45 protein-coding genes (2 of these 45 cut by a window edge) are annotated in these 57671 nt (G+C 61.0%); 20 read left to right on the top strand and 25 right to left on the bottom strand.

Annotation, left to right across the window (positions count from 1 at the left end):
* The 3 genes from IPM54_33915 to IPM54_33905 form a co-directional block, all read left to right on the top strand.
* Positions 1-193, top strand: partial view of a glycosyltransferase family 4 protein gene (locus IPM54_33915; GenBank protein MBK9264769.1) — the 3' end only. 950 nt of this gene lie to the left of the window's left edge; only the last 193 of its 1143 coding nucleotides appear in the window; its start codon lies beyond the left edge, outside the window; its stop codon occupies positions 191-193.
* 66 nt (positions 194-259) lie between these two features.
* A complete protein-coding gene (locus IPM54_33910) occupies positions 260-1765 on the top strand; it encodes an oligosaccharide repeat unit polymerase (GenBank protein ID MBK9264768.1) in 1506 nt (501 codons plus the stop codon).
* A gap of 2 nt (positions 1766-1767) precedes the next feature.
* Positions 1768-2745, top strand: a complete 978-nt coding sequence (locus IPM54_33905) for a glycosyltransferase (protein ID MBK9264767.1) — start codon at positions 1768-1770, stop codon at positions 2743-2745.
* Positions 2746-2778: 33 nt separating this feature from the next.
* Here IPM54_33905 and IPM54_33900 read toward each other — a convergent pair whose 3' ends face one another.
* The 4 genes from IPM54_33900 to IPM54_33885 are packed head-to-tail and all read right to left on the bottom strand — an operon-like array spanning position 2779 to position 9607.
* Positions 2779-5238, bottom strand: coding sequence for a Smr/MutS family protein (locus IPM54_33900; protein MBK9264766.1), 2460 nt, complete (start codon positions 5236-5238; stop codon positions 2779-2781).
* Entirely contained in the window at positions 5238-7145 is a 1908-nt protein-coding gene (locus IPM54_33895) for a sigma 54-interacting transcriptional regulator (protein ID MBK9264765.1), read from the bottom strand. The genes IPM54_33900 and IPM54_33895 overlap by 1 nt, the downstream gene beginning before the upstream one ends.
* A gap of 52 nt (positions 7146-7197) precedes the next feature.
* Positions 7198-8550, bottom strand: a complete 1353-nt coding sequence (locus tag IPM54_33890; protein ID MBK9264764.1) for a hypothetical protein — start codon at positions 8548-8550, stop codon at positions 7198-7200.
* A gap of 58 nt (positions 8551-8608) precedes the next feature.
* Positions 8609-9607: an NAD(P)-dependent glycerol-3-phosphate dehydrogenase gene (locus tag IPM54_33885; protein ID MBK9264763.1), complete on the bottom strand. Its 999-nt coding sequence runs from the start codon at positions 9605-9607 to the stop codon at positions 8609-8611.
* 179 nt (positions 9608-9786) lie between these two features.
* Here IPM54_33885 and IPM54_33880 point away from each other — a divergent pair, with 179 nt between their 5' ends.
* From IPM54_33880 to IPM54_33865, 4 genes are all read left to right on the top strand, one after another.
* Complete coding sequence (locus tag IPM54_33880) at positions 9787-10677, top strand: Uma2 family endonuclease (protein ID MBK9264762.1); 891 nt, start codon at positions 9787-9789, stop codon at positions 10675-10677.
* 98 nt (positions 10678-10775) lie between these two features.
* Positions 10776-11840, top strand: coding sequence for a hypothetical protein (locus IPM54_33875; GenBank protein ID MBK9264761.1), 1065 nt, complete (start codon positions 10776-10778; stop codon positions 11838-11840).
* Positions 11841-11906: 66 nt separating this feature from the next.
* Positions 11907-13352, top strand: coding sequence for a signal peptidase I (gene lepB / locus IPM54_33870; GenBank protein ID MBK9264760.1), 1446 nt, complete (start codon positions 11907-11909; stop codon positions 13350-13352).
* Positions 13353-13437: 85 nt separating this feature from the next.
* Complete coding sequence (locus IPM54_33865) at positions 13438-14607, top strand: zinc-binding dehydrogenase (protein MBK9264759.1); 1170 nt, start codon at positions 13438-13440, stop codon at positions 14605-14607.
* 177 nt (positions 14608-14784) lie between these two features.
* Here the strand turns inward: IPM54_33865 and kbl are convergent, their stop codons facing one another.
* The gene (gene kbl, locus IPM54_33860) at positions 14785-15993 is read right to left on the bottom strand and encodes a glycine C-acetyltransferase (protein MBK9264758.1); all 1209 of its coding nucleotides are present in this window, start codon (positions 15991-15993) and stop codon (positions 14785-14787) included.
* 115 nt (positions 15994-16108) lie between these two features.
* Positions 16109-16909 carry a hypothetical protein gene (locus IPM54_33855; protein MBK9264757.1) on the bottom strand — a complete coding sequence of 267 codons (801 nt, stop codon included), beginning with the start codon at positions 16907-16909 and terminating at the stop codon, positions 16109-16111.
* Positions 16910-16971: 62 nt separating this feature from the next.
* Between IPM54_33855 and IPM54_33850 the strand changes: the two genes are divergently transcribed.
* Positions 16972-17553, top strand: coding sequence for a hypothetical protein (locus IPM54_33850; protein MBK9264756.1), 582 nt, complete (start codon positions 16972-16974; stop codon positions 17551-17553).
* Positions 17554-17662: 109 nt separating this feature from the next.
* Positions 17663-18763, top strand: coding sequence for a HupE/UreJ family protein (locus tag IPM54_33845; protein ID MBK9264755.1), 1101 nt, complete (start codon positions 17663-17665; stop codon positions 18761-18763).
* A gap of 29 nt (positions 18764-18792) precedes the next feature.
* On the opposite strand, the gene IPM54_33840 is transcribed toward IPM54_33845, so the two are convergent.
* The 3 genes from IPM54_33840 to IPM54_33830 form a co-directional block, all read right to left on the bottom strand.
* Complete coding sequence (locus IPM54_33840; GenBank protein ID MBK9264754.1) at positions 18793-19431, bottom strand: hypothetical protein; 639 nt, start codon at positions 19429-19431, stop codon at positions 18793-18795.
* A gap of 140 nt (positions 19432-19571) precedes the next feature.
* Positions 19572-20555, bottom strand: a complete 984-nt coding sequence (locus IPM54_33835; protein MBK9264753.1) for a polysaccharide deacetylase family protein — start codon at positions 20553-20555, stop codon at positions 19572-19574.
* A 149-nt stretch (positions 20556-20704) separates the two neighbouring features.
* Complete coding sequence (locus IPM54_33830; protein MBK9264752.1) at positions 20705-21352, bottom strand: Uma2 family endonuclease; 648 nt, start codon at positions 21350-21352, stop codon at positions 20705-20707.
* Between the two features lie 184 nt (positions 21353-21536).
* Between IPM54_33830 and IPM54_33825 the strand changes: the two genes are divergently transcribed.
* Positions 21537-23627 carry a protein kinase gene (locus IPM54_33825; GenBank protein MBK9264751.1) on the top strand — a complete coding sequence of 697 codons (2091 nt, stop codon included), beginning with the start codon at positions 21537-21539 and terminating at the stop codon, positions 23625-23627.
* Positions 23628-23695: 68 nt separating this feature from the next.
* Positions 23696-24646, top strand: coding sequence for a DUF1731 domain-containing protein (locus IPM54_33820; GenBank protein ID MBK9264750.1), 951 nt, complete (start codon positions 23696-23698; stop codon positions 24644-24646).
* 64 nt (positions 24647-24710) lie between these two features.
* On the opposite strand, the gene IPM54_33815 is transcribed toward IPM54_33820, so the two are convergent.
* Positions 24711-25454 (bottom strand): DUF429 domain-containing protein, encoded by a 744-nt coding sequence (locus IPM54_33815; GenBank protein ID MBK9264749.1) that lies wholly within the window; start codon positions 25452-25454, stop codon positions 24711-24713.
* Entirely contained in the window at positions 25451-26671 is a 1221-nt protein-coding gene (locus IPM54_33810) for a radical SAM protein (GenBank protein MBK9264748.1), read from the bottom strand. The genes IPM54_33815 and IPM54_33810 overlap by 4 nt, the downstream gene beginning before the upstream one ends.
* A 653-nt stretch (positions 26672-27324) precedes the next feature.
* Here IPM54_33810 and IPM54_33805 point away from each other — a divergent pair.
* Together IPM54_33805 and IPM54_33800 are read left to right on the top strand one after the other, a co-directional pair.
* Positions 27325-30666, top strand: a complete 3342-nt coding sequence (locus IPM54_33805; protein MBK9264747.1) for a protein kinase — start codon at positions 27325-27327, stop codon at positions 30664-30666.
* Positions 30667-30751: 85 nt separating this feature from the next.
* On the top strand, positions 30752-32125 hold the full coding sequence (locus IPM54_33800; GenBank protein MBK9264746.1) for a hypothetical protein: 1374 nt from the start codon (positions 30752-30754) through the stop codon (positions 32123-32125).
* 19 nt (positions 32126-32144) lie between these two features.
* Here the strand turns inward: IPM54_33800 and IPM54_33795 are convergent, their stop codons facing one another.
* The 4 genes from IPM54_33795 to IPM54_33780 all read right to left on the bottom strand — a co-directional run bounded on the left by IPM54_33795 (position 32145) and on the right by IPM54_33780 (position 35240).
* The gene (locus IPM54_33795; protein MBK9264745.1) at positions 32145-32552 is read right to left on the bottom strand and encodes a hypothetical protein; all 408 of its coding nucleotides are present in this window, start codon (positions 32550-32552) and stop codon (positions 32145-32147) included.
* 176 nt (positions 32553-32728) lie between these two features.
* Complete coding sequence (locus IPM54_33790; GenBank protein ID MBK9264744.1) at positions 32729-33064, bottom strand: AHH domain-containing protein; 336 nt, start codon at positions 33062-33064, stop codon at positions 32729-32731.
* On the bottom strand, positions 33061-34200 hold the full coding sequence (locus IPM54_33785; GenBank protein MBK9264743.1) for a hypothetical protein: 1140 nt from the start codon (positions 34198-34200) through the stop codon (positions 33061-33063). The genes IPM54_33790 and IPM54_33785 overlap by 4 nt, the downstream gene beginning before the upstream one ends.
* A gap of 404 nt (positions 34201-34604) precedes the next feature.
* A complete protein-coding gene (locus IPM54_33780; protein ID MBK9264742.1) occupies positions 34605-35240 on the bottom strand; it encodes a hypothetical protein in 636 nt (211 codons plus the stop codon).
* Between the two features lie 508 nt (positions 35241-35748).
* Between IPM54_33780 and IPM54_33775 the strand changes: the two genes are divergently transcribed.
* The gene (locus tag IPM54_33775) at positions 35749-37035 is read left to right on the top strand and encodes a hypothetical protein (protein ID MBK9264741.1); all 1287 of its coding nucleotides are present in this window, start codon (positions 35749-35751) and stop codon (positions 37033-37035) included.
* A complete protein-coding gene (locus IPM54_33770) occupies positions 37032-38705 on the top strand; it encodes a hypothetical protein (GenBank protein ID MBK9264740.1) in 1674 nt (557 codons plus the stop codon). The genes IPM54_33775 and IPM54_33770 overlap by 4 nt, the downstream gene beginning before the upstream one ends.
* A 16-nt stretch (positions 38706-38721) precedes the next feature.
* On the opposite strand, the gene IPM54_33765 is transcribed toward IPM54_33770, so the two are convergent.
* Positions 38722-39384: a ComF family protein gene (locus IPM54_33765; GenBank protein MBK9264739.1), complete on the bottom strand. Its 663-nt coding sequence runs from the start codon at positions 39382-39384 to the stop codon at positions 38722-38724.
* 158 nt (positions 39385-39542) lie between these two features.
* Here IPM54_33765 and IPM54_33760 point away from each other — a divergent pair, with 158 nt between their 5' ends.
* The gene (locus tag IPM54_33760) at positions 39543-42128 is read left to right on the top strand and encodes a DUF4339 domain-containing protein (GenBank protein ID MBK9264738.1); all 2586 of its coding nucleotides are present in this window, start codon (positions 39543-39545) and stop codon (positions 42126-42128) included.
* Between the two features lie 101 nt (positions 42129-42229).
* A complete protein-coding gene (locus tag IPM54_33755; protein ID MBK9264737.1) occupies positions 42230-43729 on the top strand; it encodes an alginate export family protein in 1500 nt (499 codons plus the stop codon).
* A gap of 375 nt (positions 43730-44104) precedes the next feature.
* On the opposite strand, the gene ftsH is transcribed toward IPM54_33755, so the two are convergent.
* The 8 genes from ftsH to IPM54_33715 all read right to left on the bottom strand — a co-directional run bounded on the left by ftsH (position 44105) and on the right by IPM54_33715 (position 54046).
* Entirely contained in the window at positions 44105-45997 is a 1893-nt protein-coding gene (ftsH, locus tag IPM54_33750; protein MBK9264736.1) for an ATP-dependent zinc metalloprotease FtsH, read from the bottom strand.
* Positions 45998-46261: 264 nt separating this feature from the next.
* On the bottom strand, positions 46262-47161 hold the full coding sequence (gene tilS / locus IPM54_33745) for a tRNA lysidine(34) synthetase TilS (protein ID MBK9264735.1): 900 nt from the start codon (positions 47159-47161) through the stop codon (positions 46262-46264).
* A gap of 29 nt (positions 47162-47190) precedes the next feature.
* On the bottom strand, positions 47191-47385 hold the full coding sequence (locus IPM54_33740) for a hypothetical protein (GenBank protein ID MBK9264734.1): 195 nt from the start codon (positions 47383-47385) through the stop codon (positions 47191-47193).
* 20 nt (positions 47386-47405) lie between these two features.
* On the bottom strand, positions 47406-48788 hold the full coding sequence (locus IPM54_33735) for a class I SAM-dependent RNA methyltransferase (GenBank protein MBK9264733.1): 1383 nt from the start codon (positions 48786-48788) through the stop codon (positions 47406-47408).
* Between the two features lie 95 nt (positions 48789-48883).
* On the bottom strand, positions 48884-51391 hold the full coding sequence (locus IPM54_33730; protein ID MBK9264732.1) for a protein kinase: 2508 nt from the start codon (positions 51389-51391) through the stop codon (positions 48884-48886).
* Between the two features lie 119 nt (positions 51392-51510).
* Positions 51511-52212 carry a hypothetical protein gene (locus IPM54_33725; protein MBK9264731.1) on the bottom strand — a complete coding sequence of 234 codons (702 nt, stop codon included), beginning with the start codon at positions 52210-52212 and terminating at the stop codon, positions 51511-51513.
* A complete protein-coding gene (mnmA, locus tag IPM54_33720; protein MBK9264730.1) occupies positions 52209-53297 on the bottom strand; it encodes a tRNA 2-thiouridine(34) synthase MnmA in 1089 nt (362 codons plus the stop codon). The genes IPM54_33725 and mnmA overlap by 4 nt, the downstream gene beginning before the upstream one ends.
* Positions 53298-53434: 137 nt before the next feature.
* Positions 53435-54046, bottom strand: coding sequence for a CPBP family intramembrane metalloprotease (locus tag IPM54_33715; protein MBK9264729.1), 612 nt, complete (start codon positions 54044-54046; stop codon positions 53435-53437).
* Between the two features lie 418 nt (positions 54047-54464).
* Here IPM54_33715 and IPM54_33710 point away from each other — a divergent pair, with 418 nt between their 5' ends.
* The 3 genes from IPM54_33710 (at position 54465) to IPM54_33700 (ending at position 56698) form a co-directional block, all read left to right on the top strand.
* Positions 54465-55061 (top strand): hypothetical protein, encoded by a 597-nt coding sequence (locus tag IPM54_33710; GenBank protein ID MBK9264728.1) that lies wholly within the window; start codon positions 54465-54467, stop codon positions 55059-55061.
* A complete protein-coding gene (locus IPM54_33705) occupies positions 55058-56290 on the top strand; it encodes a site-specific DNA-methyltransferase (GenBank protein MBK9264727.1) in 1233 nt (410 codons plus the stop codon). The genes IPM54_33710 and IPM54_33705 overlap by 4 nt, the downstream gene beginning before the upstream one ends.
* A 78-nt stretch (positions 56291-56368) precedes the next feature.
* Positions 56369-56698: a hypothetical protein gene (locus IPM54_33700; GenBank protein MBK9264726.1), complete on the top strand. Its 330-nt coding sequence runs from the start codon at positions 56369-56371 to the stop codon at positions 56696-56698.
* Between the two features lie 13 nt (positions 56699-56711).
* Here IPM54_33700 and IPM54_33695 read toward each other — a convergent pair whose 3' ends face one another.
* On the bottom strand, positions 56712-57671 hold the 3' portion of the coding sequence (locus IPM54_33695) for a tryptophan 7-halogenase (protein MBK9264725.1). It continues 285 nt past the right edge of the window; only the last 960 of its 1245 coding nucleotides appear in the window; its start codon lies off the right edge, out of view — the gene reads right to left on this strand; the stop codon is at positions 56712-56714.

Genomic DNA, 57671 nt, shown 5'->3' with positions numbered 1-57671 from the left:
GCTCGTGCGTTATGGGGATCGCCCCGGACTTGCACGGGTCGTCGTCGAATTGCTCGATGACGTGGACAAACGTCGACGATTGGGCAAGCTCGGCCGCCAGCGCTTACTTCAGCACTTTACCGAGGAACATTTCGGCGGAAGGCTCTGGAATGCGCTTTCGGCATTCGCGCCAGACCTCCGTCCGGCGGGGTGACCTTTCGGTTTCCTTGTCCTCTTGCGCAACAGTGTGTCACAATCGGATCGTACGATGCAGGGCTCCTTGTCCGACACACCGCTGTACGATGACCCCATTGGGCGTCGTGCTGGTGCCCGTGCAGCGAGTACGGCCAAGGCGTGGCCACCGGTCGTCGCGGAAAGATATCAGCGTTACGCGCCGCTCGCGCTGCACACCATGTTCCTCTTGGTGGTCACGCTCGTGTGGCTCATCAGCGAGCATCCTGCCGTTACACTCTACGTGTCGGGCGCGATAGGGATCGTGGTCTATGCGGTGCTGGCGGTTATCGAATTACGCAGGGCACCGCTTTTCGTGAGTCCATTGAGCGCGCTTTTCGTGTGGTTTCTCCCGCCGGTGGGGCCGAGCGCCATTCATTTTGCGAACAAGATCGTCGATGGCGAGCCGATGCCATTTTCCGTGAAAATGTTGCAGCCGGACGACGTCGCGATGGGCTACATCATGATGGTGCTCGGAAACGTCGCATTGCATGCGGGTCTGCAATTGACGCGTCCATTTGCTGCGACGGCGACCATGCCGGTTGCAGTGGGAAGCCCGCCCTCCGTTGCATTGTTCATCCTGTGGACGGCCGGAATGGGCACTCGAGTTGCGGCGAAGTTCGTCGCGTCGTTCGGTGCGATTGCCGGGGTCATGCATTTCGCGTCGACGGCGGCGCTCGCGGCGTATTTCCTCAGTCATGACGCACGAAAGAGGGGCCTGCTTTTCTGGACTATTTTTTACGTCGGCACGCTCGTCGAATTCGTGACGAATTTGAATTCGGGTTCCAAGGCATACTTGATGTTCAGCTTTTTGCCCGCATTGTGGTTATTTTTGCGTGACGCATGGCTCCGAAAGTTCATCCCGCTTCTCGCGGCCGGCATGTTTGCGTTTTACATTGGCATCATCGCGCCGGTCGTCATGGCGTCGCGCATGAAAAGGTTCGATGCGAACGCCTCGCAATTCGATCGCATCGTTCAGGTGTACACGGCGGGTGATTATGAAAAGGAGGTCGGAACGGAAAAACAGATCTCGAGGTACTTGGAACGTTCGTTCGATGCCACGGCGATGGCGTGTATTTACGGAGAAGTTCAGAAAACTGGGCTCATGTATGGCGAAGGAATGGATTATCTTGTATATGCATTCATTCCGCGGTTCATTTGGCCGGACAAACCGACCATCACGCGCGGAGCGTGGTTTACGGTGTACCTTGGTCAAGCTCGCACGGAGGCCAAGGCCACGACGTCGCTTGGGCAAACCGCGCCTGGCGAGCTTTATTGGAATTTCGGCTGGTATGGCGTCGTCATTGGCATGACCATACTCGGCATCATGTGCGGCAAACTTTGGAAACTCGCAACTCCGTTCGCCGAAAGGGACCCTTTGCGCTTGCTTTTGTATTTCGGCGTAACGTTCACGATTACGCACATGGCCGAAGCGGGTAGTGTTTTGGTCGCGCTGATATATCGAACGGTCACGATTGGAGTCGCCATCCTCGTTTTCGACCACATTCGCAGCATTCCCGAATTGCGTCGGGCCACCATTTTGGATACCAAATAGCCATGCGATTTCTCGTTCTCGGACCTCGATACGAAGACAGTTTCGTCGACAACGTCGCTTCGGCGCTCACGGAAATGGGCCACGAAGTGATTGGCAATGAAGAAGTCCGGCATGCCGAGTATTGGTCGCTGCCGAATCGGCTCGTGCGGGCGCTGAAGGAGCGAATTTTTGGTGATGCGCCGCTGCCGGCCGATCGAAAATTGCTCGATCTCGTGCGCCAAACGCGCCCCGACGTATTGCTGGCGCTCACGTGGGACGTGCATCCACAAATCCTGGCAGAGCTCGGAAAAACCCTGCGCGGTCGCAGGATCCTGTGGTGGGGCGATTGTCCTGCCAACAGTCAGCGCTGGGGCCTTGTGAATCCTCATTGGGACACGGTGTACGTCAAAGATCCCGACGCTGCACAAAAGCTTCGTCTCGTCGGGCAAAACGCGCACCTCATGCACGAAGCGATGAATCCAAAGTGGCATCGCCCCGTCGCAACGCGCAAGAACGATTCCGTGATCATTGCAGGCAATTATTATGGCTTTCGCCAAGCGCTCCTCGTGCGCCTTGCACGCGATAATGTCGATCTTGCGCTCTACGGTTCACCGCTCCCGCATTGGGCGGCGCCCGAAGTGCGCGCTCGTTTTTCAGGTAAATACATTACGCGCACCGAGAAAAGTCGTATATTCGGCGAGGGAATGGCGTGTCTCAATTCTTTTGCCCTTGCCGAAGGAAATTCGATCAATTGCCGCGCATTCGAGATTGCAGGAGCGGGAGGGCTGCAAATCGTCGAGCGTCGGCCGACGCTTTCGCAATGTTTCGAGCCTGGTCGTGAAGTGATGGATTTCGGCACGTACGAAGAGCTCTTGGCACACATCGACAAGGCGAAGCGGTTTCCAGCGGAAGTAGAGCCCATTCGCGAAGCGGGTGCAAAGCGAGCGCTTGCCGAACATACGTATCGGCATCGGCTGGAGAAGATATTGGCTGCCTTGTGAGCCGCGGGTCGAACGAAAAACGGACGACTCGCTTCACTCCCGCAGCCACACCACCGTCACCCCGTCCCCGCCTTCGCGCGGCTCCCCCGGACGCGATTTCGCCACGTACGGGCTTTGCTTGACCGCGTCTCGCACGGCGTCGCGCAATGCGCCTTTGCCGTGCCCGTGAATCAAAAACGCGACCTTGCGGCCTGCACCCAGCGACCGATCCAAAAATTGCTCGGCCATGGCCACCGCTTCGTGCGCCCGGAGTCCGCGCAAATCCACCGTATTGTCGCTCGTTTGCGCAGGCACGTCGGGATCCGCCGCTGCATCGAATACCGATCGGCGCACGGGCCCTCGAATGCTCTCGCGCGGCTTTTCCGACATGCCCGCCGCATCCGGCGTACGCACGTCGGCAATCGTCGTGGTCAATTTGAGCGGCCCTGCTGCGACGCGAAGCTTCCCGTCGGCGAGCACTTCCACGACTTCCGCCGTCGTGCGCAGACGCGGGACGTACACGCGCATACCCGCGCGAATCGCGCCCGCATCGATGGCTCCCGGCACAGGGACATCGACAATCGGCGCGGGCTCGCTTTCTTCGAGCGCCGTGAGGCGTTTCGCGGCGACATCAATGGCTCGCGCCGCGTCCCGTAAATCATTCGCCGTCGGTTTGCCCCGCAGCTTGGCTTCCATTTCGCGCAATTGCGTTCGCGCCCGCTTCAGCGATTCGAACAATTCCTTGCCAGCATCCGTCAGAATGCCCCGCTCGATCGTCTGCAGCCGCGAAAGCTCCGCATTGAGCAGCCGTTCCTTTTCACGCGCCTCGTCCGTCGCACGTTTTGCCGCTTCACGCGCGACTTCCAGCGCCGTGCGCTCCGCATGCAATTTGTTGACGACTTCCTCGAAATTCGCCGCATCCCGCGACAAAAACTTTTCCGCCCGTTCGAGCACGATCTGCGGAATGCCGAATCGTCGCGCCACCGACAATGCGCTCGATGCCCCAGGAATTCCCATCACCAATCGAAACGTCGGACTCATCGTGGCAAGGTCGAATCCAACGGATGCATTGACGAATCGCGGATCGGCCAGCGCCAATGCTTTGAGCCCCTCGTAATGCGTCGTCGTCGCCACAGCGCCACCTCGAGCCACCATGGAATCGAGCACCGCGGACGCAAGCGCTTCACCCTCACGCGGATCGGTACCTCCAGCCAGTTCGTCGAGCAAAACCAAAGCGCCCGGACGCGTTTCTTCCAGAATGGCCGCCAGGTTTTGCACGTGCGCGCTGAACGTCGACAAATTTTTGTGCAGATTCTGATCATCGCCGACGTCCGTCAGGACAACCTCGAACGCCGCAACGCTCGAACCTTCGTCCGCCGGTACGGGCAATCCCGCACGCAAACAAAGCGCCGCCAAACCGAGCGTCTTTAATGCAATGGTTTTTCCGCCTGCATTCGGCCCCGAAACGATCATCGCTTGGCCTGCACCCACTTCAATGTCGCTCGGTATGACGTTCACCCCATCGAGCGCCAAGAGCGGATGCCGCGCACCACGCAATCGAATTGCCGGTTCGCCCCTGTCCTTTCCCCATTCTTCCATTTTGGGGACCGCAGGAAACGTCAACGTCAACTCTCGAGCAAGTCGCGCCGAAGCCGCACGAAGATCCGCATGTGCAAGCGCCGCGGCCGCCGCTTCGACATTGTGGATGTCATGCTCGATCTTTTCGCTGAGCGCCGCTCGCACGAGGTCCTCTTCGTGCACGACCTGCGCTTCGACCATTTTTAATCGATTGCCCAGCTCCACGATGGCGCGCGGCTCCACGAACAGCGTCGCACCACTGCCGCTCGTCGCATGCACGATGCCCGGAAATCGCTCGTGCGCATCTGACCGCACGGGAAGCACGTATCGACCATCCCGCTCGGTATAAAAAACATCCTGAAGAATATCAGCATGCTGCTGCATGATCTCTTCGAGCCTTCGGACGAGGCGATCACGCAGGTGCTTTCGTTCATTGCGCAATTCACCAAGACGCGGCGACGCCCGATCGGCGAGCGTGCCGTCGGGATCGAATGCGCTGTGAATTTCCCTTTCGAGCTTATCGAGCCCCGGGTCGGTGGAGCACGCTTGCAAGAGCAATGGAATGTGCGTTTTTCGCGATTGCAGAAAACGTCGCAATCGCCCCGCTTCGATGAGACACCGGCCCACCGAACGCAGCTCTTCATTCGTTAGCGACGCGCCAATGCGCGCACGCTCGAGCCCTTGCGCGACATCGGGCACATCCGGCGCCGGCAATGGTTCGCCCAATCGATTGAGGTCGACGGCTTCGCGCACTTCGCCCAGCGCGAGCAGCAGAGCATCATACGTCCGGGCAAACGGGAGCGTCCGCGCGAGCTGTTTTCCCGCAACGCTGGACGCTCGGTCCGCGAGCGCCGCGAGCAGGCGGTCCCATTCGAGGTCCGAGCGTGTTTTTGCAGGACAGGGATCGGGCAGCGCCCGAGAATTCTGTGGTTCCATCAGCCTTCGGAAGGTTCCCGCGCGCTCCCGCCCGCGCCGCTCGGCATGGGATTTTGCTCCTTTTCCAAATATCGGAAAATGGTGCGTGGATCCACGCCGAGGTCCCGAGCGGTCTGGGTGCGGTTCCCATTGTTGCGTTCGAGCACTTCGAGAACGTACCGCCGCTGGAATTCTTCTTTCGCTTTTTCGAGCGGCAAGATGCTGGATTCAGCGGCCGCACCCAAATCGAGATCCTCGGGGCCGAGGAGCGTCTTGTCGCAGAGCACGAGCGCCTTTTTGATGCGGTTTTCCAGTTGCCGGATGTTCCCGGGCCACGAATATTTCTTGATTGCAGCGAGCGCCGCCGGACTGAACCCTCGCACCGAGCTCTTCAATTCGTCGGCATATTTCGACAGCAACGCCTTGGCAATGATGAGCACGTCATCACCGCGGTCACGGAGCGGCGGTAGCCACAAATTGACCACGTTGAGCCGATAATAGAGATCCTCGCGGAAATTCCCGGCGCGGGTTTCTTCTTCCAAGTTCCGGTTCGTCGCGGCCACGATGCGAATGTCGACTTTCTCCGGGCGCGAATCGCCCACGCGAAAAACGACGCGTTCTTGCAGCGCTCGCAATAGTTTGACCTGCAAGTTCAAGGGAAGCTCGCCAATTTCATCCAAAAACAAGGTTCCCTTGTCCGCGACTTGAAACTTCCCCGGACGACTCGCAACCGCGCCCGTGAACGCTCCCTTCACGTGCCCGAAGAGCTCGCTCTCGATGAGGTTTTCCGGGATCGCTCCGCAGTTTATCGTGACAAACGGCCCGCCTTCCCGATTGCTACGGCGATGAACTTCCCGCGCGATGAGCTCCTTGCCCGTACCGGTTTCGCCCGTGATGAGCACGCTGATGTCGGTCGCCGCAACCTTGGTGAGCTTGCGGAAGACTTCGAGCATCGATGGACATGCGCCGATGATCTCGCCGAATTTCTTGTCCTTGAGATCCGCCTCGAGCTTGGCCTTGTCCGCACGAAGCGCGCTCAGGAGCATCGTGTTTTGCAGGATGAGCGATGCTTGTGATGCGAAGATGCCAACGAGCTCGAGCTGCTTGCGATCAAAGAGATGCTTTACTTTGTCGTTGCCGACGTAGATCGCGCCGATCACTTCGCCTTGCGACATGAGAGGAGCGCAGAGCACGCTCGACAACTTCATCGCGATGACGCTTTCGCTGCGGCCAAACTGCGTGTCTGCAAGCGCATCCGACACGATGACGGCACGCGCCGACGTGATGACTTGCCACACGATGCTGTCGGATATTCCACCCGCCGCATCGGTGATCGCTTCGCGACGAACGTTGCGTGAAGCGCGTACGACGAGCCTTCGTTCTTCACCGTCGCGCCGCGCGGTTTTGTTGGGATCCGCCGCGGCTTCGGCGCCTTCGAGGAGCAGCAAAAATCCCTTGTCCGCATGCGTGAGCTCGATGATGTCGTCGAGCATCGCTTCGAGCACTTCGTCGATGTTGCGTCGGTTGATGAGTTTTTCGCTGAAGGCAAAAAGCTTGCGAACGCCTGCAATTTCCGACGATCCCGTGTCGCGCTCGGGAGCCTCTTCGTCATCGTCGCGACGACGTGAAGATGCGGCCTCGCTGAACATCGAGAAGCCAACCTCGACGGATCCCAAGTGCAAACGATCGCCATGCACGAGACGCGCGCGGCGTTTCTTCTTGCCATTGATCGTGATGTCGCCGTCCTTGCCGAGCTCTTCGAGGACGAAGTCACGACCATCGAAGACGATCTGCGCGTGATGATCGACGAGGCCGGATCCACTGAGCGCAACGTCGTTGCCAAGCGCTTTGCCCATCGTCGTGACGGGCTTGTGAATGGCGTAGAGACGAGGCGCTCCTGCGGCTGCGAAGTACTTGAGTGTAGGCATCGACAAACCGAGGATAGCGCGTCATGCGGTGGCATGACGGCAGAGCGATGACTTAGTAGAGCTCGCCCATGAGTTGAACTCCGACACCCGCAGGGACCGGGAGAATCGTGGGCCCGAGGATACGAGCAAACTTGAAGCGCCGATTGTTCTCGACTTCGGCAGTGGGCGAGGCGCTTGCAGGCTCGGAGGACCCGATGAGCGCACCGACGACGGCTCCGAGCGGCGCGACGATGCCTTGGGCGTAGAGGCCCGTGCGCGGGTCAGCGTCGTCGGCGAGCGCATAGAATGGGTAGATGAGCGCGGAGATCGCGGCGCCTGCGCCAAACCCGCCCCACATCCAGCCGATTTGATTCCACGATGGCGTCCAGAAGAACGAGCCTCCGATGGTGCCTGCGAGCACGACGTTGTAACCGATGAGGCTGCCTAGAAACACGCTGTCGTTGGTCGTTTGCGCCCACGTACCGCTGCTCGCGGCACCGCCGAACGCGGCGCCGATGAGCGAGCCCCACACGGCGCCGGAGCTGACGAACGCAGTGGTTTGCGGCTTGAACTTGAGCGCGTAGTGGGCGAGGAATCCGCCGACGCCGCCGACGGTCGAGGCGATCATGTTGCCGCGGAAGTACTGCACGGCACCCCATTCGTTGCCAGGTGTTGCGGTGACGTATTGCCGACTGAAGATGAGCGCGTTTTCACCGGCGCCGATGAGCGTACCAGCAGCGATCGCGGCTGGGCGTCCCTGACGCATCTTGGGACGATCGAGGAAGAAGAACGTCGTGGGCGCGGCGACGCCGAAGACCACGGGAGCGATGAGTGCTGCACCGGGGTTTGTCACGCCCGCTTCGAGGTCGATCCACACGCCGACGCTGACGCCCCATGCGGCTGCGGTTCCATAAAGCAAACCCATCTCGCCGGTGGATCGTGTGGCGGGAGGAATGTACGGGGGCGTGACCGGAGGACACGGAGGCCCGCCTGGCTGCTGGATGCAGGGCTGCGGCTGGCCATATGGATTGGGCTGACCGTACGGATTCGGTTGGCCGTATGGATTCGGTTGGCCATAGGGGTTTGGCTGGCCGTACGGAGGAGGCGGCGGCGGTGGCGGCGGCGGTGGTACGGCCGGGCCAAACGGCGGAGGAAGTCCCGGGATGGTGGGAAACGTTGGCGCTGGAGCTGGCTGCTGCGGTGGCAATTGGCCTGGCGCCGTCGGCGGTGGTGGCGGCGGCGGTGGCGGCGGCGGCACCGTTGGGAACGGAGGCAAGCCGGGAATGGGCGGAAGCGTCGGAATTGGGCTTGGCGGAGGCGGCTGCCCGTTCGGATCCGGCACGGGATCCTGAGCGGCGGCGCGAACGGTCACACCAAGGGACAAACCAGTAGCGAGGACAAGAGCTAGGTAACGCAGCGGTCGCATCGCGACGTCGAGTCTACACATTTTCAGTGCACTTGCGCTGCAGGAATTCCCGACAAGGTCATTCCTTGCGTAAGGCTCGATTCATGACGTCGACGACAGCTTGAAACGCAGGCTTTTGTTCGTAGAGCACTTGGTAGACTTCCGTCGTGATGGGCATCTCGACGTTGAGCTTGCGGCCGAGATCGTAAGCGCTCTTCGCCGTCTTGACGCCTTCGGCGACGTGACCGAGCGAGGCGAGAATTTCGTCGAGCGTTCTGCCGCGCCCGAGCTCGAGGCCCACGGTGCGATTGCGTGAAAGCTCGCCGGTGCACGTGAGAATGAGGTCGCCGAGGCCGCTGAGTCCCGCGAGCGTGAGGGGGCTGCCGCCTTTGACCATGGCGACGCGCGCGATTTCGGCGAGGCCGCGCGTGATGACGCCTGCGCGCGCGTTGTGACCGAAGCCGAGGCCATCCAAGGCACCCGCGGCGATGGCGACGACGTTCTTGAGCGCTCCACCCATCTCGACGCCCACGACGTCGTCGGACGAGTACACACGCAGGCGTTCCGTCGCGAACGCGTGTTGTACGGTGACCGTTTCAGCGTGGCTCGTGCCGGCGACGGTAACTGCCGTCGGTTGTCCCGCGGCGACTTCTTTGGCGAAGCTCGGGCCGGACAAATAGGTGAGTCGGTGTTCGACGTCGCGACCGAGCACGTCGACGAGCACTTCGCTCATGAGCATGAGCGAATCGTTTTCGATGCCTTTCGTTGCACTACAAAGCAATGCGTTCGTCGGGACGTACTTGCGGGCATCGGCGACGACGCTTCGCAGGGCGTGTGAGGGAACGACGACGACGACGATCTCGGCGTTGCGGAGGGCTTGTTCGAGGTCGTCGGTGGCGCGGAGGCTGGGCGGCAGGGTTGCGGATGGGAGGTAGCGTTCGTTGACGCGGCGTTCGTTGATGGCGCGCGCAAGGGCGGGCGTATGGGACCAGAGGAAGGTGGGGTTTTGTTTGTCCGCGAGAACCTTGGCGAGAGCGGTTCCCCAAGCGCCTGCACCGAGCACTGCGACGTTGGCCATGGAGGAGACGGTACCATTGTCGGGGGGCGATGGGGGCGGGTTCCATTGGGACGAACCTGCGCTTACGCTCGGACGAACTCGACGGCCGGTAAGGTTTGGCAGGGCAATTTGAGCAGGTGTCCAAAAACGCGTGCACGCCCTGTCCGAAGCGGCTCTGCCGTGGTACCTTGGGCATGGTAATGAATGTCGAACCGCGGCTCACCCGGCGTCCCGTTCCGATCGCGCCAAGCGAAGAGCGATGGCGACAGATGACGAAGGAGGAGCGAGAGCAGTTCATCGTCAGCGTGAACGAGGCGTTGTCGGACCCGCTCATCACGATGTCCGAGGGGCGTCCGCACAAGAAAGCAAAGAGCCGCGCGATCGACATGCTGGGGCTGCACTTTCGTGCGATGGGACGAAAGATCTACTTGGCGGAGGAGATGTCCGTCATCTATCCGGAGACCGCGGGATTCACACCGGACGTGCTGGCGGTGCTCGACGTCGAAGAGCCCGCAGACGATCAGCGTATGGCGTGGGTCGTTCAGGACGAGGGCAAAGGCCTCGATTGGGTGCTCGAAGTGTTATGGGCGGGTGATCGGAAAAAGGACCTCGTCGAAAACGTGGAACGATATGCGACGCTCGGCATTCCTGAATATTTTATTTATGACCAAAAACAGCAACGGCTTTTGGGTTATCGACTTTCACCAGAATTGAAACGATACCAACCGATTTTGCCGCAATCGGGACTGTATCGATCGAGCGTACTCGGAATCGACTTGGCCATCGTCGAGGGTTCGTTGCGGTTTTACCAAGGGGCAGCCGAGCTTTACGACACGGCACATTTGATTCGGCGTCTCCAAGGAATGGTGGCGAATCTCGAAACGCGTGCGCAGGAGGCCGCTGACGAGGCAGAGAAAAACCGCATGACCATTCGTGAAGCAATCCTCGCCCTGCTCGCAACCCGCGGAATAACGTGTACAGAGGCGGCGCTCGAGCAACTCAATGGGTGCATCGATGCTGACGTCCTGAAGCGATGGCTTTCGCGCGCGATGACTGCTTCATCCGAGGCGGATGTGTTTTCACCGGTGTGAGTGAGCGCGTCGCTCACTTCTTCACCCCCGCTGCCCCCGACAAACCCCCAACAATCTCCCCGCACGCCCCGCCCGCTTGCATTATCCTGCCCCCCACCATGCAGCGTCCGTCCCTCTTCGCGCGGCTCTTTTCCCTAGCCTTCGCCGCGTCCTTCGTCGGTGCCAGTTGCGGTCAGTCGGGCCTGTCCATCATGCCCGGCGTCGTCAACAACCCCGGCAACCTCTCCCTACGCCGCGGCATCTTCGGCTTCGCACAAAGCCAAATCTGCACCGAGCTCAAAAAACGCTCCGTCCCGCTCCAGCTCCGCCAAGAAGACCCCGCCACCGGCCGCTTCTTCCCCAACTCGTGCAACACCCAACAGCTCGACAACAGCAACATGTTCGTCCAGTTCGGCGGATACGGTTACGCTTGGACAAACCTCACCAAACGCATCACCTTCGATGCCAATGCCGCCATCGAGTACCAACACGACTTTCTCATGCACGACTCGAGCATGTACGTGTACTTCCGCGAGAAAGCCACGACCGCAGTGACGTTCACCACGCGCCTCGTCGAAGTGCCCCCGCAATCGCCCGTCGTAGGTTTGCCCGGGGGAAGCACACAAGGCTTCCTCGACCTCATCGGCGCCGAAGTTTTGAAGAAAGAACTCGCCAAAGGCTTCACGATCATCCGCGATTCGGACGGACACATCGACTTCGGCGTGGGAATCGTGGAGAAAGGAAAACGCCCAACGTCACCGTACACGCCTGCCGACAACGGACGACTCGTGCTCGCCAACGAACGCGTCGAAGTGCACCAGAACCAACGTGACTACGTCGGACCCTTCGAAGTGACCGGAAGCAAACAAGCTCTCTTTCTCAGCGTCGCGATCGATGGCGCCCAGAACGTAGACGTCATGGTCGTCCATCGCGGCATCGGCGAAGCGTGGCTCGTGAGCTACACGTCCCAAGCAACACTTGGACAACCTCCAGCGCCGCCTGTTCTGGACGAACCCGTCACGAGTGGCATGGTTTGGCGTAGGACACTGCCGCTTCCCAAGGGTGAGTACTATGTTGTCTTCGACAACTCGCCGGCTGCCGGACGAACTGCTCCGCCGGTCGTTGCGGGCGATGATCGTGCAGTGCTCGTCAACTACGCCGTGGAGATTGGGCCTGCGCCCTGAAGCAAGGCCCAAGGCGTCTTCACGCGCCCTTGCCCCGACGCGAGTCGACGTATAGAAAGGCTGAGCTTGGCACACCCGCCGGAAGATACGCCGCCCCCGAGTTCACCCGCAGAAGCGAAGGACCTGCCCGACGATCCGCCCAAAGACGGACCCAAGGCAACGTCCGGATCGACGGGACTGCGCGCGCTTTTCTACATCGTCTGGATCATGACGGTGCCGTTTGTCTTGGCCATCCTCACCGTGTGGCTCTTGACTCCAGCACCCGGAGATCACGACGCGGGCGGCCTGCGTGTGTTCGTGGCCGAGCAGCAAATTCCTGCAGGCATCGTGCTGTTTACGCTCTTTGCCATGGTGACCTGGCACTTCCGTTTCGAGCTTCCGCTTTCAGGAGCGCTCGGCGTGGGACGCAAGGACATCCCGGCGACGATGCGAGCGCGTTTCGAAGAAGCGCAGATGCTGCTCGAAGAAGCGCGGCGCATCATGCGGCAGTACGAGCGTGAAGTCGGCAAGGGACTTCGTTCCGCCGAACGCGAACAGCTCACGCAAGCCCTCGCGACGCTCGAAAAGACGATGAATGCCGAGCCGTTCGATGCGGCCAAGTTCGACGAGGCGCATGCGCGCGCCGACAGGCTCGTGGGTGAACACTTGTCGCGATGGCGCAAGGGCGAGATGCGCGAGTATGCCGAATCGATCGGCGTGGCCGTCGCAGTGGCGCTGATTCTGCGAGCGCTCGTGATCGAAGCGTTCAAGATCCCGAGTGGTTCGATGATCCCGAGCTTGATGATCGGCGATCACATCTTCGTGAACAAGTTGACCTACGGGCCGCTCATTCCATGGACGGACAAGCGGCTGTTCTCGAGTTTGCCGCCGTCGCGTGGCGACGTGATGGTGTTCAAGTTTCCCGAGAACAAGGAACAAGATTTCATCAAGCGCGTGATCGCCGTGCCGGGTGACACGCTCGAAGCGATCAACGGCCGACCCATCATCAACGGGTGGCTCGTTCCGCATTGCTACGTCGGTCGCTTCGGGAAAGACGACGCGCGGCTCTACGTCGAGTTTCTCGAGGATGAGTCGTATTTCACGCTCTTCGCGCCCGACGACATGCATCCGAACGGCCCGGACGAACCCACGTGTCGAACGCAGGACGAGTGTGGACTCGGACAAACCTGCCGAGCGGGCATCTGTGGGCACCACCAAGGGCCGTTCAAAGTTGCTGCGAACGAAGCGTGGGTGATGGGCGACAATCGCTACAACAGCCACGATTCGCGCAGTTGGCGTGGAGGTCAGGGGGCGGGTGTTCCTTTCGAGAACATCAAGGGTCGCGCGATGTTCGTTTGGATGAGTTTTGCGCCCGGCGGAGGCATCGCTCCCGATCGTCTCTTCGTCAACGTCATGGGAAGGCCGAAGCTGCCCGCCAGCGCCGATGCATCGCTTCAACCGGCGCTCGACAAGTGCATGCGCGAGCGTCCGAGCGTTGCGCAAACGACGCCTCCCGGCCGCAAAGAACACTGACCCATTGCGTCAATCGATTGGCCCTTGCGCCCGGCGAATTGACGACGACACTTGGCGCGCGCGACTTCCGAGGAGGCGCTTGTTCATGACCGACGGCATGTGGGCATTGACGTACGACCGAGAGTCCGATCCGTGGGACTGTTCGACGGGATTTCGTAAAACCGAAGTGGCGCTTCCGCGCATCGACGAGGCGAGCGATTACCACGACCGATCGATGGTGCTCGTCAAGCCCATCATGACCGGCTTTTGCGGTTCGGATCGGGGCATCTGGTTTCGCACTGCATTCAAGGACATGATTTTCAAGTCGCTCGACCGCGACAAGAAAAACGTCCGCGTGATTGGTCACGAGCTGCTTGGGCGCGTGGTCGAGGTCGGTGTCGACGCGAAACGCCAATATGGTTACGAAGTGGGCGACATCGTTTCGACCGAGAGCCACATCGTTTGCGGTTTGTGTTATCAGTGCCGCATTGGCGACACGCACGTATGTGCCGACGACAAGATCATTGGTATCAGCGAAGATGGGTGCTTTGCCGACTACGTGAAACTGCCAGCAAAAGGGCTGTGGCGAACGGACATCACAAAAATCCGTCCCGAGGTAGCGGCGATTCAAGAGCCCTTCGGGAATGCGGTCCATGCGTGCACCAAGGTGAATTTGCGCGGGAAGCGTGTCGCGATCGTTGGATGTGGAACGATTGGTCTATTTGCCGTGGCGATTGCGCGCGCAATGGGTGCGCATTTCATCATTGGCGTCGAGCCGATGGAGAGCCACGCGGAAATGGCGCGGAGGCTCGGAGCGGATGTCGTGCTCCGTCCGCAGAAAGCTTCACCCGAGCGGCCGCATGCGAGCGACCCGGAACTTTGTGAACGAATTCGCAAGCTTACGGATGGCGTGGGGGTGGACGTGGCGCTCGAGATGAGCGGCGTCAATTCGAGCGTCAACAATGCCATTTCGGCCGTACGTCGCGGCGGGGATGTGATTCTGTTTGGTTTGAAGACCGGCGACGCGATCATCGAAAACTTCGATCGGCTCATCGTCGATGGAATCAGCCTGCACAGTGTCATTGGGCGGCGCATTTTCGAGACGTGGCACGTGACGCGGTATTTGCTCGAATCACGGGACCCGAACATTCACGACCTGATTTGGGAAGTGATTTTGCGCCGCGGGGAAGGAACGATGTTCGATTTTCGGGATTACGACCCGGCATCGTTCGAAAAGGCCATCAAGACCTACCCGAAGGTGATCATTCGGTATTAAAGAATTACCGTTCAGTCCAGTCCTGGGGGGGTATGGGGGGTGTCCGCGCCTCGCCGTGCTTTTGTGCGAAGCGCAAAAGCACCGGGAGGCGAGCCGCGGACCCCCCCATCGTAAACTAGGCCTCGCGCAGCGCGCGTCCCACGCGCGCGAAGCGAGGGTTCAAATTCTGGCCCGGCTTCAAGCCAGAACTCCCAACCGCTTCCCTGCCCTCGTGAACGCGTCGATCGCTCGGTCGACGTGTTCGGGCGTATGCGCCGCGCTCAGTTGAACGCGAATGCGAGCTTCGCCTTTGGGCACGACGGGATAGGAAAAACCAATCACGTAAATGCCTTCTTCCAGCATCGCTGCGGCAAGGTCTGCCGCAAGGCGAGCGTCCCCGAGCATGATCGGCACGATGGGGTGAATGCCCGGCTTGATGGTGAATCCCGCATTGGTCATTCCTTCACGGAAGCGCTTCGCATTTTGCATGACGCGCTCACGCAAAGCGCCTTCCTTGTCGAGCAGCTCGAAGACGGCCAGCGACGCGCCGACGATGGCGGGCGCCACGGTATTCGAGAACAGATACGGGCGCGAACGCTGGCGAAGCAAATCGATGATCTCCTGCTTGCCCGTCGTGAACCCGCCGCTCGCTCCGCCAAGCGCTTTTCCAAGCGTCGACGTCATGACGTCGATGCGATGAAGCACGCCGCATTCTTCAGGTGTTCCGCGCCCCGTGGGGCCAATGAAACCCGTCGCGTGAGAATCGTCGACCATCACGAGCGCGCGGTACTTTTCAGCCAAATCGCAAATCACGTCGAGTTTGGCGAGGTACCCATCCATGGAAAAGACACCATCGGTGGCAACCATGCGGATACGCTTGTTTTGGGTTTTTCGCAGAGCATCCTCGAGCGCCGCCATGTCACCGTTCGGATAACGATGCCGCTCGGCTTTGCATAGCCGAATGCCATCGATGATCGAGGCATGATTCAGCGCGTCGGAAATGATGGCGTCTTCTTCGCCGAGCAGCGTTTCGAATAAGCCCCCATTGGCGTCGAAACACGACGAATACAAAATCGTGTCGTCGCTGCCGAAAAAACGGCTGACGGTCGCTTCGAGCTTCTTGTGCAGATCTTGCGTACCGCAGATGAATCGCACACTGGACAAACCGAATCCGTGCGAATCGATGGCTTCTTTCGCGGCTTGGATTACAACAGGATGCGAGGACAAACCGAGGTAGTTGTTCGCGCAGAAGTTCAGAACCTCACGGTTCGCGTCCGCCCCCGGTTCGCTCGATGCACGGATCGCAGCCCCCTGAGGAGTCGTGATGACGCGCTCGCTCTTGTAGAGGCCGGCGGCGCGGATTTCATTGAGAGCCTGGGTATAGATGGGTTTGGCGACGTCGTACATGGCGCGCGCAGTCTACAACAAAACCACCGGGCGCGTCGAGATGTGACGTGTCAGGCGCACGAACCCGTCGGGGCCCGCGGGCGGCCCGAAGCTCCATAACGCGTGTCCTTGCACTTCATGGCGCATCGGCACGCGCTCCCGCCAAAAGCCCCCTCGCCGTCGGATCCTCGACGTACTTCTGCACATAAGCGCGTTTTTGCGCAATTTCAGCCGACAGCGCCGGTGACGCGTCCTTGGCGAGCTTGCCGAGCTCGGCCCAAATCCATTCGGCTGCGTATGGCATGACAAACGGATTTTCCCTCAATATGGAAAGCTTTTCGTCGTCCGTATTCGCCGTGCGCAGGGCTGCGAGCGCTGCTGCCTGCGGAAGAACGCGATTCACGATGCCTTCGGCGACGACCAGGCGCCGCACACCCGCGTCACCTCCAAATATCGCGAGCATGGCATTTTCACGGTCCGCATACGATACGAGGAGCCACGCCTGCCCCACTTTCGGCGGCGGGTCGATACGATATCCTTCGGCATTCAAGTCGACCGTCGTCCCAGCTCGCACGGAAAGCGCGCGGCCAATTCGTTCGGGGTCGTCCACGGCCGCGGCATCCTCGAGGCGCGCCAAGTACCTGACAAACTCGGGTCGCGAAACTTCCACGAGCGCCGCGTCGATGTGGGCCTGCGTGATGCGCGGCAGAACGCCCGCGCCCGGACCCACCGCCGTGCGAAATGTGATCTCGCGCGATCCGCTGCCGAAGAATGCGAGCAGAAAAAGGGCGACGATGGCGGCTGCGATGACGGGCCACCGCATTTTCCCAAGCCGCCGCAGCACCAAAGACCTGGTGCTCACGATGATGAGCGCAACGAGGCCCAGTACGGCCAGGAAAAACCCGATGAAATGTCCACCCGACATGCCTCCGGTCATCGTTCACTCACCCTTGGCCACGAACATCTCGTGGGGATATCATCGGCAGGCTTGGAGGCAAGATGCAACGCGCAGCAAGCTGTTTCGCACTCGTGATCCTCGCCATGACGACGGTTGCGTGCATGGATCAAGGTCACTCCGACCGTACGATGCTCGAAGTGGAAGCAGCTCGCCGCGGGGCCGCGCAAGAGGGCCGGCTGCAAGCGCTCGAACGGGAGCACGCATTCCTCATGCAACAGGTCGCCGTGCTGTCGGCAATGACAAACCCGAGCAGCACGCACGCATCGAACAAGGAAGACGAACGCGACAAGAAACTCGCCGAGCTATCGACGCAGGTTGCAGGCGTTGCGCACATGATATCGGCGTGGCGCGAGGAAGAGCGTCCGCAACCGATCGATCCCGAAGCTCGTCGCGCTGCAGAACAAGGATCGGCCGAAGATCGAGCCGCTGCAGTGCGCAAGGTGCAGGCGCTGATCGATGCGGGCAGGATCAGACTGACGATGCGCAACGGTCGTATTCAACTGGCGCAGGTGCGTCCCATCGATGTTACGGATCCGTACCAACCTCCCTCCGCAAAACCAGCCCCGGCCACCGCGCCATCCATCACGGTGCCCAAACGACCCATCGACCGGCTCGGGTTTTGACAGGCATTGTCCGGGTGAGGTTTTACGTAGCGCCGCGAATCAAACAACATCCGCATTTCGATCCCACGTCGAGTGTCGAAGCCAAAAATTGGCTCGGTGAGGCAGAGCAGTGCACAAGACGATACGGTTTTTCTGGTACGCCTGTTTCGCAATCTTCCTTTGCGCCTTTTTTCCAAGCGCGGCCCTCGCCCATCAGGCGGGTTTGTCGCGGGGTGAATATCGGCTCGACGGCGCGATGCTCACGGCGGAGCTCGTGTTTGCGCGCGTGGATGCGGCGCTGCTCGTTCGAGGGCTCGATGACGACGGAGACGGCGCGATTTCCGCGGTCGAAGTGCAAGGTGCCCGCACTGCGTTCGGCAAAGCGGTCGCCCCGCGGCTCGTGGTTCGTGCAGGCAAAGACGAATGCATGGGCAACATCGACGATGCATTTCTCGTCGAGGAAGATGGGTTGTCTTTGCGGCTTTTGTATTTGTGTCCAGCGCCTCCAGCGTCGGTGCGCGTGCGTTTCGACCTCGTCGATGACTTGTCCTTCGGTCATCGGCACATTGCGCGTGCCGAATCGGGAAATGTGGTCATCGAGGAGGTGCTGTTCGGCGCGCAGCGCGAAATGGAGATTCAGCCGGTCGAGCGTTCCGGCGCTGCGGTAAAACCAACACAATCGACGAGTTTCGGGGCATTTTTCTGGATGGGCATCGAGCATATTTTGCTCGGGTATGATCACCTCGTATTTCTCTTTGGTCTGGTGCTCGTTGGAGGTCGCTGGCGATCGCTTTTGCTCGTCGTGACGGCATTTACGCTTGCGCATTCGATCACGCTGGGTCTCGCGGTGCTCGGCGTATGGGCGCCGAGTCCCCGGATCGTGGAGCCGCTCATTGCATTGTCCGTGGCGTACGTGGGGGTGGAAAACCAATTCGTGAAAGACGCGGACAAACGGTGGCGAATTACGTTTCCATTCGGTTTGATTCATGGATTCGGGTTTGCGGGTGCGCTTGGGGAAATCTCGGTTCCTCGAGCGGACGTGCCGAAAGCCCTCGTTGCATTCAATCTGGGCGTCGAGGCAGGGCAACTTGCCGCGCTGGCGGTGGTTTTGCCGCTCGTCCTTGCCGCTCGAAAACGCGAATGGTTCGAGAAACGCGGCGTGCGTTTTTTGAGCTGGGCCATTGCGGGTTTGGGAATCGTGTGGTTTTTGACGCGAATCGTGGGGGAGTAGACGACTCTACGTGCTCCGCCGTCAGGGGCTCACTCCGGCAGCCACAAGAGCTTGTCCATGATCGGGTCCAGGCATTCGACGATTTGTGAACCCATGTCGCCGCAATTGAGTTTTTTCAAACACCCCTCGAACTGTTGCCGCCCTTGACCGTTCATGGCGCCGACGGCACGCGAGAGATGCAGTTTGAGCCCGCCTTCGAGGAGCGTTTTGCATTGCGCATAATCGGCCTCGCCACAACGATCGACGCTCGAACAGATTGCCAGAATGAACGGTTCGAGGTCGGCTTGCGGGGCTTCGCACGCGTCGAGCGCGCTCGCACCACAGCGGGCAACGGCGGTGGCGTATTCATTGGTGAATGGATCGCCATCGATGTGCTCGAGCGCCTCGCGGGAACACCGCGCCGTTTCGCGGAGCATCTTCGGAGAGGCAAGAGTACGAGCTTCCATGCATTTCCGGAGGCTCGGCATGGCTTCCGACGACGTTGCGGCACGTCGATGCAATGCATCGAGGTACTCGCACCACACGCGTTGCGCATCTCGTTGCTCGAGAGAATCGGCAGTAGCTTGCGGTGCAGGAGCCGCCGGAGTTGCCATTGCAGCGGCGGGCTTTGCAACTTGCGATTTCGTAGCCGACGGATTCGACGGGGATGCGGTGCAACCGACCGTCATGGACAGCATGAATGCGGCGCCGATATGGCGACGACGAATGTTTCCCCTCACGCTCGACCTACCTTCCCGGGTGCAGCCCCAGGCGCATTTGCGAGGGCAAAGGTCGGGCCGATGTGTTCGGGCACTTTGGTCACTCGCGGTCAGCCCACGAGCATCCGCCATTTGTATATTTCGGCGGGTTCGTCCTGGCCGATCGCCAATCGAGGTACGTTCAAGGGGTCCACGCCACCGGGCCAGCACAGGCCCGTTGCATTGGTGAATCCAAGGTCGAAACCGGCCAGCCCAGCTGCTCGACGCGTCATCCCGGTGACTCGATGACCGACGGGGTACCCTATGGTGCGGACGTCCGTACCAAGCACGTCACGAAGAAGATGTTTCGATTTTTGCAGGTCGAGCAGTGCATCGTCCGGCGACAGCGTGGCGAGCACGCGATGCGCGTGTGAATGCGATGCAACCGCCATTCCTGCATCGTGTAATGCCTTGACGTCCCGAAAGCTCATGATTGTGCTTTTTGCAATCTTTTGCTCTTCCGATGCGTCGATCGCCACGCCCGTCGCACGCTCGAGCTCGTCGAAAAAACGTCCCAGATCGAGCGCTGGGGTTCGTTTGACGAGGCGCAAGAGCACCCGGCGAGCGTGCTCCTTTCCCGTCGTGAAATCGAAGGATAGGGGGAACGGATAGCGTAACTCCACGGCTGGAATGCGACAACGATGCAAAATGAGGCTTATGCGGTCCCACCAAAAAAGGCGCCCCGAATCGGGATATGCCGTTGGAATGAAAAACGTGGCAGGCACGCCTTCTTTCTGCAATATCGGCAAAATGACGTCCCGACAGTCGACGTATCCATCGTCGAACGCGAGCATGACGGGATTTGGGGGCGAACGTTTGCCCTGGAAGAACGCGCGGACTTCTTCGAGCGACACGATCGTCCCGGTCGATCGAACGACGGCTATCTGCTCGGACAAACCATTTGCGTCGGCTTCGCGCACGTCGGGATCCAGCTCGCCAATGGCGGAGGGATCACCCACGCGGTGGTAAGTCAAGATCGTCAGAAACGGCAGACCGATGCGCGTTCGTAACCACAGCAGCCGGTCCAATATGCCGAATTTGCTCAAGTTTTGCACCGCTCGAACCTTGGTTGAAGTCCCGGACGGTGCGTATGGAGAAGGCATCGCCACAACAAGCCGTAGTTCAGCACACTTTCGTTCGATGTGCTCGCTTGAAAGACGATGCGATGGGTGGGTGGCTGGGTGGACGGAAAAATGCGAAAATATTATGGATTTTCCGTCTCGGTGGGTTCGTCTTCGTCGTCGCCGAACATGAATCCCACGGACAATTCGAGCGCATCGAAGGGTTCGGCGCGAACGGTCAATCCAGCGCTTGCTCCGCGCACGAATAGATATCCATCGGGCGTGCGACGGTACACGATGAGAATGCGGTTTTGTGGATCCAAAATCCAATAATGAGTCACTTCGGCGCGGTGGTAGATTCGGAGTTTGTCGTCCAGATCCCGTGACGCCGTGCTCGTGGAAAGAATCTCCGCCACCCAATCCGGCCGCTCGGTAACAACGCCATCCGGACCCGGCTCGGGCATCTTGCCGACGCGATCGCGACGCCAGCCCGTCAGGTCCGGACGAACTCCCTCGCCGTGAAGGAGCATGTCCACCTCTGACATGATCCACCACCCGCCAGGACGACCGGTGCCACCAGGTCGGCAATTGAACGGCCCAAGGGCCTCGCCCAACTTAATCTGCGTGAGGGCATGTAGAGGCTTGGGCTGCGCCTTGTACACAATGCGCCCGTGGATCAGCTCGGCGCCTTTTTCTTCGGGCTCCGCGAGCCACTCGGCCACGGTTGCTCGACGCTCTGGCGCAGCCGGCGCCTTGCGAACAGCACGCTGGACGGGGTCCGAGGTCGTCATGGCCGGAGTGTACACCAGCTCGAAGGAAGAGTCTCGGGAATTGCTCCGATGATGCGGTCGCGCCCCGGGTTTTTCCTTTGCGGGCACGAACCTACCGACCGGGCCGGACGGCAAAATCCTGCCCAATTCCAAAGATTGCGTCGACCATTTGGGCGAGCAGCCAGGTTTCCGGTATGATTGCGACATGTTTCCGACCGAGCCGGTTCCGGAGCGCATCGGCGCGTACAAGATCGTGCGGCGCTTGTCGGGTACTGGCTCGACGAAAGTCTATGTCGGCCGCAAGGAAGGGCCGATGGGCTTTGCGCGTCAATACACGCTGAAGCTCGTGCCGAACACCGCCGAGGGGGACACGCGGTTTGCCGAGGAACTTGCGCGGGAAGCAGCGATCTGTTCGACGCTGAACCATCAAGCGATTCAGCGGATGATCGATTTTTTCGAACATGACAAAAACTTGGTTTTGGTGCTCGAGCATATCGATGGTCCGACGCTCGAACGGCTCCTGTCGTATCTCGAACAGAGCAAGAGGCCTTTATCGGATGGGGCCAAGGCATATGTGGGGCGTGAAATCGCGTCGGCGCTGATGCATGCGCATGCGGCGCGCGACGAAGACGGCAAACCGATGCCGATCGTGCATCGGGGGCTTCATCCGGAGCATGTATTGGTGGGATGGGATGGGCAGGTGCGCCTTTCGGGCTTTGGAATGGGCAAGATATTGGGGCGGAGCCCGGATACGGTCGTGGCGATGCAAAAGGCTGGACCGGGATTCAAGGCGCCGGAGCAATTGCGCGGCGAAGCGGTGACGCCGAAAGCCGACGTGTATGGTCTCGGGCTCTTCATTTGGTCGCTTTTCACAGGGCAAAAACCGTCGGAAAAAGGAATTCGGCCGGCGCGCCTTGCCACGATGCGCCCCGATTTGCCGAAGCTCGTGTCGCTTGCCATTGATGCGGCGCTCGAAACAGCCGTGGACAAGCGTCCGGCGACGTGTCGCGACATCGAAAAAGCGCTCGGGCAAATGGCTGGGATCGACAAAGGTCGTGACGAATTATGTGAAAAGGTCGAGCTCCTGCGGGATTTGCGGACGAATCCGGACAGTGGTGCTCGACCGTCGATACCAGCGGCATCGAGGCCCCGCATTTCGCTGCAAGGTATTCGTCCGGCGGAACCTGCGGTATCGAGCAAAGAGCGGCTTTCGACGATCCCGCCTGCGCCGCCGGCGGGGATTCGTCCGACGGCATCGCTGCCGCCGATATTGTTCGACGACGTGCAGCCGAAATCCGTGTATCCGCTCCTGCGAGCGCTCGCGGAAAAAGTACCAAAATCGGAAGGAGGTATTCCCAGAGCGCCGCGCGTTCCGCACGTGGAACCCGTGCCGTCGTCGGTAAAATCCGAACGCGTGCCGCGGTCGGGTGTACCGAAACTCGCGATTGCCGCGCCGCTCGAATTGGACCCCGAATCACGCGTACCACGCACGGAATGGATGGCGTCGGTTCCGGACGAAGAAGATTTTGATAAGCTCTTCGACGACGTGACGAGCCGTTCCCCGAGTGAATTGGAAGCCGCGGGAATTGGTCGAAATGCCGGCGAGGAGAATGCTGATGCTCCGCAAAGGTCGCGACGGCGTATGCAGTTTGCGGACACGATACCAGCGGATGCGGACGCGCCATCGACACTCGCGTCCCCACCGATTGGGCCGCCGCCTGATCCCAATGCAAAGCCGGTGCGTTTTGGCCCGCGTCCGGAACCTCCTGCGCCGCCCAAGCTGAAGCGTGGTTTTGCGCCTCCGCCGCTTCCGCCTGCGCGTCGAAAACGGCCGCCCGTGGTCGCTCTCGCCGTGGTATTCGGACTCGTTGCGATTGGTGCCGCATTGGCGGTCATGTCCTTGTCGGACAAACCCGATGTTGGTCCTGCCAAACAGGCATCGGCGTCGGCAAGCGCGTCGGCGGCGCCACCTGTTGCAAAAATCGCAATGACTGCGCCAGCCGCATCGACTCCCTCCGCGGCGCCGACGGTAACGTCCGCAGCGCCTGTGGAGCCTCCCCCGCCGCCGCTTCCTTACGGGCAAGGGTACATCACCGTGATGTATTCCGGGGATGCGACGGTGTATTTGAGCGGCCGGAAGGTAGGACAAACCAATACGCGCTTGCAAAACAAATGTGGTCGTTATTTCGTGCGAGTCGCGAAGACGGCTTCCGGTGCGTATCCAGAATGGTTGTCGGCGGGCGAGTCGGTGGCGATTCCGTGTCAGGACTCGATACGCATCACGATTTCGCGTTAGCGTCCCAACCCGCATCATTGCCAACGCAAAAACTGGTTCATGTCGCGATTGGCAGCTAAGCTTCTCCCATGAAAATCATCATCCCTGGCGGCAGCGGCCAAGTCGGCCAGGTGCTCGCGCGTCATTTCGTCGGCCAAGGCCACGACGTCGTCGTCTTGTGCCGGAGCGCTCAGGTACCCGCCGGGCGCGTCGTTTCGTGGGATGGACGGACGCTGGGCGGCTGGGCAAGTGAAATCGATGGGGCCGACGTCGTCATCAACCTCGCGGGGCGCACGGTCAATTGCCGGTATACCGAAGAAAACCTCCGGCAGATGATGGATTCACGGGTCGAATCCACGCGCGTCGTGGGCCAGGCCATCGAACGAGCGTCACGTCCGCCCAAGTTGTGGCTGCAAATGAGCACCGCGACGATTTATGCGCATCGGTTCGATGCGCCGAACGACGAAGCAACTGGAATCATTGGCGGGGATGAACTCGATGTTCCGTCTTATTGGGCATACAGCGTGCAAATTGCGAAAAATTGGGAGCAAGCTCTGAATGAAGCGAAAACGCCATCCACGCGCAAGATTGCCCTGCGGACGTCGATGGTCATGAGTCCCGATCGCGAGGGCATTTTCGATGTGATGTCGGGTCTCGTGCGGTTTGGCCTCGGGGGATCTGCTGCCGGGGGCAACCAATTCGTCTCGTGGATTCACGATAAGGATTTCGTTCGCGCCATCGAATTTTTGATGGCTCACGAGGAAATGGACGGTCCGGTCAATGTCGCTTCTCCGGGGCCGCTTCCATACAACGACTTCATGCGTGCGATGCGCGATGCATGGGGCATTCGATTGGGGCTACCCGCCACGAAATGGATGCTCGAGATTGGCGCTTGGGCCATGCGCACGGACACGGAGCTCGTGTTGAAGAGCCGTCGCGTGGTTCCCGGGCGGCTGCTCGAAAAGGGATTTGCGTTTGATTTTACCGAATGGAGCAAAGCGGCGAAGGATTTGGTGGCGAGGTGGAGAGCTCAGGGGTAACGATTGGTCGTCGCGGACTCCGCCTATATTCTTCGAGCTCGAGCTGTTTCGTCAATGCAATCGATTACGCCCAAATCGCCACGGGCAAACCATACTCGTCCCGTTCGTACTGCGTCGGAAACGGCTGCGCAATTCCATCATGAAGGCGCTTGGCGATCACGAGGCCTGCCAACGCATCGAGCATATCGTCGACCGCGGCACCTCGCGGCGGTTTTGCAGCAAGAATTGCCGGCGAAATGCCGGCCGAGGCAAGGAGCCTTCGGCGCTCATCGAGGCCCGGAGGATAGGGGCGGTTCTTGACCTTTTTGGGCTCGGTCAAGGGGCGCTCGCCATTGAGCCGCCAGAATGCGACTTCGGGATGCACCTCGTGCACGATGTTCACGATGTCAAAATTGTCGCGCAAGAGCCCATCGAGCTCTCTGATCTTCGGAAAGATTGCGAAGGATTGCTTCGAGACTTTTCGTGGTGGATCGGAATGCTCGAGCGATTCCTTGCAGGCGGCAGCATAATCAGGCGCATAGACGGCTCGACGCGCGGGGACCGAAAACACGGATGATTGGCGTCCGCCAAGGAGAGGCCGGACGGCTCGTTCTGCCGCGCGTCCGCCGGGCCCTGCTCGTTCGGGGAGGCCGATCGGCATGTCGACGGCAATGCGTGCGAATGGTCCGTGCTCGATGATATCGCCGAAACGCGCGAACACGCGAACGTGCACATCGGCGAGGTCATCCGTAGGCGCAATCGCCGCGATCCATCCGTCGGGGCAACCGTCGATGCCGGCAATGCAACGAAGTAGCCCATTCCCACTCATAACGCTCCCCCCGAATCCCCTCCCTCCGCCTCCGGCCACGGTTCCTCCACAATCGCGAACAAGCCATGATCGTACGGCTGATTCGGCGCCTGCGACCGATGCTCCAAACGCTCGCGAATGCCCCGTTTTGCCAATTCCTTCACACGATGATAACAGAACGGATTGTTCCCCCGACGTCCCAGCGTCGTGTGCACCATCCACGAACATCCCGCTCGGCACACGTCCGCGTAATAGCAAGTCTTGCAAAAACCCCAAAGCTCGTCCGTCGATCGGTCACGCGCAAATCGAAGGACGTCATTCGATTCCCATAATTCTTCGAGCTTCATCGTGCGCACGTTGCCCCCATTGTACGGCGCCGTCGGCAACGTCGGGCATCCCTTGACCGTCCCGTCCGATTCGATGCCCATATTAAAAATGCCCGCCATGCAGCTTTGGAAATGCGTCTCGGGGCTGCCCACGCGCGAACGCAGCATTTGCTCGTAAGGACCGAAATAACCGATGTTGTTGTTCGGAAATATATTGAAGTACGGCGCCTTTCCCGCGAAAAAATCCTCCGCGGCTTCCCGTTGAATGTCTGCCAGCAATTCAATGACGTCCACCACGCGCCAAGGTTCGAGGATCCATTCGGGATGATCGGCCGCGCGTCCCATGGGCCCCGTGAGCTGCACTTGCCAAGCTTCCACCCCTTTGGCACGCAAAGTCGCTGCGACTTCACGCAAAAGCATCCAATTCAGCCGATTGATTTGCGAATTCGCCGAAAGCGTCAGCCCCACGGCGCGCGCATTGTCGAGCGCCTGAATGGCCGCTGCGTGACTCCCCAAATTGCCGCGCAGTTTGTCATGGATACGCGCAGGACCATCGATCGAAACGCCCAGCCCCGATAGCCCCGCTTCTTTGAATGCTCGCGCACGCTCCATCGTGAATGCTCGACCACCCGTTTGCATGGTCGCTCGAATACCCAAGCTCACGAGCTTGCGCACGATGTCGTAGACATCCGGCCGCAGATATGCTTCGCCCCCGATGAGCGTCACTTCGCGAGTCCCAAGGCGCGCCAGGCTCTCGGCAATCTCGAACGATTCTTCCGTCGACAATTCTTTGACGCGGGCAGCTCCCGCGCGCGAGCCACAATGCTGACACGGCTGATCACACTTCATCGTGACTTCCCACACGACATAAATCGGCCGCGGTCGGCTCGGAACATCATCGGCCCTCAACATTCGCACTGGGTCGTTCGGCACCCGCGGAAAGTCGCTCATGTCGAGCAGCGTAGCGAGTTGACAAGCGAGTGTCTCGCAGGGATGTTCGAAGCATGAAAATTGGTACGCGCCTTATCGCTTGTCCTTCGTGTTCGTGTCACGCATTCGCACGTGAAACCTCTTGTCCCAATTGTGGCGCTGTACTTCGTGCACCCGACGGCTCACTTCCGCGTACAGCAGGCGCGATGATGCTTGGTTTGACGCTCGCCACGGCGTCGTACACCGCATGCAGCGATGAATCCGGAGGCCCAAGCACAGGTGGTTACGCTGGGCAGGGCGGCGCGGGTGGCGAGGGCGGCGTGGGCGGCAGTGGCTTTGGCGTGGCATCGGCGATCATCGTCGGGAGATCCAGGGGTCCCAGGTGGCTGGGGCGAAGCTGTTGGAGCCGGAGGCGTTGGAGGCATGGGCGGCGCGAGCGGCATGGGTGGATCGGGCGGCAGGAGGATCGGGCAAATAGCCGAGGCAGTCGCGGACCAATCACGAAAAACCTCGTTGCTACCGCCAGGGTATTGACGTTTCGTCGCGTTCTTCGTGGCACGACGTCCCCCTTTTCCTGCGCCGCGTCTCTGCTATCCTCCCGCGCCCCGACTCATCGTTCCCGGATTGCGCCTCGAATGCGTCTTGGTTTGCTCTCGCGTTGGTTTGTCGCCGGCAGCACGGCCCTCATGCTGCTCGGTACGACCGTCTCGTCGCATGCGGCGACGACAGCAAAGATCAATTCGTATGAGTACCAAGGGTTATGGGAGTATCGCTGGGGCGATTCACCAAGACAACCCGGGGCGTACGTTTGGGCGTCACCGACGCACGACAACGGATGGCGACCCCTGCGAGAAATCTCGGCGCACGAAGGCCGCGGCAGGCAGCGCTTCATGTGGATGCGCACGCGGCTCGAGGGTGACGCCCTGCATGATCCAGTGCTGCATCTTCGCGGGGTCGATCAAATCTTCGAGGCGTATCTCGACGGCAAACTCGTCTACCAGCATGGCTACTTCGAAGGGCCGAGCGCGCTGAAATTTTTGGGCTACAAGCCGCACGACATCCCCCTTGGCGAAGACTTCACGGGCAAGACGCTCGCGCTGCGCATCTACTCCGACCACGTCAACATTGGACCGGTTGGCCAGCCCAAAATCGGCCCGCGCACCGAATTGACCCTGGCAAACATTCGCTCCGACCTCCCGGTCCTCGGCATGGGCGTCATTTTATTGTCGCTCGGCCTTTTCATTCTCGGACTCTATCTGTCGGATCGCAAAGATCGCAGTCATCTCTTGTATGGTTTGCTTACGCTGACGCTGGGGATTTATCTCCCTGCTGCATCGCCGATTCGAGGTTTTTTGATCGACGCGCCGCTCGGGTGGCTCCATCTCGAACTTGCGAGTTTGTACTTGGTGCCGATTGTTTTTGCGGCCTACGTCGATCACATGTTCGGGCCGGATCGGTTTCGCATTTTGCGCGTGTTGCGCTGGGCTCATTCGGCCTATTTTGCGGGCGCCGCAGTGGTGGTCGCGCTGGGCCTCATGGGGCCGCTGCATACGCTTTTGCCATTTCAAGTGCTCATGCTGCTCACCATTGCAGTGATCGCAGTTCGCGCGATTGCTGGGGCCGTGCGAGGCGACCTCGATGCACGCATTTTTGGCATTGGATTCGTCGGCATGACCGCTTCGGCGGTGCACGACGTGCTCATGGCCACGGGTCTCGTCTCGCGCGCTCACCCGGCGCTCGGGCACGTGGGCATGTTTCTTTTCACGTTGTCGCTCGGGCTCATCGTGGCTCGGCGGTTCATGGCGGCGCAAGAGCGAGCGGGCAAGTATTCGCGCATTCTCGAATTGAGTCTCGCGTCGGCGCAGGTGCTCGAACGGGGGCAACATGCGCGCGTGGGTCTCGACGAGATTCTGCGGCTTTGCCCGCACGAAAGGCACTGCTCTTCGCCACGAAACCGGGCCCCCGTCGCCGACCTCGAATTGGCGGCGGCTCGTGAGCCCGGCGAGCGCGAGATTCCTCGAGACAAACTCACGTATCACGAGGACATCGTCGAACAAGTTCGGGCGCGTCGCGTACCGGTGATGCAAAAACGCGTTGCAGGAACGCGCAATACGGTGATTGCCGAACCGCTCATCGTACGAAACGAGCTGCTCGGCGTGCTGTACCTCGAAGGAGACGGTGCGCCGCGTGGATTGCAAGAAAGCGATCGATCGATATTGCACGTTCTCGGGGAAAAGTTGTCGATTACGATCGTCACGACGCGTGCCATTCGTGCCGAGCTCGACAGTGCGCTGCAAAAGAAATTGATTGGCAAGCAGACGGCGCTGCTCGATGCCGTGGCGCGCCTGGCCGCTGGCGACATCGAAACGCCGATTCTGGTGGAAGGGCACGGCCAATTTGCCGACTTGGCCCGGGCGCTCGATACGATGCGCCGCGACGTACAGGCCAAGATTCGAACCATCGAAGCCAAGAAGGCCGAAGTCGAAATTCTGAACGAAGAATTGCGGCGAAAAATTCAACAGCATACGACGAGTTTGCTTTCGTCGCTTCGTGACGACGACGAAATGGACGACGACGACGAGCTCGTGGATGGCGGGCCCACGTTCGAGCCGGGGACGGTCATTGCCGAACGTTATCGCGTATCGAATGATCTCGGACAAGGCGCGATGGGCGTCGTGTACGACGTCGAGCGAATTCGTGACGGCCGGCATTTTGCCATGAAAGTGCTTTCGAGCCGTCGCGACAAAGTCGCCATGACGCGTATGGTGCGCGAAGCTCAGATTTTGGCGCGCATGGATCATCCGAACCTCGCGTCCATCGCCGACGTCGACGTCACACCGGATGGCCTGTTGTATTTGGTGATGGAACTATGCAAAGGCGAACCGCTTCAGCGACACAAGGCGCGATATCGCGACGTACCGTGGGCGCTGTCGGTATTGCGTCAAATGGCCGAAGGGCTGGCCGCCGTGCATGCTCGAGGTGTCATTCATCGCGACTTGAAGCCAGGCAATGTCATGGTTTTCGAGCGCCCGGATGGTACTCCTTCGGTGAAGCTCGTGGATTTTGGAATATCGACGCTGACGCGTGATCCAAGCGAAGGAGGCCCTGTATCGGAGCGCGGTCGAGACATGGATGCAGCGCCCAATTCGCGACGTTCAATGCCGACGATGTCGGGTCTCGATACGCCGAAAGACATCGAACCGCCGCCGAATTCACGGCGCGCGAGCCCTTCGCTTGCGGGAATGGACATACCAAAAGACATCGAACCGCCGCCGAATTCACGGCGTTTCATGTCGTCGATGCCCGCCATGCCGGCCAGACCGGCGCTCGATTCAATGGACGCTCCGCCGCCTTCCCGTCGAGCAACGCAGACGCTTTCCTCCATGCCTGCGCTCGATTTCGGTGACGCGCCGCCGCCTTCTCGTCGAGCAACCCAAACGCTTACTTCCATGCCTACGCTCGATTTCGGTGATGCTCCGCCGCCTTCTCGTCGAGCAAGTCCCACGATATCCAATCTATCGACGATCGACATATCGGATGCTCCGCCGCCCTCACGACGAAGCTCGCCGGGGTTTTCGGCCATCGATGCGCCGCCGCCATCGCGGCGAAGTGTGCCTCCGCCGGTGCAAGAGGTCACGCGAACGGGCATTCTCGTCGGAACGCCGACGTACATGGGTCCTGAGCTCGCGAAAGGGTCGAAGCAATGGAAGTCCCATTCCGACGTTTTTAGTTTTGGCGTGATGGCGTATGAGATTTTGACGGGGAAAAAGGCATTTCACGTTCCGCCCATTTTCGCCAGCATGCAGGGACAAACGTTGCCGCGTCCTGGCGGATTGCGACGTGTCAAAGGATTGGACCCCGAGCTCGCCGCGCTCTTCGAACGCTGCATGGATGCCGATCCAAGCAAGCGCCCGACGGCCGCCGAAATTGCAGAAATCCTCGCTCGGGCCGATCAAGCAAAAGTTCGCGTGGGTTGAGCCTGAAACGATTCACATTTGTTTTGCGCCGACGTCCATCCTCGTGCGACCATTTCGCGCATCCGAACATCGAGAACGTGCCCCCATGATACGAGTGTCTGCGCTGGTGCTGCTTGGCATGATTGGATTTGCCGGTTGTGGAGGTGCGAAAGTGGCCGCTCCGGCAACGACCGCCGCGGCGGACGTCGAGCAGGATGCGACGAAGCCGCCGATGCCGAAAAGTGCTACGCCGGCCGCGACGAAGCCTGATTTCGCAGCGTATCGACAGCATCTCGCAGATGCCAATGCCGCATATGCACGAAAGGATTACGCGGCATTTCTCGCGTCGACCGAGCGAGCCACAGCCGCGCTCTCGAACAGTCCGCGCGCCATGTACAACGTTGCATGCGGATACGCATTGACGGGCAAGTCGGCAGAAGCCATCGGGCAGCTCGAAAAACTCGCCCAAATGAATTTGTATTTCGATGTGATGCGTGACGATGACTTGGCAAGTCTGCGCAACTTGCCCCAATTCACCGCCGTGTTTGCTCGGTTTGGAGCATTGGAAAAGGAAGTCCGCGGAACGAGCGCCCCGGCGTTCACGTTGCCCGAGCGCGATACCATTGCGGAAGGCATTGCCCACGATTCGCAGACCGGAGCTTTCTTCGTGAGCAGCGTGCACAACCGCAAAATAATAAAAATATTGCCTGGTGGACGAGCGCAGGATTTTGCAACGAAGGATCTCTTTGCCGTCTTGGCAATGGCCGTCGATGCAAAACGTCGAGCGCTTTGGGCGTGCAGTTCGGCCGTCCCCGAAATGAAAAATTTTCAAGAAACGGACAAAGGGCGCGCCAAGATCGTGGAATTCGATATCGATACGGGAAACTTGCGCCAAACGATCTCCCTCGACGAATCGGGCATGGGCCACATGTGCAACGATTTGGCCGTCGATGGCGACGGCACCGTATTCGTATCGGATCCTGCGGCGTCGATGGTGTATACGGTTCCACCGGGAGGAAAAACGCTGGATGCATTGGTGCCTCGGGGGGAATTCGCTGCGCCGCAAGGCATTGCCCTCACGAGCGACGGCCAATCGATTTTCGTTGCGGATTATTCGCGCGGGCTCTTTCACGTGGATCGTTCGTCACGCGCGGTGACGTGGATGCTTCCGCCGGACGATTCGACGCTCGTGGGTATCGACGGGCTCGTGACTCATCGAGGTGACTTGATTGCCATTCAAAATGGGATTCGGCCGCATCGGGTAGTGCGCATTGCGGTGGACGTGTCCGCGAAGGTCGTGCGGCGGGTGGAAATTTTGCAAATGAACCATCCGGCGTTCAACGAACCGACGCTCGGGGTGGTCGTGGGCAAAGAACTGTTTTACGTGGCGAACAGCCAATGGGGCAGTTTTGACAAGGGTGTCCTTTGGCCCATGGACAAATTGAAGGAACCGGTGGTGTTGAAGCTGGGACTCGAATGATGCGGCTTCGCGGATTCGTTCAGAGCTTGATGGGTTTCGACGTCCACACGTTCGGCTGCTTTTCCGGTGGCAATTCCGAATCCCATGCGAGGATGAAATCCAGGCCCTTCAGTTTGGCTTGCTTCCAGCGCTGCACGAAACGGTCGGAGAGGTAAATCACGCCGCGCGGTTTATCTTTCTGGCGGAAAATATCGACCCCTTCGACGACGGACGGGAAAAATACATGCCTCCCGACCACGTCAAGCGTGCCTTTATCGTTGCGCCACCCTTTCGATTGAACGTGATCCAACGCTTCGAGCGCCCGGGGATTGTACGCAAACAGCTCCACGCCGCCTTCGTCTTCGAGAGGTAAGAGCTCCCCAAAGGCGTCCAGCATGTCCCGAAGCGCATCCACCGCCGAGCGCCGAAACACCAGTATGCCGGTCATGAACATGAAGGGGGGCATCCGAAGGTTTGCACCCCTCACGCTTCGTTGCTCGCACACGACGGACCCGAACCGGTTTCCACGTTTTGCTTCTGGGCTTGCCGTTGAGGCGATTGAATGCCTCGTATGTATCGTCATCGTCCCATGTCAGCATCTCGTAGCCCTTGCTTCTTGCATACTCATAGATTTGCATCGAAAAACGTCCCGTTTTCTAGGGTTTCTCGGATTCGCTGGAGGATTCGAATCGCATCTTTTCGTGACTTCGCCTTTTCAAGTGCGCGCTCGACGCTCCTATAATACTTATCCGTGTGGACCATCGAGTGCACGATGGATCCCTTGGGGTTGGGCGACTTCGTGGTTGCCGGTAAAAACACGCCGTTCCAAGCCTCATCGATGTGGATCTTGAACTTGTCAAGAATTTTTCGTGCATTTTTGGCCCTGTCATCTCCATGCGCCACCATGTGGTGCAGTGCTTGACCGGCCTTCCGAATAATGTTGAAGGGCGGCGCCTTCATCGCTTTCTCCAAACGATACCGATGCGCCTTCGCCGAAACGGAAGCGACGACCGTGCCAATCCGAACGAATCCCCGACCCCATTCGTCGCGATGGGAATGAAAATGGGAATGTTCTCGAGTCGCTTCACGGCCGTCGTCAGCGCCTTCGCGCCTTTGCTCACGGCCGACGCTAGCAACCTGGCCCCACCGAGCGGACCCAGCGCCACTTCCAGCAATGCGAATTCAACGAGCATGACGCCGACGTCGATGGCGAACAGCTTCGCCTCGACTTCGAATTTGCCTTGCTCGAATCCGGCCTGATAACCTGCCATGACCAAGCCATCGAGGATCGGATCGTCATACTCGGGCAATGGCTCGATCGTATTCAGCGCATCCGCCATGCGCTGCTGAATCTGCTCGAGCGACCCTGGATCCGATGTCAACGCGCGTTTCAACCACGAATCGCTCTTGTTGATGACCGCCTGTGACTCCGCTGCGCCTATCGTCACGGCTTTTCCGAGCACGTAAGCATTCTCGAAGCCCAAATGAAACGCCACGTTGCGAGCACGCAACGATATCAATTCTTCCACCGAATATGCCACACGCGGCTGTTTGTCGCAAAAGAACGGGCTCCGAATCGGTACATCCGATGTTTGCCCAAAGAGGAGTCGTGCATCCGATAGACGCTCTTCGATCGATACGGGCACGGGACATGGTGCGGGCTCTGGTTCGAACGCGGGCACTTCCAAAATGCTCGGCTGCGGAATGTGCGGGCACCACGCATCCACGCGACTCAATGGCAGCAATCGGAGGTTTTTCGTGGGCCCGTCCTCTGCGTATTTGAAGACATATCGAATGTGTGCAGGATCCTCCTCGCCGGACGTCGACGCAGCCAGTCCACTTTCCGTTGGAAAATCGAAATACACCCCGGGACCCAGCTCCGGAGGCTTCCAGCACACGTTGAATACCCGCTCTTTTGGAATCGGTCGCGACGCGGGGACCGCGGGAGCGCAACCGGCGACCCCGAATGCGCACAATAAACTTGACAACCATATCAAAACCCGGAGTCGCTGACCGAACCGCCCCACGACCAAGACCAACCAGGTTTGGAAAACCTTGAAGAGATGCCCCATGGCCGCCAGTGTCGATGACCACATGCGGACATGTCAACTCAAACGCGAACGGCGGTTCGCATCATCTTTGGACCCTCGTCCTCCCGCTTCAGCGTCACCCCGCACCGGCGCCGAATGGCGTGCGGATCATCTCGTTGCGGCGCTTTGTGGCACGATAGCTGGCGCGCACGGCGCACCGATTCGCGGCGCATTCAATGAGCGGCGAACGATGCCGCGGCGCATTCCGTGAGCGGCGCGGCGGCCTGCGCCGGTCAGTTTATGCGACGCGAGAGCGTCATTGGACACGGCAACCGGCGCGCAGCTCCGCGGCGAATTCGGCAAGCGACGAAGGACTTGGTTGCGGGCTCCGTCAGCGGCGCATGGTCGAGCGGCGCAAAACGATGACGCTCACGGCGCAAAGCGCCAATGGGACGTCGATGAAAACGGCTTCAGCCTTCCTGGGCAGGCTCCGCGGACTTCGCGTGACTGGGCGCTGGGTAGCGATTCGCAAGGCCGTGGAGCGATTCGAGGAGCGCGCGGGCGCGCTTGTGGTCGGTTTCATGGCCGTGGCGGATGACCCACGCGAGCTGACGTTCGACGTCCGCGAACGTCGCCGAGCAGGCCGATAGCGCCGCGCGTTTTCGCTCATAGGGGCGCCGAGCCGTGCCTTCGCCGTAACCAGTTGCCGTAGCGAGCGTTTCGGTCGCTTCCTCGACCTCCACGAGCCAGGCCTCCATTCCGAGCAGCGCGATGTCCGCTGCATTTTGAGGTTCCTTGGCGAGGACCAATTGGTTTCGCCCGAAATCGACCTCTTGGTGATACTTCATTTTGGTTTGGCCGCTGCCGGCGCCCTTCATGAATGCCTTTTGGAGGCGTCCCGCTGCGGCGCGTTTCGCCGCGTCCTTGTCGTGGGACGCAGCATAAAGCAGCCCGCCGCCCTTCCTTTGCGTGGCGTCCCAGCCATCATCCGCCGCTTCCGCGCTGTCCGAGCCGCCGTCGGCCGAGACGAGCTCATCGAGTACCCATGTGATTCGGAGCTTGCATGCGACGACGAGTGGCGCGTCGACCAGGGATTTGGCCGCCATGCGATTCGGCCCGAGATAGGGCGCGTGATCAATGAGGCCCCCACTCCCCTTGCGAGAGCTCGGGGACATATCCTTTGAATCCGTCTTCGGTAATGTGCGCAAAGCTTGGTGCTGCCATGGCGTTCCTCCGTGGGTCGCAAGCGTACACGAGGAGTGGAAGGAAAGTAAAGTGGCGTGGAGCGTGTTGGTTTTTTTAGCATTGACGCGTCCATGTCGCCTTGCGTCAACGTTGGCCGCTTCTTGCGCGGGCAACGTTGACGACGCAACCGAATGCGTTTCTGCCCATATTGCATCGGTGGATTTCGCGTATAGTACTGCTTCGATCATTTCATAGGTGTCACCAGGGCCGAATGCAGCACCAGGTTGCGTCTCATTGGACGTAACCGTGACAAGGTTCAACTTACAATTCGCGAGCTTCGGAATGGGTGGGGGCAAGAGGGCAGAGCGGCGAGCGCCGAATGTACCACGTTGTTGACAGCCGAGCTTGCCCCCAGTAGGATCGGCGCCCATGGTCGACCCGGCGTTTCGAGCCACGCAGAAAGCGTTCTTCCAATCTCTCCGTGACCGGCCGCTCGACTTGCTCGATGCCGAAGATCGCAAACTTTACGAACCGTTACACGATGACGATCATGATCCTGTAAAGCGCCTGCTCGATACCGTGGAGTTCAGTGGTACCGAGAGCGTCCAGCTCGTTGCGGGCTTTCGCGGGACGGGCAAGACAACCGAGTTCTCGCGCCTGGAGAAGGACCTTTGGGAGGCGGGACATATCGTCATTCGCGTCAACTTGGATGAATACGTCGACATGCATTCGTCGGTCGACATTCGAGATTTTTTGCTCATCGTTGCGGGCGCAATCAGCGACAAGCTGACGAGCGATCGGCTTCTTGGCAAGGATAAGGGTCTCGAAAAAAGCTTCTGGGAACGATTGCAGAATATATTATCGACAAACATCCAGGCCAAAGAGGCGACCGTCAAGACGCCGGCGGGTGACTTGAAGCTCGCGCTTCAGAGCGATGCGGATTTTCGTGAACGTGTGCGCAATGCGTTTTCGGGTCGTCTCGAGCAGCTCGTCAACGACGTTCGTACGCACCACCGCAAGGTGCTCGAAGCGCTTCGTGAGCGTCACGGCCCAAATGCGCGACTCGTCGTCATTCTGGATTCGCTCGAGCATTTGCGCGGCAGTGTGGAGCGCGCCGAGATGGTACGCCGCAGCGTCGAGGAGATGTTTTTTACGCATGGGCAACGAATTGGTTTGCCCGATACGCACATGATCATCAGCGTTCCGGCGTTCCTTGCCGTGAAGGCCGATAATCTCGCTGCACAATTCATGAATGGCAAGGTCGAGGCGTGGCCGGCATATCGTGTCGTCGATCGACGGGGGCAGCGCACGGAGGTGGTCGACCGTATCGTTCGGCTCGTGAAGCGGCGAGGTCGCTGGGATCTGATGCTGCCGAATCAAGCGGCGCTCGAACAGCTCATCATGGCGTCGGGCGGCCACTTGCGCGACCTGTTCAATATGCTCATCGAAGCCATTCATTTGGCTGGTCGAGGGGTTCTGCCCAATGCTGCCGACAAAGTGGTGAGCGTAGCGCGCCGCGCATACATGCCTCTGTACAAAGACGAGATCGCGGTGCTTCGTCGCGTGGCCATGACGCAGGGCCTGCAAGATTTGGAAGGCAAGGAGCGGGAGTACGTTTTGCGATTTCTCGATGCGGGGCTCTTGCTGTGTTACTTGAACGATGACTTTTGGTACGACGTTCATCCGCTCGTCAAAAACGTCGTTCTCGGCACATGAGCGAAACGCTGACCGAAGCGCTCGAGCGCCTGCATTTTCATCTTGATAACCAATCGGGCTTTTGGTTTGCGCTCGTCGCGACGGATGCGGAAGCACCACGGGTGCGCATGCGTGAGGCGGGGGAGGCCTGGTGCAAGGAGCATGGCGTAGCGTTCTATCAGCACGAACCCGAGCCGACGGGTCTCGTGCCGCTTGGAATCGATTTGGCACGAGGCGACCAGCCGGGGCTGCATTGGATTCGGGCGGACGGGGTAAAGGGTACGGCTGCGGAATGGGAAAAACACGCAACGCTGCTTTTCATGGCGATGAACGAGCGACGGGATGGATATCGAAAACGGCTCGAAGGTGCAATCATCGTCGAGGGGCGCGCATCGCTGAAGTTGCGATTGCGTGACTTGGCACCGGACTTGTTTTCGATTCGAGCGTTCATCGCCGAACCAAGTGAAGAGAGCGATGTCGATCGGTTCGAGGCGCCCGAGTCGCAGCGCAAGGTGCCGACGTTCGACGACGCCGCATCGGACCTCGTGGATCCCGATGCGTTGGGGCAACATATCTCGAGGCTCGAAGGGGCCGGCGACCGAGCGTCAATCGAGAGGCGTATTTTTTTGCGTGGTGAACTGGTGCGCGCTTTGCTGCGTGCGGAGCGTTTCGAGGCCGCGAAGAGAGCGGCGGATGTCCTCGACGCAGACGTGCGAGCCGCTGGGGCGCTTCCGACACCGTTGTCGTTGGATGCGCAATACTTGTACAACGATGCAAGTCGCGCTGCGGCAAGGTCACAGGGGGATTTCCAAGCGGCTCTGGTATTTGCGAACAATGCAATCATCGTGGTGGAACAATATCCAGAGCATCGATTCACGCGTGATCGAAGCGCTCCGTATGCAGCACGAGCACGAATTCGCGAATTGTTGTCGGATAGAGAAGGGGGGATTTCGGATTGGATACGGGCCATTGAATACGATGAGCTGGAACTGCAAGCCGATCCCCGAAATCCGCGATTACGCGGCTTGCTACTCGATCATGGTAGAAATGTATCGCTGCAATTCACACTGGCCGGGCGATCTGCTGAGGCGCTCGAGGTTCTGGGCCGAGCGCAAATGCAACTCGCTTCATGGGAGCAAGAGAACCCGAACGAGATACGCTGGCTTTATGAGCGTGCATGTCTCGAGATGATGATAGGCGCTGCCCAGTCGGGCAACGGCGACCTAGGTGCGGCCTTGAGGATGTTCAAACGAGCTGCGGCTACGGCCGAGGCATGTAGGAAGCGGGATCCGGGGGATAGACATATTCGGCGTGCCGTGCTGGGTGGACACATTCTTCACGCCACGATCTATCTCTTACAACGAGATGTCTCTCCCGAAGGCCTCGATGCATATGATCGTTTACTCGGTGCATGCACCATTGATTATCGCAACCGCGAGTCATCGTCCGCATTCGACCTCTGGGCACACGCCAATCTCGAATTGCTGCATGGGGTGCTCCTAAGCTTTCGGCGCGAACGGCAACGCGCGCTCGAATCGTTCATATTCGCTGCCAAACGCTCGGCACAACTCACACGCACGCTTGCACGTTATGCAGGCTGGCGCGCCACCATGCGAGCACTCGACGTGGTCGTGCGTGTTCTGGCAGCGCCCGACGCTGGCAAGAGCTCAGGGCCCCAAGCGAAAGGTTGAACAGCCATTACGTCATTCACCCCTTCCCCGCTCGCGCAAGACAAACCGATGTCACGTTGACAGCTCCTGCTGCAATGAGCGCCTGCCGACACGCCAATAACGTGGCCCCGGTCGTGAGCACATCGTCGACCAGGAGCACATGGCGCGATTGCACGGCCGATACGTCGCGTACATCGAATGCCTCGGCCATGTTCGCCAATCGCTGGGCTCGTCCCAAGCGCGCCTGTTGCGCCGTTTCGCGACGACGTTCGAGCGCACGCGGAGCAAATGGCACTTCGAGCTGCTCGGCAACGGCACGCGCAAGCAATGCCGATTGATTGTAGCCTCGTTCGGCAAGTCGCCGCGGATGAAGCGGCACGGGCACGACCACGTCGGCTCGAATGTCTGCATCCATAACCGCGCGCCTGAGCAATTGTCCAAGCGGCCTAGCCAAATCCGCTCGCCCTTCGTACTTGAATCGCGTCAATGCCTTCGCAATGGCACCTCCAAAACATCCAAATGCAATGGATCCGTCAGGATGAGGTGAATCACGAACGAGGGTTGCCGCACATGCGGGACAAAACACGTGCCTCGATGAGATGGGAAGATCACATGCAGCGCACGCCGGAGGGCTCAGCGCATCGAGTACTGCGGCAGTGACGGCACGGGCGAGAGCGGAGACGAGGTGCGATGAAGGCATCACTGGTCCATCGTCACGAGCGGGGGTCGAGTTGCGTGGGCAGACAAAAATTGGCCTTTCTTCCGAAATGATGGGTACGATTCTCGCGAAGTGGCCGTCGGACACCGAATCGAACAGCGCCAACCGAGCGCTTTTGTAAACGCGCCAAGGGGGCGTGCTTGAGCCAGTCCGACATGTGGCGGTGGGCCGACGACCAAGGCGAGCAGCGTCTCGTTGGCGAGGACGAGCTGCGAACAGCGATCGCGAGCGGGGTTTTGCCTCCATCGACGCTGGTGTGGCGCGAAGGAATGAGCGCGTGGATGCCGGCCATGTCGGTGGCGGAATTCGCGAACGTGGTGCCCACGGGCGGCGGGAACCGAGCGAGCGAGAAGGCTCCAGAAGCCGCGAACGCGCCGGATGCCGCGGCGAATGCAATGGCTGCAGCAAGTGCACCAGGGCCGTCGGCAAGCGGCGCCGGTCCGATGCTGACGGCTGCGACGCTTCATGGGCTGAGCCCAAGCGACGTGCTTGCGGCGGCTGCAGCTTCGGCGAAAGAGAAACGCACGCCGAGCGTGGCGCCACCGCGGCCTGCCGCAGGGAGCGCAAAGCCGACAGGAACGAAGACGTTGCGTCCGAATTTTGGGCCCGCGATTCCCGCGCCGCCTCGTGTGCCGTCGGAAGGCGCAACGAAGCAACCGGCAGCGCCGCGTCAGGGCGGGCCCATTCGTTCACCAGCCGCAGCGCCGGCTCCACGTGCACCATCGACGAGCGCGATCGACAAGGAGTGGTCGATCTCGGACGACGAGACGACGAACGTTCCGGGCAAGGACAAGTCGGTGCAGCGGCCCGAGCCGCCGGTGGAAACGGCAGCGCGCGAGGCGCCGAGCCCTCGAGGAGCGACGCCGCAAGTGCAGCCGTCGCGTACGAGCACGGTGCGAACCGCGCCGCCACCGAGCCCCCATGCAGAACGTCGACCGACGGAAGAAACGACGGAATCGACGACGTTTCAGTTCGAAAAGAACGCGCTGAGCCTGCGGGTCGTGAAGCCTTCGGGCGACAAGGGCGATGGTGCGGTCGAAGCTCGTGGCGAAAAAGCACGATCGAGCGCGGGCACGACGCTACGAAGCGAAGCGCCGCCGGGCTTGATGGAGTCGTACGCACAGCAGCAGGCGGCTCGGTACGAAGCTGCGCAGGAGGGCCCACCGCCCACGGAGCCATCGCCCGATTTTGGAACGACGACGCAGGAGCTCGACCCGGCGTATGCGCGAGCGATGCTGCAATCGGCGGACTTGCCGGAGCCGCCGAAGGTGCGCGAACAAGCGCCGACGGCCATGCTGCCGGACGTGGACGACGCCGCTGCGGACGATGCCGACAAGCGTCCGCACGAGGTGAGCCGAACGATTCGCTTGGCAGCGGATTTCCTTGGGAAAGTGCTCGGTCCGGCGCTCATGCAGAAGTCCGCCGCGAGCGAGCTACTGCAAATCAAGCCGCCGCCGCTGCCGCCTCCAGCGTCGGCGCTTCCCGATGGCCAATTCGTTCGTTTGCCGTCGGCGACGCCGCAGGCCGCAACGTCGCTCGCACTTCGCGCCGTGCAACCTCCAGCGCCGGCAGATCCCGTACCCGCACAGCTTCCTTTGAATGCTCTGCTCATGAGCGGCGGGCTACTCATCACGATGGTCATTGGTGCGTTTTTCGTGGGGCGCTGTTCGGTCAAACCGAATGCAATCAATGCCCCCACGGCACGCGCGGGCATTGGTGATGCCGTTCGAGTGCTTCAAAATGGTCTTCCCGGACCTCCCAAGCCGTGCTGGGTTGCCAAACAGCCGGCGCGATACGCTCCGGTCGTATCGAAGAGCATTCCTTTCGAGCTGCTGGCGCTCGCGTCCGGCAAAGTTGCGATTGGTTATGCAAAAAGCGACGACGAAGCCGTTGGCATCGAAGTGACGCCAGCCACGGGCCAGATCGACGAAGATTACGTGGACAAGGCCGCGTCCGAAATCGCGCGCGTAACGCCCACGGGCAAAGGCTTTTTCATTTCAACGACGGAAGCACCGGGAAGCCTGAAGTCGCTCATTCCGGTGAGCGCCGAAAAACCGTTTTACCTGGGCATATCGCAAGCTCAGGTTGCGCTGTCCGATCAACCGAGCGGCGTGGCAACTCGGTTATGGCCCGTGGGAGACGATCCGAGTGGCCTTCGCGCCCTGACGCTCGGCAATCGAGGTTTCGTCGTGGCGTTGCGCACGGGTTCGTCCCGACAACAGAAGGTCTTCGCGGGCATGCTCGGTGCGGATCGCAAGACGGCGACCAATCTCATGCATGTGGCTGGCTCGGGGGGCCAAGTGAGCGAACCGGTGATCGGTTTCAATGGTCGGGAGGTCGCGATCGTGTACAGCGAGCAGGATCGAGGTCCGTGGAAGGTTCGCATGGGGCGTGCGCCGCTGGGGAAGATTCCCGAAACGACGACGGCATTCGCGGTGCCTGCTGGAGGCCCCGGAGGAGATGCGAATTACGCGTCGATCGCTGGTCTTGCCGATGGTCGATGGGTGCTCGTGTGGACCGAGGGTTCGTCGGGGTCGAAAGCCGTACGAGCTCAAACGTTTGGCGCGAACTTCGCCGTCATTGGAGACCCGATCGTGCTTTCGCCTCCGTTTGCAAACTTGGGCCAAGGCATGGTGGGGGTCGTGGGCAATCACGTGGCGGTGGTTTTCGTGCAACGAGGCCGATCGAACTACGAGCTTTGGGGAAGCGTGCTGCAGTGCGGCTGAGGGCGGCGTGGCTCCTTGTCGCGCGCCTTCGCGGCGCATAAGCTCCGCGAGCGCCGATCTACGCGCTCGTCCGCCACCGCTTACGGAACCACCGCCCACGCATGACGCGACCGACCACGCACGCACTCGTTTCATTCGGTTCCACCATCGCGGTGCTCGCGCTGAGCTGCACGGCTTTGGCCCAAGCGACGCCGCTGCCGGAATCGATCCCGATCGGCAGCTTTACGTTTCGGCCGTCGGTCGAGCTGCGCGTGCGAGGCGAATACCGCGAGGCTCCGTTCGACATTGGTGGCGCGTACTTCACGAGCTCCGCGGTGCTCGGGGATGCCTACCAGTCGAACCTGCCGCCGCGCTTCGATGCGCCGACGTACATGACGCCGCTTTATCCGAACCAATGGGCCGCGACGTCGCGAGCTCGCATCGGGCTCGGTGTCGACCGGGGCGCGGTCACGGCGCAACTCGTGCTGCAGGACTCACGCACGTATGCGGGGTCCAACGTTGTTGGTTTTGGCATTACGCAGAACGAATACTTCAGCAGCCTTGGGCTTTTCGAGGGGTTCATCGACATCCACTCGAAGAAGCGAAGTGTGTGGTTCCGGGTGGGACGACAACGCATCGTGTGGGGCGATGGACGGCTCGTGGGTGAAGGCGACTTTCTGCAGTACCCGCGCGCATTCGACGCTGCGCGTTTCGGTTTGTCCTGGAAGCGCTTCGACGTGGACGCGTTTGCCGCGCTGATCGGGGCCGGCATCGGAGGCTTGGGAATCGGCGGCTTGGGGGGTTTGGCGGGTGGTGCGTCCCCGTCCACCAACACGTCTTCGGCGTTCCCGGCGACGACGGGCAGTCAGCTTTACGGGTTGCGCGTCGCGTGGCATGCGATGCCGCTGCTCAATGCTGAAATTGGCTCTCTCGCGCGGGTCGTTCGAGCTCCGGTAGCGAACGATCTCACGCCCAGCGACACGTTTGTCCTGTCCGCTCGTTTGTCCGGGGACAAGCGCGGTTTTCGCTACTCGGTGGAAGGTGCCTACGAGCTTGGGCGGATCTCGAGCTTCGAGGTGAACCGAGACTTGCGTGCTTTTGCGGCCGCCGGTCGTGCAACATGGGAAACGGCTTTGCCTTGGCACATGACGTTCGGTGCAGAAGCCGCGTACGCATCGGGCGACGACGGCAGCACCGATCCTGCCGCGGTTCAAACGCGCTTCGATCCGATCACTCCGGACAAACGCCCCGGTCACAACCTCATGGGCCTCTACGCGTGGTCCAACTCGATCGTGGCGGGCGGGGACATCGCGGTTCGTCCTGCCGAACCTGTCGGCATCAATGTCGGATACCGCTTCGTTGGGTTGGCCGAGCCCAAAGGTCGCTGGACGTCGGCGTCGCTCGTTGCGATCGGCGCTTCATCGACGAACGAGTCGCACGTGCTGGGTCATCAGCTCGACCTGGGCGTCGGCATGCGGTTCTGGCAACCGCTCACGATCGATGCGGGTTACGGGCTGTTCATCACGGGCGACGGGGCAAAGAACATCTTGGAAGCATCGGGACGAGGACGCCTGAGCGCGCAGCACTTTGGGTACTTGCAGGCGACGCTGAAGGCGCCGTGATCGGACGTTGATTGTGTAGTGCGGGGTTTTAGAGGCTGTCGCGAAACGCGTCACCCTGCGCGTCCACGCTACCACGCGGCGGGTTGAAGAGGCCGTTTCAAGACTCGGACGCGTACCTCGCCAGGCCCGCGGGTAAAACCCGCGCTCAGACAAGCCTCGCGCTGCCGCGCTCGGACTAACGTCATGGTTGTATGGCGAGGCCTGCAATTGCAAAATCGTGCGGGATTCTCGATGATGATCGCAAACCGCACAACGCCAGTCCCGAACGGTAGTGAGGGACTTTTGAATGTGTAGCGCGGGGTTTTAACCCCGCGCCGGGTGCAATGGGCTCAACGCCTCTGCAATGGGCTCAACGCCTCTAGGGGGGTGAAGCGATCAAGTGCTCGGGGCGGGCTTGGGAGCACCGAAGATGCTGGTTTGGCGGCGCTTTTCCTTCGCTGCCTTCTCGCGCTCCGCGTACGTCGGGATGACGACGCGTTGTTTTTCGGAAAGCTCGCCACCTTCGAAGACAGTCTTCAGCTCCTCGGCATCGAGCGCCTCGCGTTCGAGCAGCGCCTTCGCAATCGCTTCGAGGCGATCACGCTTCTCGAGCAGCGTGTTTTTCACGATCTGGTACTGCTCGTCGATGATGCGACGAACCTCTTCGTCGATCTGACGCGCAGTTTCGTCCGAGTAGTCCTGGCTGCGCTGCGTGTAATCACGGCCCAGGAAGATCGAGCCTTCCTCGCCGCCGTACGCAAGCGGCCCGAGCTTGCTCATGCCGTACTCGCACACCATCGCCCGCGCGATGTGCGTGAGCTGGCGGATATCGTTCGACGCACCGGTCGTGAGCTTGCCGAAGAAGATCTCTTCTGCAATGCGCCCACCGAGCGCCGATTGAATCTGCGCCTCGAACTGCTCCTTCGTGCGGCTCAGGACGTCGCCACGAGGCAGCGGCATCGTGACGCCAAGCGTTCGCCCGCGCGGAATGATCGTCACCTTGTGGACGGGATCATGATGCTCGTTCGCGATCATCATGATGGCGTGACCAGCTTCGTGGACAGCCGTGTTCCACTTCTCTTCCTCGGAGATGATCATCGAGCGACGCTCGGAGCCCATCAGGACTTTGTCCTTGGCCATCTCGAAGTCGATCATCGAAACGAAGTCCTTGTCCTGTCGAGCAGCAAGAAGCGCCGCTTCGTTGACGAGGTTCTCGAGGTCTGCCCCGACAAACCCAGGCGTGCCTCGCGCAATCGTTTCGAGCACGACGTCGGTGCCGAGCGGAACTTTCTTCGTGTGCACGGAGAGAATGCCTTCGCGACCGCGAATGTCGGGACGGTTCACGGTGATGCGGCGATCGAAACGGCCCGGACGCAGGATTGCAGGATCGAGCACGTCGGGACGGTTTGTCGCGGCAATGATGATGACGCCCTCGTTGGATTCGAAGCCGTCCATCTCGACGAGGAGCTGATTGAGCGTCTGCTCGCGTTCGTCGTGACCACCGCCGAGACCCGCGCCGCGATGGCGACCCACAGCGTCGATCTCGTCGATGAAGATGATGCAAGGCGCATGCTTCTTGCCTTGCTCGAAGAGGTCACGCACGCGGCTTGCGCCGACGCCAACGAACATTTCGACGAAGTCCGAGCCCGAGATCGAGAAGAACGGAACGCCCGCTTCGCCTGCAATGGCCTTGGCGAGGAGGGTTTTACCGGTACCAGGCGGACCCATCAAAAGGACGCCTTTGGGAATGCGTCCACCGAGCTTCTGGAACTTCTTCGGATCTTTGAGGAACGCGATGATTTCCTCGAGCTCGTCCTTGGCTTCGTCGATGCCCGCGACGTCGGCGAACGTGATCTTGTTCTGCGACTCGGACAAAAGCCGCGCGCGCGACTTGCCAAAGCTCATCGCTTTGCCGCCGCCGGCCTGAAGCTGCCGCATGAACAGGTAAAACATCACCAAAAGGAAAACCATCGGCAGGATGGTCACGAGCGCGCCCGACCAGAACGGCGACGCGTCTTCCTTCTCGAAGCTCACCGCAACCTTGTGTTCGACGAGGTCCTTGGTGAGTGCATCGTTGGCGACCGGGCCAATCGTCACTTGCTTCGTTTTCGAGTTGGTTTTCGGGTCTTTCACCCAAAACGTGTATTCACGATCCTTGATCGTGACGTTCTCGACGTGCGGCTCTTTTTCGCGATCAGCGTGAACCTGAGCCATGAATTGACTGAATGCGACTTGCGTAGCAGGCGGCCGATCCGGGCTCAAAAACTGCCAGATCACGAGAAACATCATGATCAGCAGGACCCAGAGCAGCAGCGTCTTGTGCGATTGCTTCACGAAAACCCTCGGGAGGCTCGCCTCAGGTTGAACTTTTGTGGCTCCGGGTCGCCTTCGGCGCCCTTCGCCCCGAACTCCTGAGTGGGAACGAATAGACTGCGTTCAAATGTAACGCTTATCGAGACCAGCATGCCACGCGGCAGCAAGCCCGTCGACGAAAGCGCAGCGACCCGATGTGCGGAGTCGGAACGCCGATGGCGTCCGCCGCCCCAAACCGAATCAATCCCTGTCGATAAGGACGATTTTTCCTTTTGCAAAGGCTACGTCCACATCTTGCCCCCCCTTCTTACGAATCTTCACACTTCGTTCACCTGATCGACGCGCCCGCTCGATCATGTCGCGCTGCGCCCGCCCAAGCTCTGCAAGCGGGTCTTCGTCCGGACAGACCTCGGAAAGCATGTCCGCAAGTGCACAGAGATGGTCGATGACACGCGGCGACATGTCCTCGAGCAGCGGCAAAAGCTCGCGGCGAATGCGTACGCGCAAAAAGCGCGGATCGGCATTGGATGGATCCTCCGCGCACGCGAGATCGTGTCGCCGAACGTGTGCCATGACGTCGCTGCGTCGCGCACGGATGATCGGGCGAATCAAGTCGCGGGCTTCTTGCGGTTTTTCCAGCATCACGGGTGACGACGCACGCGAGGAAAGAACGGCAAGACCGCGCGGACCGGCTCCACGCAAAAGACGCAAGAGCACGGTTTCCGCACGATCATCGGCGGTGTGGCCCGTCGCAACGACGCACGCTCCCGCTCGAATGGCCGCTCGTTGAAGCGCTTGATGCCGCGCCTCGCGAGCACGAGCTTGTAAGTTCGATCCAGGCGCGACGTCAACCCGTGTGACCTCAAACGATACGTCGAGCTTTTTGCAGAGATCGCCCGCCATCGCGAGCTCGCGCGAAGCCTCGGGCCTGAGGCCGTGATCGACTCCGTGCGCGACGACGACGTGGCCCAAGGTCTTGCGCAAAAGCGCCAATACATGCAGGAGCGCCGTCGAATCCGGTCCTCCCGAACAAGCGACCAGCACCACGTCGCCCCGCGCAAAGAGTTTGTCATCCCGTACCGTGCGCTCGACGAGACGCCGAAGCGACGGTGGATGCGACCGACCATCACGGCCAGACAGGTTACTTTGCGACAAACCTCGTTCGGAGCTCAACGCAGTTCGAATGCTTTGCAAAAAGTGACTTCCGAGCAGTGATCCAAATCCCGAGCGCGATGCATCGCGTGCGGATATTCGAGCGAACAACGGTCGCGTTCGGCATCGTATTGCGCGCAATCGTCACACGCGAATACGAGCCGAAAGCGGCGCGCTTCGTCCCGAAGCCGATCGTCGACGCGGTGGATCATGCGCGGGCAGGATAGCGCAGTCAGTCGCGACGAGCCCGAGAAGGACGGCCTTCGCCGCGCGAGCGAACGAGGCGCGCAAGGGTCTCGACGTGACTGGTTTGCGGGAACAGCTCGACCGTCTCGAGGTGCGTGAGGGCAAACCCGGCGCGGACGAGGGTGCCGAGATCGCGAGAAAGCGTGGCTGGATCGCATGCGACGTAGACGACGCGGGTGGCGCGCGAAGAAGCGATCGCCGCAGCAGCTCCAGCCGCGCCCGATCGCGGTGGATCGAGGACGACGACATCGGCGCTCGAAGCAATGGGAAACTTGTCGGCGTCCGCAACGGTGACTTTTCCGGACAAACCTCGCGCCAATAGGTTTTGCCGCGCAGCCGTGGCTGCTTCCTCGCTCGCTTCGACGGAGAAAAACGCAGTCGCCGCGCGTGCGAGAAGCACGGAGAACGTACCACTGCCAGAAAAGAGCTCGACGACCGTGCCGAGCGAAGCGCTGTCGGTCGTCGCCGGAGCATCGGGATCGCTGCGGCACAGATCGAACACGCGCCGGGCCAATTGGTTGGCACCTTCGTCGGAGGGTTGTGCGAACGAGCCGGCCGCGATCACGAGCGGCTCGCCGTCGGCGCCTTCGAGGATCGCGCGCGGGTCGCCAAAGGTGGCTGGCACCTTGACGCCGTCGAGACGCACGCGAGCTCCTGCCCACGCTCCGCTCTTGATGTGCTGATCCATCGCAGCCCACGCGCTCGGAGACAGTTCGCCACGCCAAACCACGTCGATGCACAGACGCCCTGCTGCGCCGCGCGCGATCTGGACGTCACCTTCACCGGTGGATCCAGCCAAAACGGCGGGCACATCGTCGAGCGCCACGGCGATGGACGGGTCGAGCACGACACAAGAGCGGACGTCGACGACTTGATGGGACGCCGCGGCGCGATAACCGACGCGCATGCGGCCTCGCTCATTGCGCACGAAGAGCCGAGCTCGGGTGCGATATCGAAGCGGCTCGGCCGCGGGATGAACGCGGATGGGCGGAGGCGACGAACCGATCGCATGCGCGACGGCATTGCGAACGATTTCGGCATGCCAGTGCTGTTGAGCCGCTTCTGAAAGGTGCATGAAGTCGCACCCGCCGCAGCTTTCGACATGTGGGCACGGTGGCTCTCGGCGATCCGGCCCAGGCTCGACGATCCGAAGCAAGCGGCCGCGCGCAGGAGAGTTGCCCCGTTGAATGGCCGCGACGACGTGTTCGCCCGGAGCGGTGCCTGGAACGAAGACGCGCAGGCCGTCCTCGAGACTGCCTACACCCGCCCCGCCAGCGGCCAACGTGTCGATGCGCACGACCTTCTCTTCCGTTCGACCGGGCGCATTTGCATGTCCCTTGGGGCGAGCGTTTCGCGATCGCTGGATCATAGGGACAGCAACTTAGGTCAAAGCGCGCGCGCACGCATCGATGCGGCGCTCGACATGGCGAGGTTTTACGAACGGTTTGAAGGCCCAAACCGCGGTCACTTCATGGAGACGCGCTGCGCGGTGACCTGACCGGAAACGACGATGACGGACACGGTCTTGGTCATCGTGCCCTTCTTCAGCGTGACACGATGCGAGCCGGGTTTGACCGAGAGATGCACGATCGGCGAAGGGCCGAGCGATCGGCCGTTGTCGAGCACGTCGTCGCAGAAGGGGTTGCACACGATGGTCAAGAAGCCTGGTTCGCCGCCGCCTGCAGGAGCCGTCGTTGTTGGCGTTGCCGCTGGAGCTGGCGTGCCTGCAGGTTTGGCCGCGGCGGTGCCAGCGGGCACGGCTGCCGGCGGTGTCGTCGGGGCTGCCTGAGGTTGCTCGGCAGGCGCGGCCGATGCGCTTGCCTCTGGCGCTGGCGTAGGCGCGGGTGTCGCCACGGGTGCAGGTGTCGTGGCTGCAGGCACGACGGCACTTGGGGCGCTCGTCGTTTCTGGCACCTTCGTCGGAGTAGAAGGCGCTGGTGCTTTGAGTTTGAAATAAACGAGGACGCCGATGCCGATGATGCTGAGCGCGACGAGCGTCACGACGAGGATGAGCACGCCGGTGTTGCGTTTCGGCTGGTGCAAACCGGCGGCCTGTTGCTGCGCCATCCAGAGCTGCGCCGGATCGGGACGTGGCAGCGACATCGCCGTTTCGATTTGCGACTGCCCACCGCGACCGTACATCGCCTGCGCCATCTGTTGTTGCTGATGCGGCGTGGGCCCCGACGGCGGAACGCTTGGAAACGCAGCCGTCGGTTGCTGCGGCTGAAAATTCGGCGGCGGCGGCTGACCGAAACCGTAACCCGGCTGCGCGGATACGGGTTGTCCGTTGAAACCCGGCGGAGGTTGCGACGGCGTTGGCGGCGAAAAACCGCCGAAACCAGCCGCCGGCTTGGGGGGTTGATTGAAGTTTCTCGGCGGACCGGGATCGGGGATCTTGGCATTCGCCGGCATCGCGATCGTCGAGTTGAGATCGTCAAAGTCCTCGCCAGCACCCATGCCGCTCGGAAGCGCCGCCGTGCGTTCGTCTCGGCCACCAGGACCCGGATACGCGGGCATCGGTGTCGTCGCCATGCCCGCCGCCGGCATGCCTGCCGCGGGCTTCGGCCCCGTGCGGAAATCCGCCGGGCCGGGCATACGCATCGCACCCGCCGCCGCAGCCTTCTCCATGTGATCACGAGTCGCCACCGTCGTGGGAATGTCCTCGTCATCATCCATGAGCGAATCGGCTGCCATGAGGCCCGACACCGACGAACGTTCGTTCGGCGCCGGAAGACCCGATGCGCCCCTCGCGATCGGTTGCGAATGCGACTGCGACGGCGCCTTCGACGTGGCGTTGCGACCCTTCTTGTCGTCGTCGTCGAGCACTTCGAGCACATCGCCGCCGCCTTGCTGCGCACGAAGTTTGTCGATGTCGATGTTCGACGTGACCTCGGCAGCCCACGTGAGATGCGCATCACGCTTGGCAATACGGTCGTTGAATATGCCGCGGACGAACTGAGCAACTTCTTCGGGACCGACGAACGATCCGCGCTGCATCAAGAAGCCTTGAAGCGCGCGGGAAAACTCACGCGCCGTCGCGTAACGATCCTTCTTGTTTTTTGCGAGCGCCTTCAAGACGACCTGCTCGAGGCCCGGCGGATAGCCCCGGATGATCGACGACGGCGGCGGCACGATGCAGGCTTGCACCTTCTCGAGCGTGTCGAGGTCGGTGTCCATGCGGAAAAGACGCTGGTTTGTCGTGAGCTCCCAAAGGACCACGCCGAGGGCAAACACGTCGGTCGTTCGATCGACATCCGCACCTCGCACCTGTTCGGGCGACATGTAGGCGAGTTTTCCCTTGAGCGTTCCGGCGCGCGTGGACGCAAGACGATCGGCCACTTTGGCGATGCCGAAGTCGACGACCTTGGTGTAGCCGTCGTACGTGACGAACAGGTTGTGCGGCGTGACGTCGCGGTGAACGAGTCCGAGGAGTTGGCCGTTTTTCCCGCGCAACTCGTGCGCCGCGTGAAGCCCCTCGGCCGCGTCGGCGCAGATGCGCGCCGCGAGCTCGGGCGTGATGTTCATCCTCCGCTCTTCAGCCTGCCGCATCACCTCGCGCAAAGGTTCGCCATGGAGGTACTCCATCGCGATCCAGTACGTGTTGTCGTCTTTGCCGAGATCGAAGACCTGCGCGACGTTTGCGTGGTTGATGCCCGCGGCGATGCGAGCTTCGTCGAGGAACATGTCGACGAACTGGTCATCCTCGACGAGATGCGGATGGATGCGCTTGATCGCGACCCACTTCTGAAACCCGCCTGGGCCGTCCATGCGCGCGAGATGCACGCTGGCCATGCCGCCGACGCCGATCTCGTCGACCACACGGTATCGACCGAGGAAAAACGTCTTCGGTTGGTCCTTGTCGGCATCCTTCGAGCGAGGACCAGAAGAGGACGACGAAGAGGGGGCGTTCGTTGTCGCTGCCGCTGGTCCGCCCGTTCGGGCAGCCGCAGGTCGAGGCGGAGGTAAGGCCATGACGCGACGATGATGCTAACGCGAAATCGCTCCCTTTTTCCATTCGACTCGAAAAAAGGTCGCGTTGCTCCGGTGTTCAGGATGGCAGCATGCACGCAGAAGAGGCGTGCTTTACGCGTTCAGGGAAATGGCTGCCCAGGCTGCCCACGCTCGAAGTAGAATCGAAAGAAACCCGTCACGAGCGACCTGCGATCGTCTGGGATCTCGCTTGCCAGCGCTCCCACGGGCGCATCTCGAGGGTCCCCCATCTCGACCGAAAATTCGGCGTTCGTGAACTTGTCCGACGCCTCGTCTTCATTCGGATCGCCGCTGAAGAGCGAATGGAACGTGATGGTGCCGTCGACCGCGTAAAGAACGGCGTTTTGGTTGTGGCACGAGCGCTGAAGGTAAAGCGCCATGTGGATCGCCGGCGTGGGCTCGGGCGGCGCAGATCCATCAGGAGGCGGCGGGGGAAGCGTCGCGCCCGGTGGCAATACGCCTGCCGGCAACGTCACGGCGAGCGGTTGACCAAGGAGATCCTTGCGCACTCGCTTGACGTCCTGCACCAGCACCGTCATGCCGTCGGACACCTCTTGCATGTCCGTCCCACGCTGAACGCGAATGTTCACCGTATCGCGGTAGGGGACCTGCACATCCAAGTCGTCGCGATAACTGGGGCTATAGGGGACTGCGGCAAAGAAGTCCGGCTGCAGATCGTAGGCGTCGTACCAACAATCGCGCGCGAAAAGTGCATCGCTCTTGACGTCGCCCTCGCCTTGTCCGAGCGAGCAGCCGGTGCAAACGGCCGGGACAAACAGCGAGGCGAGCAAAATGGGTTTCATGCCGCTCCGCTCCCGTCGTCGTGAAGGGCCGCCGTGATCAGCGCGCCTCCGTAAACACGTTCGCCATCGTAGGCGACCGCGATCTGCCCTGGAGAAACCGCCTTCACAGGCTGATGAAACCGCGCCACGAAGACTTCGATTCCGGTCGACGGATCCACGCTGCGCTCGATCGTCGCGCGTTGCCCCTCGTGACGCGCGCGCACACGAACGTCCGCGTCCAAAGGAAAAACCACGTCCTCGCTCCACGCGCCGTCTCGAAGCAGAGCACCCGTTGCATAAAGCGCGCGCTCGTCACCGAGCTTCACGGTGGCGTCGTCAGGATCGATGCCTACGACGAATGCAGGGCGCCCGAGCGCCACGCCAATGCCTTTGCGTTGACCAATCGTGAACAGATGCACCCCATCGTGCTGCCCAACGACCCGACCTCGATCGTCGACGATGGGACCCGGGCGAACGCGCTCTTGGCCCGCGCGATCAGCGACGAACGCTCCGTAACGTCCATTCGGCACGAAACAAAGCTCCTGGCTTTCCCCTTTGTCCGCGCGAGGCAAACGTCGCGCGATGGCTTCGGCTCGCACCTCTTCCTTGGTCGCGTCGCCAAGAGGCAGCACGAGCTTCGTCAGTTCGTCCTGACGCAACATGTGCAAAAAATAGCTTTGATCCTTCACGCGATCTTTGCCGCGAAAAAGTCGCGTTTTTCCGTCCGAACCCGTCACCGTTCGCGCGTAATGACCCGTCGCGATTTGGTCGGCCCCAAGGCGTGCTGCGAGCGGAAAGAGCTCGCGCATCTTCACGGAACGATTGCACGCGATGCAGGGACTGGGCGTTCGCCCCTCGACGTACGCTTCGACGAACGGATCGACGACGTGCGACTTGAACAGCTCGCGGCGATCGAACGTGAAATGCGGGATGCCCAGGTGATCGGCGGCGCGGCGCGCGTCGTGCTGGTCTTCTGGAGCACAGCACCGCCCGCGCTCGCTGCGATCGTCGGGGTAATCCCATAGATGCAGGGTGACGCCGATGACGTCATAACCTGCATCACAAAGGCGAGCGGCAGCGACGGACGAGTCGACTCCTCCGCTCATGGCCACGACGATGCGCCTTCGTTGCGTCATGGTCCGAGCTTAGCCTCTCCCGAACCCCCTGCTACGAAAACGCCTTCTGGCTCCCTCTCTCCGCCGAGCGTAGCGAGGGGGAGAGGGGGTTGGGGGTGAGGCGCCGGTCAAACCACGCGCTCGGCGCGGCCGTTTGCCTCGGGGTCGTGATCCCGCAAGTATCCGAGGTTGACGGCATTCACGACGGCATGGGCCAAAAGCGGCCCGACGAGCGATCCGGTTGCCGCGAAGATCGTCCCGAGCACGAGCCCGACCGCCGTAGCCCAAGCAATCCAAACCCAGCGACTGGGGCCTCGAACTTGGTGCAGCACACCAAAAAGCACCGATGACCCAATGACGCCAAGGGCGGGCGTCATGAGGCCGCGAAAAAGAATTTCTTCCCCGAGGCTCGAAAGGCCAGCCAGAAGGAAAATTTGTCCAACCGTCAGGTCTTGCGCGACGGGGCGAAGCTCGGCGTGCAGCCTTTGTGCCCATGCGAAACGTCCGACGGCGACACGCGTCGATACCACGACGATGGCCGCTGTCCCGATGCCGCAAAGCGCGCTCGTCAGGGTCGCCGTGAGAGGGGTCGCGGACATCCACGGGTCCGGATGCACCCATGGCGCGCCGTCGCGCAGCACGAACGCCAGCGCGCCGGCAAAACAAGCAAGAAGCGCGTACGCCGCGGCGATTCGCCAAACGGCTGCGCTTCGGCCCGTCCGGGTCCAACGTCCCTGCATACGCCGCATCTTTGCACGCAGGCCGGCGCCATGCCGCTTGCCAATTCCACCAAACGCCTCACCGAGCTCGACCGTTTTCAGCCGCGTCGTAGTTCTTCAGATGCCACCTTCGACCCCCTGGCCGAGTGAACGGCCCCGGATTACATGCTGGCAATGATGTCCTCGGCCGAGTTCAATCAGCGGGGCTCGATAGGCGCGGCGGCGACGCGCAACCTTTCGCCTTCAAAACATCGTGACGAGCGCCCCGACAAACACTGATTGCAAAGCTTGCGGCGCAAGCGTTCCCAGCGGCGCAGCCGTTTGTCCAAGATGCGGAACATCGCAACGCATGGATACGTGCCCGCTCTGCGGATCCACGACAGGTTGCTCAACCGATCCCGAGTTTCGTTATCGCTGCGACGTGTGCGGGGGGCCTCGAGTGCCCTTGCATGCGCCACGAAAACGCCGCGGTGCAAAAGAACTGGCCGCATTGAAGCGCGCCGAAGCCGCGCGCAAGAGCCGCGCAAAAAACCGCGCCGGAGCCATCGCTGCGGGTTTGTCCGCCGCCGGTGTGCTTGGAATGCTCGCCCTCGCCGCGGTCATCAGCTTCGCTGCTGGCTGGAACCTGGGGCTGTGGATCTTTGTCGCAGCCCTCTTCACGGCTGGACCCCTCGCAGCACTGACGGCTTTTCTCGCGTCACGCGCATCCGCTCGAAGCAAGGAGATCCCGGCCGCCATCGATGAAGCGTGGATGGCCGCAGCGACGGATGTCGTCGAACAAAGCAGCACCGCCGTCACCGCAGGCTCGCTCGCAGAAGCGCTACGCATCGAAGAAGCGCAAGCCGAAGAATTGCTCGCGCTGCTCGAAGCAAGCGACCTCGTGAGGCCCGACGGCAACCACGCGTATCGAGCCCGCCTGCGCGTCGCCACGCCCAGCGCAGCCACCGCCAACGAAGACCTCGCCGCAGAAGCCGAAGCGCAAGCGGAAGCCGAAGCCGAAGCGATGGCTCGAGAGCAAAAACGCGAGCGGCTGTGAACGATCGTCGCGACAAACCAAACGTACGGCGCGCGTTGTCGCACGTGGGTGGCCAAGTCCACATCGAGGGCGACGCCGCACTCGGTTCACAGCTCGCCGCAGCGCTCGACGTCCCTACATCCGAAGTCGCCGAGGAAGCCGCTCGAGCGCACGTGCACGGGTTTCACAGCTACCCGGCACGCATGCATCCGCTCACGGCCCGACGCATCATCGAATCGTTCTCCCGCGCGGGCGACGTCGTTCTCGATCCGTTTTGCGGCAGCGGCACCGTGCTCGTCGAAGCGCGTCTCGCCGGACGTCGTGCCCTCGGTGTAGACGCCAATCCTCTCGCCGTGAGGCTCGCATCGCGCAAGTTGCGAGAAGCTTCTGAAGATGAGCGCAGTGCCCTCGTCGAGATGGCTCGTGCCGCGGCTGCACACGCGGACGAGCGCCGGCGCGCGAAGGCCGGCCCCACGAAGCGTTACGGCAAGGACGACCTCGAGCTCTTCGATCGGCACGTCCTGCTCGAGCTCGACGGCCTGCGCGCAGGCATCGACCGTACGCCGTCTCCGCTTCGTGCCGACCTGGAGCTCGTGCTGTCATCGATGCTCACCAAGCTCAGCCGTCGCACGTCGGACACGTCGAACCGCGAGCTTCCGCGGCGGATTGCGGCGGGTTTCGCAGCGCGCCTCTTCGTGCGCAAAACAGAAGAGCTCGCGAAACGACTCGGCGAAGTCGCGCCCACGCTGGCCAAGGCCCCCGAAGCACGCGTGCTCGAAGGCGATGCCCGCGTGCTTGCAGGGATCGCCGATCACGCAGTGAACCTCGTGGTCACGTCGCCCCCCTACCCTGGCGTTTACGATTACCTCGCGCATCACGAAGCGCGTCTGCGCTGGCTCGGTCTTCGAGCGGATCGTTTCGCGTCAAACGAAATCGGTGCGCGTCGAAAGCTCGATACGCTGGGCCCGATCGAAGGCGTCGTTCGTTGGGAACGCGAGATCGGTGCGGCACTTGTCGCGATGGATCGCGTGCTCGTGAAATCCGCGTTCGCGGTGCTGCTCTTGGCCGACAGCGTGATCGCGGGAAAACCCATCTACGCGGTGGATTCCATTCGCCGCGTCTTGTCGAACACGCACTTGCGCTTCGGGGCGGTTGCATCGCAAGAACGCCCGCACTTTCACGAGCCCACGCGAAGGGTATTCGCTGCGCGACCTCGCCAGGAACACGCGATTCTCCTCGTGCGCGGCTGACGCGTTCCGATGCGACAAGTTTTGTCGACGGATCGGCATGTGGCACCATCCGCACGGCGAAACGATGCCGCATGCTCGATGGAGACGGACACGATGTGGAAAGTAACGACCGCGCTTTTGCTCCTGGCCCTCGCAACGATGGGCTGCGCGAAGGAAAAGACGGACGAAGGAGCCGTCGCAACATCCGAAGGAGCCGTCGGCATTACCGAGTGCGACGCGTACATCGAGAAGATGGAAGCGTTTCTCGACACGCTTCCATCCGAATCTCGTGCAGCTCGCGAGCCTGGCTTCAAGGCGATGCAAGCGGCATGGCGCGAGACGGCGCAAAACGCGTCGGCAAAGGACAACCTCGCCGCAACGTGCAAAGCGCAACTCGCAACGCTTCCTCAGGGCGCCCCTGCGAAGTGAGCGAGCAGTTTGTCTAAGCGAACTGCGGCACGTCCGCGGGATACAGCTCCCGGACGAACGGTGCCCATTGCGGCTTCTTTTCTTGGTGAAACACGTCTCCCGACAAGATCGACGTGATGATCTTGCGCATCGTCTTGCGCTGGTCCTGCTCGAACAAAAGCTCGCGAAAGTGCCCCGCGTAAAACCCCTGCACGACGCCCAAGAACAAATCCACGGCATACCGCACGGCCGCTTCGTACTCGCTGAAGGCAGCGCGTGAAACGTCCCCCTGCTCGAGCGCTCGATCGATCGTTTCAGCAGCAATCAATCCACCTTGCATCGCCAGGTGTGCGCCCGTGGAAAAGAGCGGATCGAGAAAACCTCCTGAATCGCCCACGAAAAGCCAGCCATCACCGGCGAGCTGATCGATGCGATAGGAGAAGTCCGCCAACGCTGCTACGGGTCGCTCTTGTTTCGCCCCCGTAAGAAATTCCTTTGCCCACGAAGAAAGCTCGACCGTGCGTAGGAAAAACGCGTCGAGGCTTTCGCCCTTCTGCTTCTGCTTCATCCAATCGGACGACACGACCGCGCCGACACTCGACAAGTCTCCGCGGAACGGGATGAACCAAAACCATCCGTGGTCGAAGATGACGATTTGGATGTTGCCTTCGTCCAATCCTTCCTGGCGAAACGAACCGCGAAAGTGCGAAAAGAGCGCCGTTTTGTCGAGCCGCGGGACGTTCGCTTTGCGCCGCGTTTTCGAAGCGAGGAACGTGTCGCGACCCGTCGCGTCGGCGATCACGGGCGCTCGAAGCTCCACCACGCGTGAAGGCTCGTGCACGCTCCGCGCACGCACGCCCACCGCGCGCGAGCCTTCGAAGAGCACTTCCGTTGCCTCCCATTCCTCGCGAACTTCTGCGCCGAGCTTCTTCGCATGATCGAGCAGCAGCGCGTCGAACTCGGCTCGCTGAACTTCGTAGGCGTATTCGAACTC

Source organism: Polyangiaceae bacterium, from assembly GCA_016715885.1.
Lineage (GTDB): Bacteria > Myxococcota_A > Polyangia > Polyangiales > Polyangiaceae > Polyangium.
This window is presented reverse-complemented; position numbering and strand designations above follow the sequence as displayed.

Coding starts and splice junctions, on each gene's coding strand:
- IPM54_33905 (MBK9264767.1), top strand. CDS start 1,768: ATGCGATTTCTCGTTCTCGGACCTCGATACGAAGACAGTTTCGTCGAC.
- IPM54_33900 (MBK9264766.1), bottom strand. CDS start 5,238: ATGGAACCACAGAATTCTCGGGCGCTGCCCGATCCCTGTCCTGCAAAA.
- IPM54_33895 (MBK9264765.1), bottom strand. CDS start 7,145: ATGCCTACACTCAAGTACTTCGCAGCCGCAGGAGCGCCTCGTCTCTAC.
- IPM54_33890 (MBK9264764.1), bottom strand. CDS start 8,550: ATGCGACCGCTGCGTTACCTAGCTCTTGTCCTCGCTACTGGTTTGTCC.
- IPM54_33885 (MBK9264763.1), bottom strand. CDS start 9,607: ATGGCCAACGTCGCAGTGCTCGGTGCAGGCGCTTGGGGAACCGCTCTC.
- IPM54_33880 (MBK9264762.1), top strand. CDS start 9,787: ATGAATGTCGAACCGCGGCTCACCCGGCGTCCCGTTCCGATCGCGCCA.
- IPM54_33875 (MBK9264761.1), top strand. CDS start 10,776: ATGCAGCGTCCGTCCCTCTTCGCGCGGCTCTTTTCCCTAGCCTTCGCC.
- IPM54_33865 (MBK9264759.1), top strand. CDS start 13,438: ATGACCGACGGCATGTGGGCATTGACGTACGACCGAGAGTCCGATCCG.
- kbl (MBK9264758.1), bottom strand. CDS start 15,993: ATGTACGACGTCGCCAAACCCATCTATACCCAGGCTCTCAATGAAATC.
- IPM54_33855 (MBK9264757.1), bottom strand. CDS start 16,909: ATGACCGGAGGCATGTCGGGTGGACATTTCATCGGGTTTTTCCTGGCC.
- IPM54_33850 (MBK9264756.1), top strand. CDS start 16,972: ATGCAACGCGCAGCAAGCTGTTTCGCACTCGTGATCCTCGCCATGACG.
- IPM54_33840 (MBK9264754.1), bottom strand. CDS start 19,431: ATGACGGTCGGTTGCACCGCATCCCCGTCGAATCCGTCGGCTACGAAA.
- IPM54_33830 (MBK9264752.1), bottom strand. CDS start 21,352: ATGACGACCTCGGACCCCGTCCAGCGTGCTGTTCGCAAGGCGCCGGCT.
- IPM54_33825 (MBK9264751.1), top strand. CDS start 21,537: ATGTTTCCGACCGAGCCGGTTCCGGAGCGCATCGGCGCGTACAAGATC.
- IPM54_33820 (MBK9264750.1), top strand. CDS start 23,696: ATGAAAATCATCATCCCTGGCGGCAGCGGCCAAGTCGGCCAGGTGCTC.
- IPM54_33815 (MBK9264749.1), bottom strand. CDS start 25,454: ATGAGTGGGAATGGGCTACTTCGTTGCATTGCCGGCATCGACGGTTGC.
- IPM54_33810 (MBK9264748.1), bottom strand. CDS start 26,671: ATGTTGAGGGCCGATGATGTTCCGAGCCGACCGCGGCCGATTTATGTC.
- IPM54_33805 (MBK9264747.1), top strand. CDS start 27,325: ATGCGTCTTGGTTTGCTCTCGCGTTGGTTTGTCGCCGGCAGCACGGCC.
- IPM54_33800 (MBK9264746.1), top strand. CDS start 30,752: ATGATACGAGTGTCTGCGCTGGTGCTGCTTGGCATGATTGGATTTGCC.
- IPM54_33795 (MBK9264745.1), bottom strand. CDS start 32,552: ATGACCGGCATACTGGTGTTTCGGCGCTCGGCGGTGGATGCGCTTCGG.
- IPM54_33790 (MBK9264744.1), bottom strand. CDS start 33,064: ATGAAGGCGCCGCCCTTCAACATTATTCGGAAGGCCGGTCAAGCACTG.
- IPM54_33785 (MBK9264743.1), bottom strand. CDS start 34,200: ATGTGGTCATCGACACTGGCGGCCATGGGGCATCTCTTCAAGGTTTTC.
- IPM54_33780 (MBK9264742.1), bottom strand. CDS start 35,240: ATGGCGGCCAAATCCCTGGTCGACGCGCCACTCGTCGTCGCATGCAAG.
- IPM54_33775 (MBK9264741.1), top strand. CDS start 35,749: ATGGTCGACCCGGCGTTTCGAGCCACGCAGAAAGCGTTCTTCCAATCT.
- IPM54_33770 (MBK9264740.1), top strand. CDS start 37,032: ATGAGCGAAACGCTGACCGAAGCGCTCGAGCGCCTGCATTTTCATCTT.
- IPM54_33765 (MBK9264739.1), bottom strand. CDS start 39,384: ATGCCTTCATCGCACCTCGTCTCCGCTCTCGCCCGTGCCGTCACTGCC.
- IPM54_33755 (MBK9264737.1), top strand. CDS start 42,230: ATGACGCGACCGACCACGCACGCACTCGTTTCATTCGGTTCCACCATC.
- ftsH (MBK9264736.1), bottom strand. CDS start 45,997: ATGATGTTTCTCGTGATCTGGCAGTTTTTGAGCCCGGATCGGCCGCCT.
- IPM54_33740 (MBK9264734.1), bottom strand. CDS start 47,385: ATGATCCACCGCGTCGACGATCGGCTTCGGGACGAAGCGCGCCGCTTT.
- IPM54_33735 (MBK9264733.1), bottom strand. CDS start 48,788: ATGATCCAGCGATCGCGAAACGCTCGCCCCAAGGGACATGCAAATGCG.
- IPM54_33730 (MBK9264732.1), bottom strand. CDS start 51,391: ATGGCCTTACCTCCGCCTCGACCTGCGGCTGCCCGAACGGGCGGACCA.
- IPM54_33725 (MBK9264731.1), bottom strand. CDS start 52,212: ATGAAACCCATTTTGCTCGCCTCGCTGTTTGTCCCGGCCGTTTGCACC.
- mnmA (MBK9264730.1), bottom strand. CDS start 53,297: ATGAGCGGAGGAGTCGACTCGTCCGTCGCTGCCGCTCGCCTTTGTGAT.
- IPM54_33715 (MBK9264729.1), bottom strand. CDS start 54,046: ATGCAGGGACGTTGGACCCGGACGGGCCGAAGCGCAGCCGTTTGGCGA.
- IPM54_33700 (MBK9264726.1), top strand. CDS start 56,369: ATGGAGACGGACACGATGTGGAAAGTAACGACCGCGCTTTTGCTCCTG.